Origin of the sequence: Pseudogemmobacter faecipullorum, from assembly GCF_020539525.1 — a bacterium.
Lineage (GTDB): Bacteria > Pseudomonadota > Alphaproteobacteria > Rhodobacterales > Rhodobacteraceae > Pseudogemmobacter > Pseudogemmobacter faecipullorum.
On the sequence record NZ_JACDXX010000015.1, the window covers coordinates 1 to 56,101 of the forward strand.

Genomic DNA, 56,101 nt, shown 5'->3' on the forward strand with positions numbered 1-56,101 from the left:
AAAAAATCCTCGGGGCGCTCAACGCCCTTCAGCAGCTCATCCAGTAGTTCCTTGGAGATCGTCATGCATGCTTCCTTTCGATGAAGCATGGACCGGATCACTCATACACAAAAGACAGGACACTCTCCAAAGACGCTCTGATTGACAAGCTGCCCGGCACCCCGATCTTTGACAGCGGCACGCAGTATCGCAGCATCATCGCCACTCAGGCTGAGATGCAGCTTATGGAGACCCGGCGCTTCCTGATCGAGGAGGTTGCCCGCGCCTATGGCATCCACCCGATCTTTCTGGCTCACGACGCCGCCGGTCAGTCTCTGACCCGGATCTCGGATGCGATGGACTATCACGTCACGGTCACGCTTGGCCCTTGGGTCAAGCGATGGGAGCAGGCGATCCGGTTCTCTTTGCTTGAGCCGAGCCAGTATGTCGATTTCGACGAAACCCAATACTACCGCATGGATCTGGCCACTCGCGCCGATTACGCGGCCAAAGCCCTCGGCAACAATGCGGCCTGGGAAACCCCGAACGGCATTCTTGAATGGATGGGCAAGAACCCCATCGAGGGCGGCGATGTGCTGCCAGTGGCGAAGCAAACCGCCCTGTCGACAAAGTAGAGGCAAAAGCGATGGATCTGGAATTCAAGCTGGCGGGGCTCGATGAGTCTACCGTCACAGAAGAAGGCACGTTCAGCGGCTACGCCTCGCGGTTCGGCTCGGTGGACCAGGGCGGTGACGTGGTTCTCCCGGGGGCCTATGCCAAATCTCTGGCCTCCGGCCGCACACCTGCGATGCTATGGCAGCACCGTTCAGACAGTCCGATTGGGATCTGGGTTTCCGCCAAAGAGGACGCCACAGGCCTGCGGGTCGAGGGCAAGCTCGACCTCAATACGATCAAAGGGCGCGAGGCGCATTCGCTGCTTAAGCTGGGTGCGATCAAAGGGCTATCGATCGGCTACCGAACTATCGAGGCTGAGCAGATCGGGAATGAGCGCCACCTGAAAGAAGTCGATCTTTGGGAAATCTCGCTCGTGACCTTCCCAATGCAGGCAAATGCTGGCGTCGAAGCAGTGAAGGGCGTCGACGCCAGCATCCTGGCGACGAAATCTGGCGATTTCGCACCCCTCAAAAAATCCGTGGAAGAAGCCCTGCGTGACGCGGGCTTCCCGGTCTGGTTGCGCAAGGCAATTGCCTCCCGCGCGCCTGATGCTCTGGGCGATGGACCGCGTGACGCGTCCGCTTCGGAGACCGCGAAGGCGATCAGAGACGCCTTCAAAATCTGACCGTCCATCACAGGAGATAAGTATGGACCTCGAAATTAAGCAGGCCCTTGAGGCCGCAACCGGCACTCTCACCGAGGTTAAGGCTGCCCAGACTGCACTCTCGGATCAGCTTCGCGTTCTCGATGAGAAGAAGGCTTCCGGCGAGGATGTGACCGACATCAAGGGCCGCATCGAAGACAGCCGCAAGGATCTCGCCGCGCTGGGCGACAAGGTTGCCGATCTGACCCTGAAGCTCTCACATCAGGGCGCAGATCTGGAAGGCAAGTCTCTGGGTCGGATCATCGCCGAGCACGACGAATTCAAGACCCTGAAGGATGACCGCAAGGCGCGCTTTGAGGTCAAGGATGTCACCACCGGCAGCTTTGGCACCATCACGCTTCCCGGTGGTGTGCGTCGCGGCTCGCGTGGCCTGATCCAGCCGGTCACGCAGGCGCTGTTCCTGCGCGACATCATCCCGACCGCCGCGACCTCGGCGGCCGTGATCGAATACCTTCAGGAAACCGGCTTCACCAACAACGCTGCCGTGGTGGCTGAGGGTGCGCAAAAGCCGCAATCGGAACTCACGTTTGAGCCGAAGGCCGCCCCCATGGTGAAGATGGCGCACTTCTTCCGGGTGACCGAAGAGACGCTGGATGATGTCGATGGCATGGAAGCTTATATCAATCAGCGCGGCCTCTATGGCCTCCAGCTGAAAGAGGAAGGCGAGCTGCTGAACGGCCCTGGCACAACTGGCCGGATTGACGGCCTTCTGGCAAACTCCACCGCCTATGACAATACGCTGGTCCCGGGGGTTACCCCGGTCAACGCGATGGATGACATTCGCGTGGCCATCGCTCAGGTTGCCGACGCGGATCTGATGGCTTCGGCAGTGATCATGAATCACCTCGATGCCGCCGCTTTGGATCTGGCCAAGGATGAGGATGGCCGCTATCTGCACCCCGCCTTTATGGGAAACACCGCATGGGGCTTGCCGGTCGTTCGCACCAAAGGCTTGCCGCAGGGCAAGTTTATCGTGGGCGGTTTCGTCGGCAATACGTTGATCTGGCAGCGCAAAGGCATCGAGGTGCGCCGGTCGACCGAGGATCGCGACAACTTCGTCAAGAACCTTGTGACGATCCTTCTGGAAGAGCGGCTCCAGCTGGAGACCCTTCGCCCCGAGGGTATCGTTTACGGCGATCTGACCGAACCGACGCCCTGATTGCGCATTTTGGGGAGGGGCCGTTGTGGCCCCTTTCTCCATCCGGAGGTTACATGATGCTGATTGAACAAGCGGGCGAACCAGTCGGCGAAGTGCTGAGCCGGAATGACGCCAAGGCTCATTGTCGCGCTTCGGATTTCGATGATGATGATACCTTGATCGAGGGCTATATTCTGGCGGCCGCCGAATATGTGCAGGATGTCTGTCAGACCATCCTTCTGCGCACGCCGTTCAAGGCGACCGGCCCGCGCTTCAATCTAGGTTTCACCGGCTTCCCCCGCCCGGAACTTTCAAGTGTTTCTTATGTCGATGATCTTGGCGCGACGATCACCGTCGATCCTTCGCAATATGAGATTTGCAAGGGGCGCCTGGTCGTTCACGGTGTGACATCTATCACCTCGGCGACAGTGGAGTTTACTGCGGGGATCGGGGCTGGAAATGTCCCGGCCAAGCTCGTTCAGGCCGCGCGGATGATGGTCGCGCATTGGTATGCAAATCGTGAGGCCTCAGGTGAAGGCTTGGCCCCGGTGCCGCTGGGCGTTCGCGACATGGTGGCCCTGCATCGGAGCTTTGCGTTCTGATGGCTACCGCTGGTGATCTTCATGAGCGGTTTTCCTTTGACCGCCCCGACACAGCCGAACTGCCGGGCGGCGTAACGAAGCCAGGATGGGTTCAGGCACATCAGTGCAGAGCTCAGACCATCTATCGCCGCGGCACTGAGGTTGTCGAAGCTTCGCGCGGCGAGGGCCGGGCCGTGTTCAAGCTGCGCATCCGGCAATGCTCCGCCGCCCGCTCGATCACGCCGGCATATCGGGCGCGGGATTTGCGTCGTGGCTTGCCCGCTGGCGAAACCGGGGATCCGTTGCCGGGCACCCGCTACAACATCACCGAGGTGGATGCGATCTCGGATCGGCAATGGATCTTCATTGTGATCGAGGGAGGGAAGGCGGCATGAGCAAGGTAGAATTCGCGGAAGTTGAATTTCGGCCCCATTTCAGCGGACATATCTCGGCCTGGTGCCAAGGAAAATATCTCGGTTACGTTCTTGCCGATGGGGAAACAGTATCTGTTGTCCTTTGCCTCAAGGTCTTGAGTCTTTCCGGGCGCTCGGTTCGATCAGAGGCCAATAAGTGCGTTCATCCAGAACATGCGAGAACAGCATGAGTGCTTCCGCCGCCCTTCAGATCGCGCTGATTGACGCTCTTCGCGCCAGCGCTGGCGTCACGGCCAGTCTCGGCCAGCGGATCTGGGATAACGCGCCAGATGAGGCGACCTATCCATATCTGACCCTTGGGCCAGCGCAGGAGCTCGATGACAGCGCCGAGTGCATCGATGGCGTCGAGTGCCTGCAGCAGCTCGATATCTGGACGAAAGAAGACGGCTCTCAGCTCACCGCCAAGATGATCTGCGGCGCGGTGAAAAAAGCGCTGCATGGCGCTGATCTTGAACTGAATGCCCCCTATGCGCTGTCAGCCATCGTGGTTGAGAGCCAGCGGGTTGTTGGGGATCCGGACGAGAAAATTTCTCATGGCATCGTCAGTGTCCGGGCCTCGATCGAGGAGGAAGGCTGATGTGGGTCGAGTTCATTCAAACCTTCCGCTGGCGGCCGGGCCCGGGTGTGTCGATCCGCTACTCACCCGGGATGCGCCTGCTGGTCACGCGGCGTTGCGGGTCTGCGGCCATCAAGAAGGGGGCCGCGCGGAAGTCCACCAAACCGGAGGCGACTGATGGCGCGCGGGACGACAATCATCGGGCTGGCGAAGTTGGAGCAGAAGCTGAAGCGCCTGCCGAAAGTGGCGAAAGAGCTGATCCGCCAGAAGATGGCCGAAGCCGCAGATCAGGTCGTGGCGATGATGAAGAGCCGCGTCCCGGTATTGCAGCAGCCCGACCGCAGGCGGCAGGCCGGGGCGCTGCGGGATAGCATCGGCTGGACATGGGGCCAGCCACCTCGCGGATCAATGGTGATTGCCACACTGCGTGGCGCGGGCGTCGGGGGCGACCTGACCATTACGATCTATGCCGGATCTCGCGATAAATCACAGGGATCAGCTGACGCCTTCTATGCCCGGTGGGTTGAGTTCGGCACCACCAAAATGAAGGCCCAGCCATACTTCTACGTCTCCTGGCGCGCGAACCGAAAAAGCGTTCGCCGGAAGATAAGCGCCGCTGTGAACAGAGCGGCCAAAACCGTCGCCGCTGGCGGCTGAGCAGATCCTGCACTGCAGGCGCCCGGATCGCCCTTGGGCAAGGCTTTCAAAATATGGAGCCAGAGCATGGCTAAGCCCGTAACCGTCCGGTTCGGTAAGTTCTTCGTTCGCTTGTCTGACGGGGCAACGCCGCCGGTCTTTGCCGCACCCTGCGGCTTCACTTCCAAATCCTTCACCCGCAGCAAAACGCTGGGCGAAGTCAACGTGCCGGATTGTGATGACCCTGACGCCGCCGCCTGGGTTGAGCGGGACGTGCAGAGCATGACGGCCTCGATCGGTGGTGATGGCGTACTTGCGAAGGCCGCCGTGCCGGTCTGGGAAGCCGCTCTCGCAGGGTCCGACAGTATCGAATGCGAGGTCGAGCTGGAATATCCCGATGGAGCAACTGACATTTACACGGGCTTTTTCCATCTCGAGAGCTTCGAGATTACCGGCGCCCTCGGCGAGCGGGTGAACGTGTCGGTTTCGATGCAATCGGATGGTGTAATCACCCACACCCGGAGCGCCTGATGGGTCGCAGCGCAAAACTGGATCTGGACTGGGCGGATGGGACTTATTCCTTCCGCCTGGGGATCGCGCAGCTCGCTGAGCTGCAGGAAAAGACCGATGCGGGGCCGTGGTATATCCAATGGGCACTGCAGATGGCGCTGATGTCAGGGCAGGCTGGTATCACGCCGCCTAAAGATGCCTCCCCAGCCTACGTCATCGACACGATCCGGCTGGGTCTGATCGGCGGCGGCATGGATGCCGTACAGGCTTTGAAAAAGGTGCGCGCCTACTGCGGTGATGGCCAGCTGACCGAAAATATCCCTGTTGCCTTTGCCATCATTGCAACGGCGCTGCAGGGGGTGCCGGAGGATGAGCCGGAAAAGCCGGAGGGGGAAAGCGAGACCAGCGCGAACCGCTCCCCCGAGGAAGAATCCGGTTCGCGCAAATCTATGGGGTCGGAGCTGCCATCGGCTTGAGCCCTGAGGAAGTCGGGACCTGTTCCTTCTGGCAGTTCGGCGCTGCCGTGTCAGGCTGGAATGCCACGCATGGCAGCGGAGATCAGGCGGGACTGACGCAGCAGGATGGGGATGATCTCTGGCAGGGCGTCATGGATCGGATGAATTGATACCGATTTGAAGGGTCAGCAATCAACCGCTGCGAAAACCGCATAGTTCGCACCGGTTAGGGTTTCCCGGATCACCGAGCATCCGGACTTTTCCTCAATGACCTTGATCAGGGTGAGCCTGGTTTCTGGGGGATATGGTGGTTTCCCCGATATGTTCGCAAACCAGCCTCCTTGGTGGGTGCCATATAGGATCCGGTCCCCTCCCATCATCACACTGCCATGTACGTCAGACCCAATTGGGGCGGTCATATAGCAGGCGCTAAGCGGCAAAATAGCGCTGAGAAGCAGGGCGCGATTTTTCAAGGGAATTCTCCATGGCAACTGATCTTGAGAAATTGGTCGTCCAGTTTTCAGCTGATATCAAGGGTTACGAGCGCGCGATGACGCGCGCTGCTGGGATTATGAATAAGCAGGCGCGTGAGATCGAAAATCGTGCGCGGCGAATGAATAAGAGCCTCGATCAGATCGGCCAGCGCGCTGCGAATTCTTTCATCGCTCCGCTTACCGCTGTCGGTGCTGCGCTCTCAGTCCGCGAAGTTGCGCGCTATGCAGACGCCTGGACTGTCGCTCAAAACAAACTGAATGCCGCCTCGAAGATCTCGGGGATGCAGGCCCGCAGCCTCGAGGATCTGAATAAGATCTCGGATGATACCCGGAGCGGCATCAGTGAAACTGTTGACCTTTATGCCAAACTTATGCGGTCAACCGCTGGGGTGGCGCAATCTGAGATGGAAGTCGCGAAGGCGACTGAGATTGTGAATAAGGCCTTCAAAGCCGGGGGGGCTGCAGCTTCGGAGCAGGCGGCAGGTATTCTCCAGCTCTCGCAGGGTCTGGGTTCCGGCGTACTTCAGGGTGACGAACTCCGCTCTGTGCGAGAGAATGCCCCGATCCTCGCTCAGGCGATAGCCGACTATTACAAGGTCAGCATCGCTGGTCTGAAGAAGCTTGGAGAGGAAGGGCAGATCACCTCGGAGGGGGTATTCAAGGCGATCCTTGCGGCCGGACCAAAGATCGAGGCTGCATACTCGACCACAAACGCCACGATTCAGGACGGCCTGACCCGGGTCAGCAACGCATTCACGCAATACATTGGTCAAACTGACAGCAGCCTTTCAGCTACGCAAAGGCTTGTCGCTGGCATGACTGCTTTGGCGGACAATTTCGAGAATATCGCTGATGTGACGGTCAAGGTCGCTGCGATCATCGCTGGTGCTCTGGTCGGAAGGTCTATCCTCGGCATGGTGGCGAGCCTCGGGATCGCATCCAAGGCGATCTGGGTCTTTATCGCCGCAGCGCGGGCCGCAACGTCTATTTCAGGCCTGACAGCGGCCTTTGGTGGCTTGGCCGCGGCGGCAGGGCCTATCGGGCTTCTTTTGGGTGGTGCCGCAGTAACCGCGATGATGCTTTATTCATCTGCCACCAAAGAAGCGGGCCAGTCCAGCGAGGGGCTGGCCAAGTTTTTAGAGGATCTGGGCCTGTCAGCTGAAGAGGCTGCCGGCAAGGTCGAGGCCTCTGCAGGCAGGATCAAGAACGCCAGAAAGAAGATGCTTGCGACAGATGAACTTGCCGCAACCGAAGGTCTTTCGGCAGCAGAAAAGCGCATTAGGGAGCTAGATGCTGAAATTTTGGCGGTTATTTCTCGATTTGAGTCTCTTTATATGGTGAACGGGATCAGTGATGAGCTGATCGAAAAGCTGATTAAGGCGCGGGAAGAATTCCAAGAGGGGAAGGCAAACTCGGAGGATCTTCGGCAGGAAATTGCAAAGCTTGCCACCCTCAATCCTAACTTCTCTGGCTTGGTGAATGCCCTCACGCCTCTTTCGGCAGAGCTTTCCAGCCTAATCGGCCAGGCGCAGAACCTTGGCACCATTCTCCTGAGCCTGTCTGATGCGGAAATAGATGACCCCAGTTCCCGGCGTCATGCAGAGGACGCTCCGGAAAGGGCTTTGGCCAGAGAGAATGAAGCATACCTTGCAGAGGCTCGCCGCAGGAACGCGCTTTCCAAGGATGCTCGCGATATCGAGGATGAAACCAATCGCATCCTGAAAGAGCGGCCGCAGCTGATTAAGGCGCAGGCCGAGGCTCTGGCGCGCGAGAATATCGCCGCACGGGACAGCGGTAAAAAGAGCGGAAGCAAGGGCGGCGGAGGCCCTGTCGAACGTTTTGACGACAGGGTTTTGAAAGAGATCGCTGCGATGAACGCAGAGACGGAAGCGCTTGAAAAGCTGACCGGGGCGGCCCGCGGATATGGCTTCTCGGTTGAGAAGGCCAGAAAAGAGGCGGAGCTTCTGCAGGAGCTGCAGAACAAGGGGGTGAAGGTAACGCCGGAGCTGGCCGCTAAGGTTGCTGAGCTGGCCGGGGAGTGGGAAAAATCTGCCCGGGCCAATGAAGAGGCAAATGCCAAGCTGGAGCGCCTGGAGGCTATCGGGCAGTCTGTCGCTGACAGCCTGAGCGCGGCCTTTGAGAGGGCCTTTACCGATCCGCAGGGGGCGCTGAAGGATCTGGCTAAAGAGCTGGGCATGCTGGCGCTGAAGATGCAGCTTTCCCGGCTTCTCCCAAATGTCTTTGGGGCCAATGGCATTGTGCCCCTCGGCTATGCATCTGGCGGCTATACTGGCCCTGGCGGCAAGTACCAGCCCGCAGGCGTGGTGCATAAGGGCGAGTATGTCATGGATGCCGATACGGTGCGCAAGGGTGGCGGCCCGGCCGCGTTTGACGCCCTCCGGCGCGGTATCAAGGGGTATGCGGGGGGCGGCTATGTGGGCACCCCGTCAATCCCCTCTGTGGCACGCGCTGGCCGGGCAGGGGCAAGCACATCGATCAATGTTATCGACCAGCGCAGCGCCGGGTCTCCGCCCATCGAAACCACGACTGAGAGCGGCCCGAATGGGCGCGAGGTGGTGACAATGATCGTCAAGGATGAAATGGCGCGCGGCGCCTTTAATGCCCCCATGAGGGCAAGGTACGGCGTCCCGTCGCAAAAGGTGGTGAGATAGTGGCAAACCCTATCGAATGGCCCGCGGGCGTTCCGTCCTGCATCATGCCCATGTCCCCGCAAGGCGGGCTGCGTGATAACCGGCTGAGCTTTGAGACTGACAGCAGGCTGAACCCTATCGAGCGCCCGACATCGACATGGGCACCGGAGGTGTATTCGGTGGATCTCGCGCCGTTGAGTCTTGACCAGTTCTCTGCCTTCCAGGACTGGTATGTCAAAGATCTGGCATTCGGGACCAGGCCTTTCGTTTTCCCTCATCCGATTACGCGGCAGCCTGGCGCGTGGAAGATCGTCAAGGCTGATCCGCCATACCGGGTGACGAAATCTGGAATGATAGCGGCTGGATCAGATCGCCGCCGGGTCAACCTGTCTTTCTCGATCATGTCGCAGCCTCATGACCTCATGACCAGCCTTTTCTCTGGTGGTCGCGCTGGCATCCTGATCGAGGATTTCAATCCGGCAAATCGCCGCCTGTTCGCCGATGCGGCAGGGCTTGTTCCCGCGCTTCTGCCCGGCGGCGGAGTGGGCCGAGTGCGGCGCAGGACCGGCACTGTCGACGCTATCCAGACTGTCACGGCCAGCCGCCCGATCCTGATCAAGTGGCCGAAGGGCGGGCGACGCAACTTGCTCAACCTGAACACTTTTTCGGCTGCTATCTCCCCCGGGGAAAATATGCCCCCACAGTTCGGGGGCTTCAATTTCAGCCGGGCGGGCGGAACAGTACTGACTTTTGTCGGGAGGGGTGAACAAAATGGCCTCCCCTACATTGACTTCCGGATCTCCGGGGATCCCGTAACAACTTCTTTCTGTACGGTGTCCACAGTCCAAAGGTTTTCTGCAACGCTAGGAAGGCCCTCTGTTTCATCAGGGTACATCAAAGTGCCTACTGGGGCTGGAATCGCCAGGGCCACAGTCTCAACCGGGCAACATTTGGGGGCGGCGTTTGTCCGGTATGTAGACACAGAGGTCGTTTTGGGCACGCCCGAAGCCGAACGATACGTTTGCAGATCGGAGTTGGGCGGCGGCGCGGATTCTTTCAGCATGGTGTGGAGGTTTTTCGGAACCGCAGTTGGCACGCCAGTCGACGCGGTTGTTCGACTGGCCCTACCTCAATTTGAATTCTCATCAGAAGTCTCCCCCGCACAGCTGGTTACTTCCGCAAATGAAATAACCGAACCCGGCGTTCCGGACGTTTGGCATCTTGCCAGCGGAGCGCTGCCCGTGATGCTGCCCCTGGGCGAGTATGGCCGGGCTTTCGTCAATTACCTCGGGGCGCTGACCGTCGATAGCGTCACCAATCCGTCAGACGCTTTGCTGACCGCCCGTCTTTCCCGGGCGCTGCTTCGACAGGGTGCCTTCACTCCGGTCGAAGAGGCCCGGATCAGGCAGGCTTGGGGCGGAGGTCTGCCATGACCCGCAATATCACGCCAGCGGCCCGCGAGGATCTTCTGGCCGAGAGCAGCCCCAATGCGCTGCTGGGTTTCCTCACCATCCGCCACCGGAACCTGATCGAGCCGATCCGGGTGGTGAGCGATCCGATAGACTATATCGTTGGCGGCAATCACTTCATCGGTTGCCCCTTCGACTTTCAGCTTCTCACGGATGAGGACCGGGCACCGCAAACGCAGATCCGGCTTCAGAATGTGGATCGCCGGATAGGCGAAACACTGCGCACGATCACAGATCGGGCAACGGTTCAGCTGGAGGCGAGATCTTCAGCCGACTTCGATCTCTACATGACGCCGCGCGAAGAAAAGCCCGGCGGGTCGGCTGTGCTCTATGGGTTCCGTCACTTCGATTTGGTCGATGTGACGGTTACGCCAATCGAGGTCACCGGCACGCTCATGCTGAGAGATTTCACGCAAGAGCCATGGCCGGGGAAGAGGGCCACTCAAAGCAGAACCCCGGGGCTCTTCCGGTGATGTGGTGGGCGCAATATATCGGCATCCCTTTCAGAGACGGCGGGCGCGGACCGGATGCGTATGACTGCTGGGGGCTTTTGCGTAGGATCTATGCTGATCAGCTTGGGGTCGATCTGCCCTGCTATGGCGAGATCAGCGCAAAGGATCTGGCGCGCATCGCTAGAGAGATGGAGGCCGGGAAGGATCGTGACGGCTGGCAGGAATGCGGCCCGGAGCCTCTGGCGGTTGTCCTGATGCGGTCTGGGCGTGGCGGCCGGCGCGTTGTCCATGTCGGCGCCATGGTTGACCCTTTCAAAATGATACACGTCGAGGATGCCGCGGCAACCGCGATTGTACCGATCAATCATTTCAGTGTTGCAGGACGGATCTGCGGTTTTAGGAGACTTGCACAATGATCCTTGCGGTATATCGGGACACCTTCAGCTTCTCGCCGCAAGTGGTGCGGCTTCCTGAGGGCGAGACGCTGCAAGTCATGCGGTCGCGCATGCCCTCGTTGCCGGACGAGTTTGACGAATATGGCGTGATCTGCATTAACGGCCACCCCGTGCCGCGTGACCTCTGGGGGATGCTCCGGCCTAAGCCGCAGGCAGTGACTGAGATAACTTTTCATCTCCCGGCTCAGGGCGGCGGAGGAGACGGAAAGAATATTTTTGCCACTATCGCCTCAATTGCGCTGACTGTCGTTTCTGGCGGGATCGCGGGGGGCACGCTTTTGGGCGGCCTTACTGGCGCCTCTGTGGCCGGCGGCGCGACCGTCGCATCTCTGGCTCTCGCCGCCGGCGTCTCTCTGGCCGGATCGCTGTTGATCTCTGCACTGGTGCCTCCGCCAAGCATTGAAACAGCGAAGGGGAGGGCAGTTCAAAATCCTGGGGCCGCATCTGCAGATGGGAACCTTCTGGAACCAAACGGCCCGATCCCGCGCGTCGTCGGTGAGCGCAAGGTTTATCCTCCGCTTGCCGCCGAACCCTTCACATATTTCAGCGGACCTGACGAGGTTGTGGAGGCAGCCTACATCCTGGCTGGTCCCCATAGGATCCGGGATATCCGGCTCGGCGCGGCCTCGGTTTCCGGGGTCCCCGATATTGACTTTGAGGTGCGCGAGGGCTGGCCCGGAGAGATACCGATTGGTCTCATTCGCAGGCAGTCGAGGACGGAACCCCTGCAGGCCGAGCTGAGAGGCCACATTGTGAGCGATGAGGATGGCAGGACCATTTCCACCGTGACCGGAGACACGGCGACCGCGGCCCCTCAGGTGCAGATTGTGGCCACGCGAGATGCGCCGGATGAGCATCAGCTGCAGGTGATATTCTCGCAGGGCCTTCACCGGAACGGCAGCGAGACTGCGCTGCTGCGGGTGCCCCTGCGCCTGCGGCTGCGCGCCATTGGCGGCTCATGGGTGAGCCTGCCAGAGCTTCATTTCCAAGGCGCAACGCTGCGCCAACTGCGGGCCACGATCAGGCTTGTCTGGACCAAAGACGCCGCGGCAACGCCGAGCGCATCCGGAAGCGAGGGCTGGGTTGAGGCCAGAAAGGCCGCGCCAGGGCAGGCCGTTGCGCCGGCTTCTCAGGCCTTCGCAGCTGATCCATATTTCGGAACATCTGGGCCAGATTATATGGACGCGGCAAATCTGGAGGCCACTGGCGTTCAGCATGTCGAGCTTGACCGATATACGGCAACAATCCTGCTGGATGAGGCAGTTTTCCCGCGTGGCCGGTATGAGATCGAGGCTCAGCGCGGCGCGTCATTCCTCGCTGCGAATTACTCTCCCGCAGCATATACCTGTTCCGGCACCGTCTGGAATTTCTGGGGTTGGCAAGGCACGCCAGGCATTATCGTGATGAGCCGGGATCAGGTTCTCGATACCCTCTATATTCTTCGGTCGGTTTCCATCTGGAATGAGCCGCCGCTGCCCTCTCGTGATTTGGCAGTGATCGCCGTAAGGGCTCGCAACCGGGCTGTTGACCGTGCTTCCTGCGTCGCGGGGGGGTGGGTCAGAGACTGGGACGGGACTGGCTGGAATGACTGGAAGGTTACAGATAATCCGGCTCCGCACTTGCGCGATATCTGGGCAGGATCGGAAAACCTCGACGCTGTTCCGCAAGACCTTATTGACGATCAGGCTTTGGCTCAATGGCGCCTGCATTGCATCTCCAAAGGATATACCTGCAATGCCCTGATCGAGGACCAAAGCATAGATGATGCAGCGAGGATTGTTGCCTCTTGCGGTTACGCAAAGCCGATCATGAGCGATATCTGGTCCGTATCTGTGGACCGGGACAGATCATCTGAGGCGCCAGTACAGCTGTTTACCCCGCGGAATATGAGAAACTTCCAATACACCAAAGCTTTCGCTCGGGTGCCGGAGGGGTTCAGGGTCAATTTCCGGGATGCAAGCCGAGATTATGACGCACACCAGATCAGCGTTTTTCGGCCAGGGTCATCTGACGATAGCGGTCGCATGGAGCAGATCACGCTGGAGGGAATCGTGCATGAGGCGGATGCGATCAAGCGCGCTGAATACGATCAAAATCAGGCACAGCTCCGCAGCACATTCTACAGCTGGGAAGCCGCGGCGGAGTCCATCCTGTGCCGCCGGGGAGACCTGATCGCGGTTCAGCATGACATGCTGACCGAATGGTCAGGCGCTGGTCGAATTGTCGCGATCATCACAAATTCAGCTGGAGATATTGTTGAAATCCAGCTCGATACGCCCGTTGAAGTTGCCGAATACCCATTCCTTGATCAGGTGCCAAATCTGGCGGAAGAGCCGAATCTTGCGCTGCTCGGCCGGCGCAGCGGAGTCGCCATTCGGCATGGGGGATCCGTGGCCGTTCATCCAGCCAGTGGCGGCAGCGGATCCTCTGTCGAGTTTTCCCCTCCAATCGATCCGGATGATATCGGGATAGGCGATCTCGTCGCAGTCGGAGCAATTGGAAAAGAAACCCTGCGCCTGATGGTCTTTGGCGTAACCCCTCGCCCGAATTTTGAGGCGACGATCACCGCAGTAGATGAAGCACCGGAGCTCTGGCAGTAAATGGCAAACAGAAACACATTTAACGGCGGATCAGCCAATGTCCCGTGGTCCAATGTCGGAATGCCTGAGGGGTTCGGAGACAATCAGGCCCGGCATTTCAAGACGCTCTATGACGCGGCATCCTTCGCGCTCAGGGCTGTTGCCGGGACTGCAAATAATGTGACGGCAACGCTGGATCCCGTTTTGGACGGCGGCGGCTTTGTCGATGGCATGAAATTCACCATCACATGGGCGGCCAACAATACCGGGCCAATGACACTGGCTCTGAATGGCGGCGCTGCGATCAGCATTCTGGAGGCTGAGGGCTCAGCCATGGTTGCCGGTTCCGCAAAGCTCGGCGCGCGCGCGATGCTGGAGTATATCAGCGGCAGTTTCCGGGTTATCGGCGGCGGGGCTGGGGGCGGCCAGGCTGATCCGTATTATAGGGAAATCACCGCCTCGACTACATGGGCAAAACCAGCAGGACATGCTGATGACGCGATGGTCGAGATCGAGGCCTGGGGCGGCGGAGGCGGCGGCGGTCGCTCTGGCAACGTTACCGGGGCCACCGGGGGGGGTGGGGGAGGTGGGGGCTATATGCTGCTCACGATTAGCTACATTGACCTCCCCTCCAGCCTGCCCGTCATTATCGGCGCGGGTGGGGCGGCTGTAACTGGACAGGTCCCCGGTGGGCAGGGTGGCAATACCACTGTGGGGTCACTTCTGACGGCATACGGCGGGGCCGGAGGGCGGCACACCGGTGCTGTAGGTGGGGGCGGCGGGGGTGAGTTGGCCTCTGGGGACGCCGGTGTAGGGGGGATTCTGGGCGGAGGAAATTCCGGGCAAAACGCATCCACTATTTGGGGTGGGGGAGGGGGGAATACCGCCACTGTCACCGCTCAAATCGCAGGGTGCGCCGCCTACGGGGGAGGTGGAGGAGGGGCGGGAAACACCTCTTCGGGAGTCGGGGCTCCCGGAACGAGCCTGTACGGAGGGAGCGGAGGTGCTGGGGCTGCGCCGAGCGGATCGGGGGCTGCTGGCTTGGCCCCTGGGGGAGGGGGCGGAGGTGCTCGCACAGGCCCTTCATCCGGCGCGGGCGCTCGCGGTCAAGTGCGCATCAGGATTTACGGATAAGGAGGTCAAGATGAGGCTTGCACAGATTGTCGATGGCGTCGTGTCCAATGTGGCAGAGGTCGATCCGGATGCTATCCCCGATTTCATGTCAGAATGGATCGAGACGGAAGAGGCCGGGCCGGGGTGGCTCTGGTCTGATGCTGATGGCTTCCTGTCACCTGACGTTGAGCAAGAGCCCACGCCAATTCCGGAGGTAATCTCACGCCTGCAGGCTCGTATGGCTCTGCTTGGCGCAGGCCTTCTGCAGAAGGTTGAAGCGCATATCTCTTCATCGGGTGACGTCATGCTGCAACTTGCATGGGCTGAGGCTACGGAATGGCGACGCGACAGCCCGACGATTGCCAGGCTGGCAGTCGAGTTTAGTCTTTCCTCAGATCAGGTTGACGACCTTTTCCGCGCGGCCGGTGAGATCAGAGTCTGATCCGCCATACACTCTCCGCGCAGCATGCGGCCGATCTGATTGGCCTCCTACAGCAGGCCGTGGATGCCCTGACGCCCGCGCCTGAGATCGCCTCGACCGAGGACTGATAGGGGAGCCGCCCGCCAGGGCGTCCCTATGCACCCAAATGCCCTCAGCCCCGCTTTTCAGCGGGGCTTTCTAATGCGCTGGAGGCGCCGCAGAAGGCGTTGGCAATTACCTTGCTGGCTTAGGCCTGTGCCTTCCAGCGAGGAAGCGGACCCTGATTGCCTTATCTGAGGGGCAGGGATGATGGCACCGATCCCGTCAGCGTCCTGGCTGGGGCCTGGATTCTGAATGCATGACGGTGAGATTGAGCTGATGGACAGTCAGAACGGGGTCAGCAGGATCGAGGCGCAGCTGGAGTAACTGCGGACGGGGCCGTGATTAATCGCTGATGCGGGGCGGCTTCACGCCGTCGCCCATCATTCGGCTAATCTCCCGCTCGATGGTGTCCAGTGAGGACAGATCACCTGCGCGCGCAGCCTGCAATGCGTCCTCTATTCTAGTCCATCCGGGGTGATCATCCGGGATTAAATGGCCTGCCATATGCGCAACAGTCAGCGCATGCGCATAGACAACCCTATAGCTCGGGGTACGGATCGCCCGGTCTCGCATGTCTCTCAGGCGCTTATAGATCGGGATCGCGTACATGCCCTGCATATGGGGCTGATCCGACGAAATTCAATCTGACGACGCCCGGCCATCGCGCCGGGTTTATTCATGCGCAGGAGGCGCCATGCCTGACACTAACCTCTGGTCCGAGATCAAAGCTGCCTTGCTGGCCCTGCCAGTAGTCGGGCTGGCGATATGGGGCGCGCTCGGTGGCGCGACGAATGCCCTTGTGATCCGCGTCACAGCATGGGAGGCGCTGCGCCACATCCTCCTGGGTGCGCTGGTTGCTGCAGGGCTGGGCGGCCTGGGCGCGCCACTCCTCGGGCACTGGCTCGGCATGCCGACAGGAATGCTTTCGCCAGGTGATGGCGCGGCCACAGGCTCGGTTGCCTATCTGACAGGCTCTCTTGGCGCGGCCATTCTTGAGGTCATCATCCAGCGTATCCGTGCAGGGAGGTTGCCTCGTGACAATTCATGATCTGCGCCCAGTTGTCCTCTGCCCCATTCGGGCGCTGATCGTGCGGGTGGTGTTCGCGCTGATCGTGGCGGGGCTGATGGTGCTGTGTTGATAGCAACCAGCGCGAGCCAAATTCTATGGACGAGAAGTGGCGAGCCGAGGGGGCAAAGCCGGATGATCGATCTGACGGAGGCTTCGGCCTGATCTGTATCGCTTCAGGCCGGTTGCCAGAAGGGTGCTGCTTGCGCAAAGGAATGCTAGGCCAATCACCAATGGAGAAGCTGTTCCTGAGGAAGCAGCCATAGACAGGGCGCTTAAAGATAGGAGGCCGAATAGCACGGCTGCGCCCATCTCAGTTCGACCCATGGTTTCCAGTTCGTCGGGGGATGCTTTACTTCCGTCAAATGCCTTGGGCACCGATTTTCCTTAGCTGCCGGGGACCATTGTGCCCCGCTGTCCAGTACTCTAAAATGGCACACATTGCAAATTATCCATTGTCACTTGTGTAATATAGCACAGATACCACTGGCGCGCCTCGTGCGGGTTCTGTCCTCACAGCAGGGGCGATGTCCGCCTTGTGCGTGCGCGCGGTGATCCGGACCAGGCACGATCTGCGCGATTTGGCTACGGATCAGCAGCGGGTTGAAGCGTTCTTTGCCAATTGGGTCGCATCGCTCCGCCTGGTCACTGCAGGTCGAGAGGGCAGGATGTTCAAGGCAGCGGTGAACGCGGGTGATAGGCGTCCGATTTATGATCCATCTCGGCCCCACTGAGGGGCCGGGAGGATGGTGGAGGAAAAGTAAAACGCCCCGGGCCACTTCGGGCCTAGGGCGCAATCTCTGAAATTTCTCATTGAAACCAGCGTGGAATTCCTCCTCCGCTGGTTGACCACTAGCCCGGCAATGGATCCCGGCCAATTCCCCCATACCGGTTAGGCAATACTGCCCATGCCCTGGACCAGGTCACGAGCTACTGCCCGGGCGAGTGATGATTATGAGTTGTGGCGGTACCACTTCCGGGTAAAGCCGGATTTTGTGATCAAGGCGCCAATCCCGATACCAATCAGCCCTGCCAACAGCATGCTGGCGCTAAACGCCTTGATGGTGCTGAGGAGCATCTGAACAGAGACCAGAGTCGCGAAGATCCCAATCCCCGTCTTCATCCAGCTCCTGCGGAGGTGAGCCCCGCAACCTTTGCAAACTGAGAAGCGTTTCGCGACTTCGGTTCCGCAGTGGCCACAGATGTTGTTCACGAGCAGATCCCTTCAACGATTTTTCGGGGGAGGGCTACCAGCCTTCTGCTAATCAATCCACCCCGGGTCATGCCATTGAGCGGCCTGTCAGGGGCAGGAGTCGCAAACCGTCCCGCTTGCCGGTGTCGAGGTGATGATATTGGCGCTGCCACTGACGTTCGGCCAGACGTAGAGCGAGAGGCGCGATAATCGAAAAAAACGCCCCGGACCGCATCTGGCCCGGGGCGCACTCACTAAAAATTTCTGACTGAAACCAGCGTGGGATTCCTCCTCCGCTGCTTGAACGCTACCCTGCAGGTTGATACCGGCCAATTCCCTGAAACCTGGTAGGCAATCGTGCCCACGTCGCAGTGGATCTCAAGCGTTAGTAGAGTGAGTTTGCGCGCTGTGGTTGCCGGCGGCATTGTGCTTCACGTATCTGGAAGCAAATTCGACCTCTTTCTGAATGGAGAGCTCATCCATGGATTGGCGGCTCCATATGGTCTTAATCAGCGCCATGGCCACGAAACTGACCGTGCCAGAGCATGTGTAAGAGGCAATAATCAGGGCCCAGCCAGCGCCCATGGCGTATGCCGTTAAAGCGCAAGCTATTGCGATGAAAACGGTGCAGAATAGGTTCGCAGCTAACATGTTTTTCAGATACTGGATTTGCTCACAAGCGATGAGGGTGGCTGTTTGTGGCTATTTTGTGTCATTCTGGATGTAACTTTAGGTTGTGGTATGGAGAGCATGCTGTATCTCGTTCAGGTTTGATGCTTGGAGGGTTCCGCTCCTCGATCCCATAAAACGAAACAAGACGCCCTGAGGCGCCTTGTCCCATCACCCTGACTGAGCTGCATGTTGTGATGGGACCGTGTCCGACACGCGATGCGTGGAGCCAGCTGATCCGATAAGAATAGCACCTCTGAAAATGTTTATCAGGCCCTAAATTTTTCTCTGCGCCATCTCAGCTAAAACTGGCCAGTAATCACTCGCGACGTGCGCTGATTTTGGCCAGTTGCAGTTGCGATGGGTGCCATGCCTCGGAGGCATTGTCTCGGCGGCCGAGGCTTAAATGCCCCGTCAGTTGTATCTCACTACCGTCCATTCAGCCTGAGGGCAGCCTGACCTCTAATCAATTCCCCGAAATCCATTAGGCAATGAAGACCGTGTCCGCCATCGAGCGTAGCATTTTATCTGCCGGAGGCGCATGCGGGGCACGCCTGATGGGTTGATCGACCTGATCCAATACGGCTGGGTTGGGCGCTGCTCCTGACATCCGCGGACGCAACCGGATCGTTGCGCCCGCCTGGAACCACCGTCATCACGCGCTGCGCAAGTTCGGGACCATTAGGGATGTCGAGGTAATCAAGCGAGGGCTGACGACATCCTCAGAATACCACGTTTTTCGATTCGCCCCAACGGCTCGCCAATTCGGCGGGCCTTTTTCATTTGGAGAACCCCATGCAGATCAATCAGGCGGCCCTCGATCTGATCAAGGAATATGAGGGGCTGCGCTTGAGCGCCTATCAGGACGCAGTCGGCGTCTGGACCATCGGTTACGGCACCACGGCAGCGGCCAACGTCGGCATCATCCCCAAGGCCGGTATGAAGATCACCGAAGCTCAGGCCTCGACCTATCTGATCAAAGCGGTCGAGAAATTCGCAGCCCGGATCTCGGCAGGCATCACGGTGCCGGTGAATGAGAACCAGTTCGGGGCCATGGTCTCGCTGGCCTATAACATCGGGCCGACCGCGTTCCTCGGCTCAACGCTGCTGCGCAAGCTGAATGCCGGCGATGTGCCCGGTGCTGCTGACCAGTTCGCGGCATGGAACAAAGCGGGCGGAAAGGTGCTGCCCGGTCTCGTGCGTCGGCGTGCTGCTGAGCGGGCGCTGTTTCTCACGCCAGTAGCCACCGCGCCCCGCACGCCGGGGCTTCTGGCCCGCCTCATCACCGCATTCCTCAACCTGATCAAAGGAGCATGACCCATGAACTGGAACCTAATCCGGGGCCTGACCTATCTTTCCATGCTGATCGCCTCGGCGCTGGCTTTCCTCGGCCTTGCGGAATTTGATCCGTCGACCGGCATGCTGAACATCCATCCCTTTAACGCCTATGGTGCTGCTGCCGCGCTGGCCGGGGTGATTTCCTCGGGCCTCGCATCGCTGGCGCTGATCCGGGGCTGGGGCCGGAAATGATCGCCCTCATCGCATGGGCATGGCCCTATCTCGCCGCCGCCGGTGCCGCGCTGCTGGCGGCGTTTGGCCTCTATGCAAAGGGCAGGGCGGATGCCTCGGCTCGGGCACGTCTCAAATCACTGGAGGATGACCATGAAGCAGCTGCCGATCTGCGCCGCATTGTTGATCGCGGCCTGGCTGACCGGGTGCGCAAGTTCGATGACGCCGGGTTCCGCGACTGAGGCTGCCCGCTGCGAGATCTGGGGCAAGTCGCTGCCAACCCGGTCGCGGGCTGATACCGGACAGACGCAGGCCGAGATCCAGCGCGGTTATGCGGCGTTTGATCTGGCCTGCCCAGGGTTCGGGTGGATGGTGCCGGTGTGAGGACCTCGCGGGGAACAGGGAGTAGGGGATGTGGTATCCCCCGCGGGCATTTCATGCGAGCATGATCAGCCTCAGATTGTATTGCGGCGAAAGTATGGCGACGGGCGGTCTGGCGTGTCGCGCGCAGCTGACGCCGAACTGCAGCTGTTCTGTGGGGTAGGGTCCAAGCCCAGCAAAAACCCCTAGTTTTGGGTGGAGAGCTAAGACCCTTGCGGATGAGCCAGGATTGAAACTGAGGGCCCACTGCAGGCCACAACGGACATCGTGGGATGGCCTTGAGCGAGCCAATCGTTGCATATAGCTTGGCCCCATAGACAAATCTCAATTTTCAGCACGCAGCGGATTACCCATCTTGTCACTTATTTCGCAGCAACGGCGAACCCTCCCTTTCGTCATATTTTTCATTAGCATTGGTACGTTAATCTATGCAGCATTGGCTTTAGGTGCCCTGCCTGGGATCAATCTCGAGGAAGCTCATATTGGGAGGGCCATCGGCGTGGCTGCCCTTTCTGCTGCGTTCTGCGGATTATCGGTATTTCTGGTCGGAAGGTTTCTGAATTTGGTCCGTCAAAAGAACTCGGCGGGGGATGCCGATACCTTACCGGAATACAAGGTAACCTTGAATATTGACAAAGTTAAGCTGACTGATGCCGGGCGTGATGGGATGCCGTCGAACATCAGTCTCACCTTCGAGCTTAGCAATGAATCAGTTGAGACTGCTGTGAGCATGGACATGGCGCTGATCGTTCGAGATGCAAGAGAAAACAACCTCATTGCATATTCGAATAAGAGCGACGCGGCCCTGTGTCCGGGGGAGAAATTAGATTCTGCCTTTTCTCTTCTGCTTCCCGCGGATTGCCCGTCAGAAATAAGCGTATATCTTCACATCACTTACAGCGATAGCCGTGCCAGTGGCTGCTCTCTTATGCCATTGATTTTCACAAGTGTGTCGAAGAACGGCGGCCCATTGATTTTTCGCAGGGTTCCTGAGCGTGAAACCTTCAGGGCTCTCTATCATTGCTGGATACCAGATAACACCATTTCCGCTCGAGAGATGTAAAGGCTAATCTTGCCTCCCCATGGCATCGGCTGATGGTAGCTTTTTCCGTTTCAGGGAGCGAGATTCGCTGCGTTTTCATTTTGCAGACGCCTCGTAACCTATTGAAGGTATTATGCCCCAAAGTGTTCCGTTTTGCACTTTAAGTTCATGTTTTCATAGGAGTTGGACGGTTTTGGGTACCGTAGGTCGAGAGTTCGAATCCCTCCGCCCCGACCATTCTTCAGCAGAATTCCGGTATGTCGTTTGCAGCTCATCTTGCAAAACCGCATACAATGCCTTCCGGCCGGCCTGTGGCTTCTGCGCGATCCCATCTGATAGTCCGGCCGACAGGGTCGCATATCTGCTGAGCACTTCGGATTGGCGCTGAGGATGTGTCTGCCCCGGGATTTCGCTGCATCTGCCGTCTCTTTGCGCTGAGCCTGCGGTTGTCCGGGCAGCACTGCGCGACAGGGGAGGCCTGTCGCGCAGCAGCGGATTTAACGCTCAGCCCCGCTGATACGGGCCAGAGAAAAACCGTCATCGGCCAGGCTGGTGCACAGATCCGACCATTCACAGCCGCGGCAGGCGGCGCGGGTCTGGCCGCCGGCGAAGCCACTGCGCATCCGGCGCAGCAGGGCTGCGGTGGGGATGATCCTGCTGCCCGCTGTCACGGGCTGGCCCAGAAACAGGCCGATATCATGCGCGGCGCGCTGGTCGCGCGTGTGGACGCTGGCGCGGGTGCAATGCGGGGAGGGATCGCGCAGCAGCGGGGCGCAGATGTCATCCGGCCCTTCGGTCAGCAGGATATCCTCGCCCGCGTCCAGCCTCGCCGCGATGGCATCAAAATTTGCTACGAAGGCCGGTGAATAGCCTTTGCCCGCATAGCTCAGCAGGCAAAGGAGGTGATGCGCGCGCAGGCGGATGGTCATGACCTGCCCGGGATCAGCGCCGGATGATGGCCCGCAGGGTCAGCGCCCCTAGGGCGGATTTCAGCACCCCGCCGAGGAGGAAGGGGATAACACCCAGCATCAGGCCTTTTTCCGCGCCGATCATCACCGCCAGCCAGGCGCCGCCGATCACCAGGCAGAGCGCATTGCCAATCAGCATTGAGGCAAAGGCCAGCCAGGGGCGGTGGCCCGACCATCCGCGTTCGGCCAGCCAGCCGGTGGTGGCGGCGACAATCGGGAAGGCAAACAGATATCCGGCGGTCGGGCCGACGAAAGACGCGATCCCGGCGCTGCCGCCCGCCAGAACCGGCATCCCGGCCGCAGCCTGGGTCAGCCAGACCACGACCGTCACCGCGCCCAACCGCCAGCCATATACTGCCCCGATCAACGTCACGGCAAAGGTCTGCATGGTGATCGGCACCGGCACCATCGGCACGGTGATCCAAGAGGATAGGGTCAGAAGGGCCGAGCCAAAGACCACGGCCACCAGCTGCCATATGGCCGGACGGTCTGCCAGGGTGATCGTGCCGGAATCTGCTCTGTTCATGCTGTATCTCCTTCAGGCCCAGGGGCCGGAACTTTCATTTTCAACAGCTGTGATGACTAGTTGCAGCGGGCGGCCGGGGGCAATTCAGATTATAGATAATTTCCGCATATCTTTCAGCCGGTGCCGAAAACCGCAGATTTTCTGACCGGCGAGCGCCCGATCCGCCCGACATGGCGCGACAGCACACCGCAGGCGATCTCGGTCTGACCGCGCCGCAGCGCGGCCAGAATGGCGCGGTGATCCTGATCACTCGGCCGCTCCCAGCTGGTGCGCCAGGCGGCAAAAAGAAAACGGGCGCTGATCAGATGCAGCCCGTCGATGCTTTCCAGCAGGCGCGGCATGGCGCAGGGCGTCAGGATCAGGCGGTGAAAGCGGCGGTTCGCCTGCTCCCATTCGCGCACGTCGCGCGCGGCCTCGCCGGCGCTGTTGGCGGCTTCGGCGGCGGCGAGGGTCGCCGGCGTCATATTCGGGGCGGCGTGGCGCAGGGCCAGAACCTCAAGTGCGGCGCGCATGGCCGCGACCTCATGCAGATCCTCGGCATCGAAACTGGTGACCCTGACGCCGCGGCGGGGCTCGCTCACCGCGAGGCCCCGGGCCTCAAGCTGAAGAAAGGCCTCGCGCACCGGCACATGGCTGGCGCCGAATTCTGCCGCGACATGGTCCTGACGCAGCGGCGTGCCGGGCTTGATCGTGCCGTCGATGATGCGCTCGGCAAGGCTTCTGGCGATGCGGATCGCGAGCGGGGCGTCGGGTGTCTGCTTCATTCCCCCCGATAGCCATAGTGGCGGGGCGAAGTCTATCCGCGCGCGGGCCAGGCCGGGCGATCTGCGCGGATGTCGGGCCGGGCCCGTAAAAAGGGGGGCGTGAGTGTTCACGCCCCCCGTCTCGTTTCAGCGCGAGCGCCTCGCGGCAGGCCTGCCCTGTCAGACCTGCCCTGTCAGGCCGGGGCAGCAGCGCGCCCGGCCAGGATCTGGCGCAGCGCCACCGCGCCGAGGATCGCCGCACCGATCACGGTCGAGATCAGCTCGGGGGCAATCATCAGCAAGGCGGCCAAAGGCAGCAGGATGCGCTCGGCCCTCAGCAAGGGTCCGATCAGCCAGTTGGTGATCGCCGCCGAGAGCGCCACGATGCCGAGCACTGCGCCGCTGAAGGCGAGCAGGAAATCGGGCAGGGTGAAATCGGCGGTCACCAGCAAAAGCGAGGGCGAGAAGACGAACATGAAGGGCACCAGCGCCTTGCCCATTGACAGGCGGAAGGCGGTATTGCCGGCATGGAAGGCATTCGCCCCGGCGATGCCCGAGGCCGCATAGGCGGCCAGCGCCACCGGCGGTGTCACATCGGCCAGAACGCCGTAGTAGAAGACGAAGAAATGCGCCACCAGCGGCTCAACCCCCATCATCCCCAGCACCGGCGCCGCAACCGCGACCATGATGATGTAATTCGCCGTGGTCGGAATGCCGCAGCCCATCAGGATGCAGACCACCGCGGTCATCAGCAGGGTGAAGAGCAGCGCCAGGGTCTGCAGGCTGAACAGCTCAAACGGCAGGAAGGACAGGAAGCCATGCACCGATTCCGCCCAGCCCTGGGCGACACTGGTCACCATGAAGGCGATTTTGAAGCCGATGCCGGTCAGGGTCACGATGCCGATCACCACCCCGACAAGCGCCGCGGCTGCGGTGACCGAAAGCGAGCTTTTCGCGCCCGAGACAAAGCCGTCATAGACGCCCGCAGCCCATTCTTTCACACCGGCGATGAGGCCTGCGGCCAGGACCCTCTGGATCGCATAGACGACCATACAGGCGGTGATGGCCCAGAAGGCCGAGAGGAAGGGCGTGCGCCCCGACATCAGCATCCAGACCAGCAGGATCAGCGGCAGGCTGGCCATCCAGTTCTCGCGCAGCACTTTCGCCACTTTCGGCAGCTCTTCCTGGCGCAGGCCACGGATGCCAAGGCGCTTTGCCTCGAGATGGACCTGCACCAGCACGCCGAAGAAATGCATGAAGGCGGGCACGATGGCCGCGATCAGGATCGTGCGCAGTGGAATGCCCAGATATTCCACCATCAGGAAAGCGACCGCCCCCATGACCGGCGGGGTGATCTGGCCGCCGGTCGAGGAGGCAGCCTCAACCGCGGCGGCGAAATGGCGTTTGAAGCCGATTTTGATCATCGCCGGAATGGTCAGCGCGCCGGTGGTGACGGTATTGGCGATGGAGGAGCCCGAGATGGTGCCGAGCAAGGCCGAAGAGATCACTGAGACCTTGGCCGGGCCGCCGGAAAAGCGGCCGGTGACGGCGGTTGCAAGGTCGATGAACAGCTGCCCGAGGCCGATTTTCTGCGCCATGACGCCGAACAGGACGAAGTGGAACACATAGGTGGCGATCACCCCGAGCGCGGTGCCATAAATGCCCTGCGACGACAGATAGAGATGATTGATAATGCCCGACCAGTCCGCGCCCGGATGGACGAACATGCCCGGCATCGAACGGCCGAAATAGGCATAGGCAATGAAACAGCTCGCGATCACCGGCAGCGGCCAGCCCATCGAGCGGCGCACCGCCTCGAGCAGCACCACCAGCAGGGTCGTGCCCATGATCAGATCAAGCTGATTGGGATTGCCGATGCGGAACTGCAGCTGGTCATAGATCCATGGCACATAGAGCGCGCTGATGGCTCCGGCAAAAGCCAGCACCCAGTCCGCCACCGGCAGGCCGAGGATGACAAAGCCCGTGGTCTTTTCGCGATTCTTTGACAGGAAAGAAAAGCTGAGGAAAATCAGGAAGAGCGACACGCCCATATGCAGGCCGTTATGGACTGTTTTGCGCGGGATCCCGAAGCCGGCCGTGTAGAAATGATAGGCGGAGAGCAGGAACATGATTGCTCCTGCCAGCAGTGCGACCGGCTTTAGGACCGTGCGAAAGCGGGCTTCGGGATCGTAATCCTCTTCGATCCGGCGAAGCTCGGCCTCGGAGAAATGGCGGGTTTCGTCACTCATGAATTATCCCCTGAATGGCAGGCTGCAGGTGAAAAAGGACGCGAACCGGAACCGGCCGCGCCCCCTCTCTCATCAGACAGGCAGTATTACTGCAGCTTGCCCGCTTCTTTGTAGAATTTCTCGGCCCCCGCATGGAACGGAATGCCCGCGCCCTGAGTGGCATTGTCGAGATTGATGAACTTGCCTTTGGCATGGCCGCTGGCAAAGAGTTTCTGGGTGGTCTCGTTGAACAGCGCCTGGGTGATGCCATAGATCAGTTCGTCGGAGACATCAGCCGAGGTCACCAGCTGTGCACCGACCGAGATCGTGCTGACATCGGCTTCCTGACCGTCATAGGTGCCGGCCGGGATCATGTCCGCGGCGAAGAAGGTCGAGGTTTCGCGCAGCTTATCGGCTTCAGGACCGGCAATCGGCACCATCACCACCTCATGCTGCGAGGCCAGTTCGGCAATTGCACCGGCCGGGTAGCCGCCGACGAAGAAGAAGGCATCCATTGCGCCATCACGCATCCGGTCTGCAGCCTGATCGGGCTTCAGATATTCGGGGGTGATATCGGCCTCAGTCAGGCCAAAGGCCTCAAGAATGATCTTGGCATCGACGAGTGTGCCCGAACCCGGCTCATCAAGCGAGACTTTCTTGCCTTTCAGATCGGCCACACTGGCGATGCCCGCGTCCTTGCGCGCCACCAGATGGATCGATTCCGGATAAAGCGTCGCGATCAGCCGCAGTTTTTCGACGGCAGGCTGGCCCTCCCACAGGCCGGTGCCGGTCTGCGCCCAATAGGCCACATCCGATTGCGAGAAACCGGCTTCGAGCGTACCGCCATTGATCGAGTTCACATTGCCGACCGAGCCGTTCGAGGCGACGGCGGTGGCGATCAGCCCCGGCACACCGCAGGAGCCGCCTTCGTCACAGGCGCGCGAGCCGGGCGGGTTCGAGATCGAATTCGCGATCAGACCGCCGATCGGGTAATAGGTGCCGGCGGTGCCGCCGGTGCCGATGCGGAAGAACTGCATGTCCTGCGCAGCGGCGCCCTGGACCATCATGCCAACCGCAAGCACTGCGCCCGCCATGGCCTTGAGCGAAAAGACTGTCATCTGGTTCCTCCCAGCAAGTTTCTTGATCTGATTTACCCGCCAAGGCGGACATCCGGTCATTTTAGCCTCACAGAAGCTTGATGGTCCATCTGCAAAGCAGCCGGAAATGCGCATCTCGCCGCATTATGGGCTTTTTCGGGGTCAGACAAAGCGAAAAGGGCGCATGGCTCCTCGCGCCGGCTGCCGAGGATTCAGGGGTAAAGCGAAGGTTTTTCCCTGAGCCGGCAGGGGGCAGAGACCGGCCTGCTGTCCGATCCGCAGGAGGAAGCGCTGTGATCAGACTTCCGCCCTGCGAGACCCCACTCCGGCCTAGCCATGCCAGCTGTTCCCGGGTGAGACGGGGGCTGGCGCCTGTCCCCGCGCGCGCGGGGATAGGCGCCAGCCGGTTTCATTTCGGCTCGCCGCGCAGGCCGATGATCAGCGAGACACAGGCGACGAGCAGCACGATGGCGAAGGGAAAGCCGGTCGAGACCGCCATGGCCTGCAGGGCCGCAAGCCCGCCGCCCAGCAGCAGCGCAATCGCCACCAGGCCCTCGAACGTGGCCCAGAACACCCTTTGCGGTGTGGGGGCATTCACCTTGCCACCGGCGCTGATCGTGTCGATCACCAGCGAGCCGGAATCCGAGGAGGTGACGAAGAACACGATCACCAGAATGATGCCGATCAGCGAAGTGATCTGGGGCAGCGGCAGATGCGCCAGCATCTCAAAGAGCTGCAGTTCCAGCGCGGCATTCTGGACCGAGGTCAGGCCCTGGCTGACCACCTGGCTGATTGCCGTGCCGCCAAGCGCCGTCATCCACAGCGTCGAGACCAGCGAGGGAATCAGCAGCACCGCAATGACGAATTCGCGCACGCTGCGCCCCCGGCTGACCCGGGCGATGAACATGCCAACGAAGGGTGACCAGCTGATCCACCAGGCCCAGTAGAAGGCGGTCCAGCCCTGACGGAAATTATCGTCATCGCGGCCGAAGGGATTGGACAAAGCCGGCAGATACTGGCCATAGGCCAGCAGGTTTTTGAAAAATCCGCTGAGGATCTGCTGCGTCGGGCCAACCAGCAGCACGAAAACCAGCAGCAGCAGTGCCAGCCCCATATTGATCTCGGACAGCCGCTTCACGCCATTATCCATCCCCGCCATCACCGAAGCGGCGGCAATTGCGGTGATGATGATGATCAGGAAGATCATCGATCCGGTCGTGCCCGGCAGGCCAAACAGGAAGCTCAGCCCGGCACTGGCCTGTTGCGCGCCGATCCCCAGCGAGGTGGCAAGGCCGAAGAGGGTGGCAAGGATGGCAAGGATATCAATGATATGGCCAGGCCAGCCCCAGACTTTCTCGCCAAAAATCGGGTAGAAGACCGAGCGCAGCGTCATCGGCAGGCCCTTATTATAGGCGAAAAGCGCCAGCGACAGGGCGACCACGGCATAGATCGCCCAGGGGTGCAGGGCCCAGTGGAAGATGGTGGCCGCCATGGCGAGGCGGCGCGCGCCCTCGCTGTCGCCGGCCATGCCGTTCAGCGGTGCCCAGTCGGTCCGCGCCCCGTCCTCGCCGTAGACCGGCCCGGTGAAAGCGGCGGTGTAATTGCCCAGAGGCTCGGCCACGCCATAGAACATCAGCCCGATGCCCATCCCGGCAGCAAACAGCATCGAGAACCAGGAGAGGTAGTTATAATCCGGGCTGGCCTCTGGCCCGCCGAGGCGGATTTTACCCCAGGGAAGCACGATCAGCGCGATGCAGAGCAGGACAAAAATATTGCCGGCGCTGAGGAAGAACCAGTCGAGGCCAGAGGTGAGCTGGTCGCGCAATGCGGCGAAAAACGGCCCGAGCGTGGTCTGAAACATCAGTGTCAGCAGGGTGAAGGCGATGATTGCCAGCGCCGAGACGCTGAAGACCACATTGTGAATATCAATTTCCAGAACGAAGCGTCGTCGATAGCTGAAATTGTCCTGGCCGATCTCATAGGGTGTATCGATAACTTCGGTCGGGCCTTCGGGGGCGGGGACGGCATCCTCGGTCGGGGTCTCGGGCGGCATTCTGCTGTCTGCGGACAATGTTCATTCCTTTATTGTTTCACTTACCAACAAACTTAGCGGCTTTTGGTTCATTTTAACAGCAAGGCCGCCGGAATCGCGCTTCGGCGGTATGACAAAGGGCCTGACAGAGGTGAAAAAGCCTGGCTGAAAGCGGGGCGGAGAAAGCCCCGGATGGTCACGCCTGTTGCGGGGGGTTCCGGCGCGGGCAGGGCCGTCCGGGACAGGCTGCCCGGGGCATGGGGCAGGGCCTGCCCGGGGCGCGGCGGCCCGCACAGACGAAAATCCCGGCCGCAGCGGGCCGGGGAGGGTATTCTGGATCAGAGGGGGCGGAGCGCAGCCGATCCGGGGCTGCGCCGCCTGATGTCTGCGCCGCCGCGCCGGACTAACGGCCGGAGGGGGCTGTGCCCTCCCCTGGCCCCCTGGCCGCGCCGGTCGCCTGCGCGGCTCAGCGCCCGAAAGCGCCGGCTCCGCGCAGGCGCGGGTGGCGGTTCACATCCTTATAGAGCAGATAGCGGAACGGGCCCGGGCCGCCCGCATAGCAGGCCTGGGGGCAATAGGCGCGCAGCCACATGAAATCACCGGCCTCAACCTCAACCCAGTCGCGGTTGAGTTTATAGACCGCCTTGCCCTCGAGCACATAGAGCCCGTGCTCCATGACATGGGTTTCCTCAAAGGGGATCACGCCGCCGGGCTGGAAGGTGACGATATTCACATGGCCATCATGGCGCAGATCTGCGGGATCGACAAAGCGGGTGGTGGCCCAGACACCGTTGGTACCGGCCATGCCGACCGGGGCAATATCGTTTTCGTTCTGCACGAAAGCCTCGGGCACAGCGATGCCGGGGGCCGCCTCATAGAGCTTGCGGATCCAGTGGAAACGGCAGGGTGCCTGGCCCGCGGCCCAGAGGCTCCAGCGCGCGCCAGGCGGCAGATAGGCCATGGTGCCGCTGCTGGTCTGATAGACGACACCGTCAATCGTCAGCCGGGCCTCGCCCTCGGTGAAGAACAGCCAGCCCTGGGCCCCCGCCTCGGGCTCGGGGGTTTCCGAGCCGCCGCCGGGCTCGACCTGCATCACATACTGGCTGAAGGTTTCGGAAAAGCCCGTCATCGGCCGCGCGATCAGCCAGAGTTTGGTCTGTTCCCATCCCGGCAGATAAGAGACGAGAATATCCGAGAAACAGCCTTTGGGGATCACCGCATAGGCCTCGGTAAACACCGCCCGCCCGGTCATGACCCGGCTTTGCGGCGGCAGGCCGCCCTCGGGCACGTGATAGCGATGCGGCCCGGCTTTGGCCTCGCCCGGATGATCGGCGCGCGGGGCGGATGGGGGAAGCTGAGAAGCAGTCATGGCAGAATATCCTTCAGACGAAGCCCGGCGATCCTCTCGACCTGGGCGCAGGCAGTGGCAAATTCCAGGGCGCTGTCCTGAGCAATCCGCTGCTCAAAAGCCGCGAGAACCGAGGCCTTATCGTGATCGCGCACCGCGATGATAAAGGGGAAACCATGGCGCGAGGTATAGGCCTCATTCAGCCGGGTGAAAGTGGCGCGCTCGTCATCGCTCAGCGCATCCAGCGCCGCCGAGGCCTGTTCCGAGGTGCTTTCCGCGGTCAGCCGCTTTGCCGCCGCCAGCTTTCCGGCGAGATCGGGATGGGCGCGCAGCACCGCGAGCCGTTCCTCTGCACTGGCCGAGCGGAAGGCGCGGGCCATGGCATTGGCCAGCCCGGCGGCACTGTCATGCGCCGGGCCAAGCTCAAGGCCAAAGGCGCGCTGGGCCACCCAGGGGGAATGTTCGTAAATGCCGCCGAAGCGCTGCAGGAAACGCGCCTCTGACATCTGCGAGGGCCGTTCAGAGCGTTTCGGCGGATGGGTTGCGCGCCAGTGCTGCGCAATATCGCTCCGGCGCGGGAACCAGACCCCGGCATGGCCTTGCACATAATCGATGAATTTCTGCAGCCCGGCGAATTTGCCCGGCCGCCCGATCAGCCGATTGTGCAGGCCGATCGAGAACATCTTCGCCCGGCCAGCCGCGCCTTCGGCATAGAGCACATCGAATGTGTCCTTCAGATAGGTGAAGAACTGCTCGCCGGTGATATAGCCGGGCGCGGTGGCAAAGCGCATGTCATTGGCTTCAAGCGTATAGGGGATCACCAGCTGATCGTGATCGCCAAATTCGGCCCAATAGGGCAGGTCGTCATCGTAAGTGTCTGAAATCCATTCAAGCTTTCGCGTCTCGGCGGTCAGGCGTACGGTGTTGATGCTGCAGCGCCCGGTATACCAGCCCGAGGGCGGCTGGCCGGTCACCTCTTCATGCAGCCGGAAGGCCTCTGTGATCTGGCGGGCCTCTTCTGCCGCGTCCATATCGCGGTGCTCGACCCATTTCAGCCCGTGGCTGGCAATCTCCCAGCCTGCCTGCTGCATCGCCGCCAGCTGTTCGGGATTGCGCGCCAGAGCGCTGGCCACGCCATAGATGGTGACCGGAACCCCGCGTGAGGTGAAAAGCCGGTGCAGCCGCCAGAACCCGGCCCGCGCGCCGTAGTCATAGATCGATTCCATATTCCAGTGGCGCTGCCCCGGCCAGGGCTGCGCCCCGGCAATATCAGAGAGAAAGGCCTCGGACTGGCCATCGCCATGCAGGATGTTGTTTTCGCCGCCTTCCTCGTAATTCAGCACCAGCGAAATGGCGATCTTTGCCCCACCGGGCCAGCGCGCATCGGGGGGCTCGGCCCCATAGCCGCGAAAGTCGCGGGGATAGCGGTTCATCGCAGATCACTCTCCTCAGATCGGGGCATCCGCCCGGGGGTCGCGGCCCCTGGGCTGAATGGCAGGATAGACATGGGGGCGGGGCTGCGAACAGGGGTAAGCGTGGCACCGCTTTCAAAGAATGGCTGAAAGACCTGTTGCGGGGCGGGGGCTGGCAAGGGCGCGGCAGGGCCTGGCGCGCTGCGGGCTTTCATGCTTTGCTGCGGCCTTAGGAGCAGCAGCGGAGCGGGTGATGCAGGATGATGTGAGCCGGGGGCGGCTTTCGACCCATGTGCTGGATGCGGCGCGCGGCCTGCCTGCGGCGGGGTTGCGGCTGAGCCTGTACCGGCTGGCGGGAGGCGGGGCGCGCGACCGGCTGGGGGACTATGTGACCAATGCCGATGGCCGCACCGATGCACCGCTGCTGAGCGGGGCAGAGCTGATCCCTGGTCAATATGAGATCCTGTTTCTGGCCGGAGACTGGCTGCGCGAAAATCAGCTGGCGGGTGGCGATCATCTCTTCCTCGACCAGATCCCGATCCGCTTTGGCATCAGCGCCCCGGGCCAGCATCTGCATGTGCCTTTGCTGCTCTCTCCTTTTGCCTATTCTACCTATCGGGGTAGCTGAGACGCTTGATTCCGTTGCTTTGTTTTGCGGAATTCTCTTTAGGTGCTGAACCGCTGGTCGGGAATCCGCGACTTGCGCAGCGGATATAAACGTGATCGTCTCCCCGCGAATTGTATCTTCCGGGAGAGTAAGACCCATGTTCGGTCCCAGGCATTTTGTTATCGCTTCTGCTTTTGCCACCCTTATGGGCGGCAGCGCCCATGCGGCGCTGACGGCTGACCAGATCTGGAAATCGTGGCAGGATGGTGCGGCGCAGATCGGCCTCACCATCAGCGCTGCGACCGAGGCCAAATCGGGCAGCACGCTCAATCTGAACGGCGTCAGCTTCGCTCCGGCGGGCGAGCCGGCGCTGGTTACGATCTCGGATATGACCCTGACCGAGAACAGCGATGGTTCGGTCACCATCACCCCGGGCGCGGATATTGGTGCCAGCCATGGGGATGCCAGCAATGGTGGTTCGGTCAAAATGACCCATGAGGCACTGGTGATCCAGGCCAGCGAAGGCGACGATGGCGCGATCGTTTATGATTACAGCGCCGGTAAGCTGGACCTGTCCTATCAGATGACCTCTGAAGGCTTCTCGTTTGAGGAAGAAGCCTCTGAGACCCCGGCCCCGGGCAAGGATGATGGCCGTTTCAGCTTTGCCGATCTTGAGGGCAGCTATATCGACACCCCCGGTGAAAACCGCATCTTCGCCTTGGCGATGACCGCGGCCCAGGTGGTTTATGAGGTGAATTCGGATCATCCGAGCCTGGAGATGAAGTCGAGCCAGTCGACCACGGTGGAGGATATCGAGGTCGCCGGTTCGCTGACCATGCCCTCGGAGCTGCTTCTGGCGGATGTGAAGGGGGCAGAGGATTTTGCCACCGCGCTGCGTCAGGGCTTTGCCATCAGCCTTGAGGGCACCCAGGGCGTGTCGAAAGGCACCGGCTCGGCCAGCGATATGTTCTTCCCCTATGAGATGAGCATGGAAGCCGGCCCGGGCACTTTTGCCTTCAGCCTCGACCAGGACAAGCTTCACCTCGCATCGGCCTCGGATGAGGGGACCAAAATTACCCTCACCACCCCGATGACCGAAGAATCGGTGACGCTGAGCATTGCCGATATGGGCATTGAGATGACCTCGCCGGTGATTGCGGCCGAAGAGGCCGGTGATTACAAATTCGCGCTGAAGCTGGGCCAGCTGACCATTGATGAGGCGGTCTGGGCGATGTTCGATCCGGGCGCCGCGCTGGAACGGGCGCCTTTCGACTTTGATTTCGATTTCTCGGGCAAAGCGAGAGTTGACTGGCCGGCGATGATCGCTGCCTCGGATGCGGGTCAGCCGGAAGTGATGCCCGAGCCGGAGAGCCTCGATATCAACCGCGCCAATGTCAAAGCCGCAGGCGCCGAGCTGGATGCAACCGGCGCGCTGACCTTCGACAATTCCATGGGCATTCCGGCCCCGCTGGGTGAGGCGAATATCAGCCTGACCGGCGCCGAAAAGCTGATCTCGGGCCTGATCGCCGTCGGCGCGATCACCGAGGAAGATGCGATGATGGCACGGATGATGATGGGCGCCATCATGGTCCCGGGCAGTGCAGAGGACAGCCTCGTCTCGAAGCTCGAGTTCAAAGAGGGCTTCCAGATCTTCGCCAATGGCCAGCAGATCCAGTGATCTGACCCCGGATCTTGTGAAATGGAACGGCCCCTTCGGGGGCCGTTCTGCATTTCAGCCGGGAGAAAAGCGGCTCAGAGCGGCAGATCCTCGCTTTCGCGCCGGATGGTCTCGCGGATCCGGGCGGTGATGAAATCGGAGAACAGGCTCAGCTTCGGATCTTTCAGCCTGCGATGCTGTGACAGGGCTGACAGCTGCACCGGCTGCGGCGGGCTGGCTTTTGCCACCGGCACCAGCCGTCCGGCACGCAGATCCGCAGCAATGTCGAACAGCGGCTTGAGGACAATGCCGCGCCCGTCGAGCGCCCATTGCGTCAGCACATCGCCGTCATCGCTGTCGAAAGGCCCGCTGACCGCATATTGCCTTGGCCCTTCCGGGCTTTGCAGCGTCCAGCGAAATTCGCGCGCGCCGGGATAGCGCAGGATCAGACAGTCATGCTGATCGCGCAGCAGTGCCTCGCCATCTTCGGGCATGCCGCGCCGGGCGATATAGGCGGGCGCGGCGCAGAGCAGGCGCGGGCATTCGGCGATCTGGCGCATTTTCAGGGTCGAATCCTCCAGCCGCCCCAGATGAAAGGCAATATCAATCCCCTCGGTCACCAGATCCACCGGCCGGTCTGAAAGGCGCATCCGCAGATCAACCTGCGGATAAAGATCATGAAATCCCGGCACTTCCGGGGCAATCAGCCTGCGGCCAATGCCCAGCGGGGCAGAAAGCGAGATCGTGCCGCGCGGATTGCGCGCGCCGCCGCTGATCCCGGCCTCGGCCTCGGTGATCGCTTCGAGCACTTTGCAGGCCCCGTCATAGAACAGCCGCCCCTGTTCGGTGGTCTGCAGCGAGCGGGTGGTGCGGTTGAACAGCCTGACGCCGAGATGTTTCTCCAGATCGGAAATCCGCGCCGAAGCCACGGCGGGCGAGGTGCGCTGATCCCGCGCCGCCGCCGACATGCTGCCCAGATCGCAGACCCGCACGAACATCCGCAGGTTATTCACATAGCTCATCTCTGGCGCTCCGCTTCGGGCTGGCTGCTATTCTTCGGGCAATCCTGAAACTGCCCTGGGTATTATCAGGATTAACAGCGGTCATACGAGGCGGTTAGGCTGGGCCGCGTCAAGCCTCTCGCAGGGGCGGACGGCTCTCAGACAGGAAATTGCGCATGTACGACTGGCTGGTTTTGCTCGAATGGCTGGAAATTGCGGCGCGCTGGCTGCATGTGATCACCGCCATCGCCTGGATCGGCTCGAGCTTTTACTTTGTGGCGCTTGATCTCGGGCTGCGCAGATCCCCCGATCTGCCGCCCGGCGCCTGGGGCGAGGAATGGCAGGTACATGGCGGTGGCTTCTATCACATCCAGAAATATCTGGTCGCCCCCGAGCGTCTGCCTGAACATCTGATCTGGTTCAAATGGGAGAGCTATGCCACCTGGCTTTCGGGTTTCACCATGCTGGTGCTGGTCTATTACCTCGGCGCGGATCTCTATCTGATTGATCCCGGAGTGATGGAGCTGAGCACATTGCAGGCGGTGGCTTTGTCACTGGCCTCGCTGGGTTTTGGCTGGCTGGCCTATGACCGGATCTGCAAAACCTTCGTCAATGCCGATCAGAGCCTTGTCATGCTGGCATTGTTTCTGGTGCTGGTGGGCATGGCCTATTTTTACACCTCGGTCTTTTCGGGCCGGGCGGCGCTGCTGCATCTGGGGGCTTTTACCGCCACGATCATGTCGGCCAATGTCTTCATGATCATCATCCCCAATCAGAAAATTGTGGTGGCGGATCTGAAATCCGGCAAAACGCCCGATCCGCAATATGGCAGGATCGCCAAGCAGCGCTCGACCCATAACAATTACCTGACGCTGCCGGTGCTGTTTCTGATGCTGTCGAACCATTATCCGCTGGTCTTTGCCACCGAATACAACTGGATCATCGCCAGCCTGATCTTTCTGATGGGGGTGACAATCCGGCACTGGTTCAACAGCCGCCATGCCGGCAGGGGCAATCCGCACTGGACCTGGGCGGTGACCGGATTGCTGTTCCTGCTGGTGGCCTGGCTTTCCACCGCGCCGATGCGCAAGGCCGGGGAAAGCGCGCCGGAGGATCTGTCCGGGCTGAAGGGCCAGGCTTTGCTCTATGCGGCGGCGCCGGGTTTTGACGAGGTGGTGGGCATTGTGCAGGGGCGCTGTTCGATGTGCCACGCCGCCGAGCCCTCCTGGGAGGGCCTGGCCTGGCCCCCCAAAGGCGTGGTGCTGGAAGCGCCGGATCAGATCGCAGCGGCGGCGCGGCGCATCGTGCTGCAATCCGGGCTGAGCCATGCCATGCCGCCCGGCAATCTGAGCTTTATGGAGGCGCAAGAGCGGGCGAAGATCGTCGAATGGGACCGCGCCGCAAGGGCAAAGGGCGGCGCGGTCTGAACAGGGAGCGGGTTCAGTCCTGACCGGGCAGGGGTGGCAGCGCCAGCTCACGCTTCTGGCCGTTCTCATCGACCGCGACCATGATGAAAATGCCCTGAGTCACCTTCTCGCGCGGATCCGGACCCCGGCGGCGCCAGGCCTGGACCTCCATGGTGATTGAGCTGCGGCCGATGCGCAGCGGCTTTGTATAGAGGCAGACCGTATCACCGACCTTGACCGGTTTGACGAAAGTCATTTCTTTCACCGCGGCGGTGACGGTGCGGCCTCCGGCAAGTTCCGACGAGCGCACAAAGGCGGCAATATCCATCTGTGACATCAGCCAGCCGCCGAAAATATCACCGGCCGGGTTGGTATCTGCCGGCATGGCGACGGTGCGAAGGGTCATTTCCTGACCCTCTTCAAGCTCTTTCACGGGCTGTCTTCCTTACGCTGCTGTTCCCCTGAGCCGGGCAACCTTCCCTCGTGCTAGGGGGTAAGTGCTGGGAAGGTCAATGGATATAATTTTAGGATTATGTATTACAGGTATTAATATAACCATAGGTTCATATACGTTACGGCAGCGTAAACCTGCGCAGGGCATGCCACCCCGCCAGCGCGCGGAATGAGAAAGCCTTTCGGTGCAAAGGGGGCTCTGCTGCATCAATCCGGTGCTGGATTCATTCTGAGACTTCCGCATGGGCGCTGGAAGGTTTGAACAGTCCGGCACCAGGCCTGCAAGACCAGGCCCTGGCCGGGCCGGTGGCACGTGCTTCAGGCCCGGCCTGATGCGGGTGGCATCGGGCCTGTGGGCGGCAGTGCGAGGATTTAGTCCCGCGCTGAAATCAGCCACCTGCTGCCCTGAATCCAGGATCCACGCAGATTTCGCGCGGACAGGGCTTGCGCATGCTATTCCTTGCCTTTGCGCAAGCTTTCCCTTTTTTTGGCAGCAGCAGCGCCTCCGGATCAGGCGTGGTTCGGCTTGCCGGCGATCCAGGTGGTGCGGATGGCGCGGTCGTCGCCCATCATGATGGTCGGGAACAAAGCCTGCCAGATGGTTTCGGCCCTGGCGCTGGCCTGGGCAATCGCGGGGGTCGAGGCGAGGTCGACCACCACCAGATCGGCCTCCATCCCCGGGGCGAGATTGCCGATCTTATCCTCTGCATGCAGCGCCCGGGCCGAGCCCTGGGTGGCCAGCCACCAGAGCTGCGCCGGATGCAAAGCCTCACCGCGCAGCTGGCCGATCTCATAGGCTGCCGCCATGGTATGCAGCATCGAGAAAGACGAGCCACCGCCGGTATCGGTGGCCAGACCGACCCGCAGGCTGCGCGCCAGGCCCATATCGAACAGGCCCGAGCCGATGAAAGTGTTTGAGGTCGGGCAATGCACGAGGCTGGCCCCCGCCTCGCGCAGCCGGTCTTTCTCGCGCTCGGTCAGCCAGATCGCATGGCCATAGACCGCGCCCTCGCGCAGCAGGCCCTGGGCCTCATAGGTGTCGAGATAATCACGCGATTGTGGGAACAGCTCTTTCACCCAGGCGATTTCATCGGTCTGTTCCGACAGATGGGTCTGCATCAGGCAATCGGGATGCTCTTTCCACAGCTGGCCGAGCGCCGCCAGCTGCTCAGGCGTTGAAGTGGGCGAGAAGCGCGGCGTGATCACATAGGAGAGCCGGTCGGTTCCATGCCACTTTTCCAGCAGCGCCTTACTGTCGTCATAGGCCGATTGCGCCGTGTCACGCAGCCCTTCGGGGGCATTGCGGTCCATACAGGTCTTGCCGGTCCAGACCCGCATATTGCGCTTTTGTGCCTCAGTGAACAAAGCATCGACCGATCCCGGATGGATGGTCGCGTAAGAGCAGAGCGAGGTGGTGCCATGCGCCAGCGCCAGATCGAGATAGCGCGATGAGATCCCGGCCGCATAGGCGGGATCGGCAAAGCGCATTTCCTCGGGGAAGGTATAGTCGTTCAGCCAGTCGATCAGCCTTTTGCCCCAGGAGGCGATGATCGCGGTCTGCGGGTAATGCACATGGGCGTCGATAAAGCCCGCCGAGATCAGATCGCGGCCGTAATCATGAAGTTTCGCCCCGGGATGGGCCGGGCGCAGCGCAGCCGCCTCGCCAAGCGCGATGATCTTACCGCCCTCGATCAGCAGCGCCCCCTCGCTGATATGCTGCGCGGCAGACACGCCCTCCCGGAACGGGTCGGCGGTGAAATACAAAAGCTGCCCCAGCAACAGATCGGCCATCATGATTACTCCTTGTGACCTGCACAGAATAAACGTCGGCGGGAAAAAGGGAAATCGCCCGGCCCCCCTGTTTCGCCGGAAGCGCTTTCGGTAAAGTCAGGCAAATAGACGGTGTCGGGGGCAGTATGCGTGAGCAGAGCGAGCAGCGGGATGAAAAAGAACTCCAGGCCGAGCGCCTCAGCGCGGTGCTGCAGGCGGTAGAAAACCGCGATGCCTCCCGGATCGAGGCGCTGCTCGGGACGCTGCATCCGGCAGATATCGCCGACCTTCTGGAACAGATCTCACCGCTTGAGCGCAGCGAATTGCTGGCGCTCTGGCATGGCGGGATTGATGGCGATGTTCTGTCGGAAATTGACGAATCAATCCGCGAAGAGGTGATCGAGGCGCTGCCCGATAATGTCGTGGCCGAGGCGGTGCGCGAACTCGATACCGATGACGTCGTGGATATCCTTGAGGATCTTGACCAGGAAGGTCAGGAAAAAATCCTCAGCGCGCTGGAGAATGCCGACCGGGTCGCGGTTGAGCAGGCACTGGCTTACCCCGAACATTCCGCCGGCCGCCTGATGCAGCGCGAAACCGTCACGGTGCCGGAATTCTGGAGCGTGGGCGAAACCTCGGAATATCTGCGCCGCGCCGACTGGCTGCCCGATCAGTTCTATCATGTGATCCTCGTTGATCCGCGGATGCGCCCGGTTGGCTATACCACGCTGGGGCGGATGCTTTCCTCGCCGGTCGAGGTGCTGATGCGCGATATCACCGAAGACAGTTTCCGCACCGTCAAAGCCACCGATGAAGAGGCCGATGTCGCCTATTATTTCAACCAGTATCACCTGATCTCCTGCCCGGTGGTGGATGAGAACGGCCGGCTGGTGGGGGTGATCACCATTGATGATGCGATGAATGTGCTCGATGAAGAGCATGAGGAAGACATGCTGCGTCTGGCGCGGGTGGGCGATGACAGTTCGATCCAGGACGGGCCGATCGCCACCGCACGCCAGCGCCTGCCCTGGCTGGCGATCAACCTCGTGACCGCCTCGCTCTCGGCCATGGTGATCAGCCAGTTTGATGCCACGATTGCCCAGGTGGTGATTCTGGCGGCGTTGATGCCGATTGTCGCCTCGACCGGCGGCATTGCCGGCACCCAGTCGCTGGCGGTCTCGGTGCGGGGTCTGGCGACGCGGGATCTGACCTCATCGAATGCGCGGCGGGTGGTGCGGCGCGAGTTATTTGCCGGGATGGTGAATGGTGTGGTTCTGGCTGCCATTCTGTTCCTCGCCGGAACCTTTATCATCGGCGATTATCATCTGGGGCTGGTGCTGGCCTCGGCCATGCTGGTCAATCAGGTGGTTGCCGCGCTCGGTGGCGTGCTGGTGCCGCTCACCCTGAACCGCTTTGGGCTTGATCCTGCGCTGGCTTCGGCGACATTTGTCACCACATTAACCGATGTGATGGGCTTTTTTGCCTTCCTCGGCCTGGCAACGGTGATCCTGATATGATGGCAGATGATAAAAAAGCGGCCCGCGCCGCGGCGGCTGAGAAACGTGCCCTGGCCTTTGCGGCGGGGCAGGGCCGGGCGGCGGAGTATCTGGCGGGCTATCTGGCAGATCATGCCGGCAAGGTGCTCTCGGGCTATATGCCGTTTCGCAGCGAGATTGACCCTTTGCCCGCCATGGCGGCGCATCAGGGGCCGGTCTGTCTGCCGGTGATCCCGGGGCGCGATCAGCCGCTGCAGTTTCGGCAGTGGCAGCCCGGGGCGGCGCTGATTGAGGGCGCCTTTAAGGCGATGATCCCGGCTGAGGGCGCGATGCTTGAGCCAGAGGTGCTGATCGTGCCGATGCTGGCCTTTGATGCGCGCGGCTACCGGCTGGGCTATGGCGGTGGCTTCTATGACCGCACGCTGGAGGCTTTGCGGGCAAAGCGTCCGACCATCGCCGTCGGTTTTGCCTTTGCCGCCCAGGAAGTGGCTGAGGTGCCGCTTGAGCCAACCGATCAGCGGCTCGATCTGATGGTGACCGAAGAGGGGATCCGCTTTTTCAGCTGAAAGGCGGCCTGACACCGCCCTTCCACAGGCCGGGTGGCCGGGCACCGGGCAGGCGAGGGATAGGACCCGGCATCAGACTCAGGCATGAGTGCCGGGTGGCAGATAAACCGGCCAATATAAAAGGGGGGACCGGATGGTCCCCCCTTTTCTTTATCTCATTGCCAGGGCCTCTCAGCCCTGCAGGGTGCGCACCCCATAGCCTTCGCTCTTGGCCTTCATCGCCGCCACAGCCGCGACCGAGGCCGCTGCGGTGGTGTAATAGGGGATCTTATCCATCAGTGCGACGCGGCGGATATCGCGGCTGTCCTGAATCGACTGCGTGCCTTCGGTGGTGTTCATCACCAGCACAATCTCGCCGTTTTTCAGGGCATCGACGATATTCGGACGACGCTCATAGGCCTTGTTGATCTCGGTCGCCTCGACACCATTGTCCTTCAACCAGGCGGCCGTGCCTTTGGTGGCGACAATGGTGAAGCCCATAGCGATCAGATCGCGGGCAGCATCCGCCAGAGCGGCGCTCTTGTCGGCATCTTTGACCGACAGGAAGACTTTGCCGGTTTCCGGCAGCACCATACCTGCACCCATCTGCGCCTTGAGGAAGGCGAGGGCGAAGCTGCGGTCCCAGCCCATAACCTCGCCGGTCGAGCGCATTTCCGGCCCGAGCAGCGGGTCAACACCGGGGAAGCGGGCGAAGGGCAGCACTGCCTCTTTGACCGAATACCAAGGGGTGATCGGATTGGCGAGCGTATTGGGATCGGCCAGCGGCAGATCGCTGTCCGGCCCGGTATCTGCGGCATATTCTGCGCGCAGCGGGAAGGCTTCCATCTTCTCACCGGCCATCAGGCGCGCGGCAATCGAGGCAATCGCCGAATCGGTGGCTTTGGCGACGAAAGGCACGGTACGCGAGGCGCGCGGGTTGACTTCGAGCACATAGATCTCGCCGTCCTTGATCGCGAACTGCACGTTCATCAGGCCAACGACATTCAGCGCCCGCGCCATCTGCACGGTCTGACGCTTCAGCTCTTCGACGGTTTCCGCCGAGAGCGAATGCGGCGGCAGGCAGCAGGCGCTGTCGCCCGAATGCACACCGGCTTCCTCGATATGCTCCATAATGCCCGCAACATGGACATTCTCGCCATCCGACAAAGCATCGACGTCAACTTCGATCGCCCCGGTCAGATAGCTGTCGAGCAGCACCGGGCTGTCGCCCGAAACCTGCACTGCGGTGGTGATATAGCGCTTGAGCTGCGCATCATCGCGCACGATTTCCATCGCGCGGCCGCCCAGAACGAAGGAGGGGCGGATCACCAGCGGATAGCCGACGCGCTGTGCAATCTCGAAAGCTTCCTCGCCCGAGGAGGCGATGCCATTGACCGGCTGTTTCAGGCCCAGATCGTTCAGGAGCTGCTGGAAGCGACCACGGTCTTCGGCCAGATCAATCGCATCCGGCGTGGTGCCGAGGATCGGGATGCCTTCCTCTTCCAGCGCATTGGCCAGTTTCAGCGGCGTCTGGCCACCGAACTGCACGATCACGCCGTGCAGGGTGCCGTTTTCCTGCTCGACACGCAGGATTTCCAGCACATGCTCAAGGGTGAGCGGCTCGAAATACAGACGGTCCGAAGTGTCATAATCGGTCGAGACGGTCTCGGGGTTGCAGTTGACCATGATGGTTTCATAGCCTTGCTCGGTCAGAGCATAGCAGGCATGGCAGCAGCAATAGTCGAATTCGATCCCCTGGCCGATGCGGTTCGGACCGCCGCCAAGGATGACGACTTTCTTCGCATCGGTGGGGCGCGATTCGCATTCGACATCGCCCATCGCGGGCATTTCATAGGTCGAATACATATAGGGGGTCTGCGCCTCAAATTCGGCGGCGCAGGTGTCGATGCGCTTGAAGACCGCGGTGACGCCGAGGCTGCGACGCGAGCGGCGCACATCGGCTTCCGGCTGGCCGGTCAGCTTTGCCAGACGGGCATCGGTGAAGCCCATGATTTTCAGCTGGCGCAGGCCTTCAGCGGTCTGCGGCAGGCCTTTGGCACGCACTTCGGCCTCGGTATCAATGATCTCGCGGATCCGGGCGAGGAACCAGGGATCGAAGGAGGTGATCGCCTGGATCTCATCATTGCTGAAGCCTTCGCGCATCGCCTGGGCGATCACGCGCAGACGGTCCGGGGTGGCCTGCGACAGGGCTTTGGAGATCGCCGCTTTATCCGGCGCGCCGGGGATCTCGATCTCGTCAAAGCCGGTCAGGCCGGTTTCCAGCGAGGCGAGCGCCTTTTGCAGCGATTCGTGGATGGTGCGGCCGATCGCCATAGCCTCGCCCACCGATTTCATCGCGGTGGTCAGCAGCGGCTCCGAGCCAGGGAATTTCTCGAAAGCGAAACGCGGGATCTTGGTCACGACATAATCGATCGACGGCTCGAAGGAAGCCGGGGTCACGCGGGTGATGTCATTGTCCAGCTCGTCGAGCGTATAGCCCACCGCCAGCTTGGCCGCGATTTTTGCAATCGGGAAGCCGGTGGCTTTCGAGGCCAGAGCCGAAGAGCGCGATACGCGCGGGTTCATCTCGATCACGACCATACGGCCATCGGCGGGGTTGACCGCCCATTGCACGTTCGAGCCGCCGGTTTCGACGCCGATTTCGCGCAGCACCGCAATCGAGGCGGTGCGCATGATCTGATATTCTTTGTCGGTCAGCGTCAGGGCAGGGGCAACGGTGATCGAATCGCCGGTATGCACGCCCATCGGATCGACGTTCTCAATCGAGCAGACGATGATGGCGTTATCCGCTTTGTCGCGGACCACTTCCATCTCATATTCTTTCCAGCCCAGAAGCGATTCATCGACCAGAACCTGGGCCACCGGCGAGGCCTCAAGGCCCGAACGGATGAAGCCCTCGTAATCCTCGCGGTTATAGGCAACGCCCCCGCCGGTGCCGCCAAGCGTGAAGGCGGGACGGATGATCGCGGGCAGGCCGATATGCTCGAGATCCTGCAAAGCCTGGGTGATGCCCGCGGCGATGTCGAATTTGCCATTCGGCAGTTTCGGCGCGGCAACGATGGTGGCTTTCGGGTTTTCCAGGCCGAGACGATCCATCGCCTCGCGGAACAATTTGCGGTCTTCAGCCATTTCAATGGCTTCGCGCCTGGCGCCGATCAGTTCGACATTGAACTTATCAAGGACGCCCATATCGGCAAGTGCCAGCGCGGTGTTCAGACCGGTCTGGCCGCCCATGGTCGGCAGGATCGCATCGGGACGTTCTTTCTCGATGATCTTGGCAACGACTTCCGGGGTGATCGGCTCGATATAAGTGGCATCGGCCAGACCGGGATCGGTCATGATCGTTGCCGGGTTCGAGTTAACAAGGATAACCCGGTATCCTTCTTCGCGCAGGGCCTTGCAGGCCTGGGCGCCGGAATAGTCAAATTCACAGGCCTGACCGATAACAATTGGCCCTGCACCGATAATCATGATCGAGTGGATATCTGTCCGCTTCGGCATGTCGGTGACCCCTGGCTGTGCGTAAATCGTCGCGGGTTATAGGCCAGAGGCTCGGGGGCGCAAGAGGCAAAAACCCGGCCGCGCCGCCTCATCTCGTCGCAAGGGGGGCTTGCGGCCCGGGCGTGGCGGATTTTTGCGTCCCGATCTGCGCCCCGGCCCGTGCTTCGGCCTGTACTCCGGGCAGGGTTTCAGCCCGGGGGCTTTCGGGAAAATTTACAGGCAGCGCTCCGACAGGCTGGCGCGAGGCGAGACCAGGGTCTATTCCTGCTGGGAATATGATTTCAGATGCACAGATCCTTGTCGAGCACGGGCCGGACGGTGGCAGCACCGAAAGCGCGCCGGTTTTATTCAAAGGCGCACGGGAGGTTATTCTCGTGCGCCGCGCCGAAGATCTGGCCCCGGCGCTGGAGCGGGCTGAGGCCCTGCGCGGTCAGGGCCTCTGGCTGGCGGGCTATATTGCCTATGAGGCGGGCTATCTGAGCGAAGAGCGGCTCTTGCCGCTTTTGCCCGCCGGTCATGGCCCGCTGCTGCAGATGGGCGTGTTTGACGGCCCGCGTGACGCGGCGCCCCTGCTGGCGCAGATGGCAGAAGCGGCTGCCGCGACCAGGATCAGCGAGCCGGTGCCGCTGGTGGCGCAGAGCGGATATGACGCGGCAATGGCCCAGGTGCTGGCCTATATCGCCGCCGGGGATTGCTATCAGGTCAATCTGACCTTCCCGCTGCAGGCGCGCCTGCTTTCGGGTACGGCGGCCGGGCTTTATGGCAGGCTGCGCCGTTCAGGTCCGGTCGGGCATGGGGCCTTTGTCGATCTGGGGCGGGGGCCGGTGGTGGTCTCGCGCAGCCCCGAGCTGTTTTTCCGCCTCGACGCCGCTGGCAAAATCACCACCAGGCCGATGAAGGGCACTCGTCCGCGCGATGCTGATCCGGCGCGCGATGCTGCCCTGGCGGCGGATCTGCAGGCCAGCCCCAAGGACCGGGCCGAAAATCTGATGATCGTTGATCTTTTGCGCAATGATATCAGCCGCCTCTCAGAGGTGGGCAGCGTGAAGACCCCGGCGCTTTACGCGATTGAGCATTATGCGACGGTGCATCAGATGGTCTCGCAGGTCGAAGGCCAGCTCAGCGCGCCCGCCAGCCTGCCCGATCTGATTGCCGCGCTGTTCCCCTGTGGCTCGGTCACCGGCGCGCCGAAGATCCGCGCCATGCAGATCATCCGCGAGCTCGAGCCGCATCCGCGCGGCGTCTATTGCGGCGCGATCGGCTGGATGGCCCCGGATGGCCGCGCCGATTTCTCGGTGGCGATCCGCACCCTGTCGCTTGCGGGCGAACAGATCGTGATGAATGTCGGCGGTGGTGTGGTGCATGGCTCAACCGCCCATGGGGAATGGGAGGAGGCTTTGTGGAAAGCACGCTTCGTCAGGGCGGCGCTCGGCCAGGCCTGATCCTGATCGAGACGATATACTGGGACGGCCGCGCCGCGCCGCGCTGGCCGCTGCATGCGGCAAGGCTGCGCCGCAGTGCGCTTTCGCTGGGCTGGGCCGAACCGCGTCCGGATGCGCCGCAGGGGCCGGATCATCCGGCGCGGCTGCGGCTGACGCTGAACCGGGCGGGCGAGCTGCGCCTTGAGCTGCATCCCCTGCCGCCGGGCAAGACTGAATGGCGGATCGGCCTCGCCGCTGAGCGGCTTTCCTCTGCTGATCCCTGGCTTTCTGTCAAATCCAGCAACCGCAGGCTCCATGACCAGGCCCGGGCTGCTCTGCCGCCGGATCTCGATGAGCTGATCTTTCTCAATGAACGTGGTGAGCTGGCCGAGGGCACGATCACCAGCCTGTTCTTTGACCGCGGCGCGGGGATGCGCACGCCGCCGCTCAGTTCAGGGGCCTTGCCGGGCGTGCTGCGCGCAGAATTAAACTGCCCGGAGGAGGTCCTCCGGGCTGAAGATCTGCCGCTGCTGCGGCGCCTTTGGGTGGGCAATGCCCTGCGCGGGCTGATTCCGGCGGTTTTTACCGCCGGCTAAGGCCTCAGGCCGAATGGGCGCCGCCCGAAAGGGCTGCCACCTGGGCGAGGATTTCGCCGAGCGGCTTTTTCTCGCCGACGCTTTTGACGATGCTCGAGCCGACCACGCAGCCATCGGCCACGCCCGCCATCAGCTTTGCGGTTTCAGGCGTATTGATGCCAAAGCCGATCACCACCGGCAGATCGGTTCCGGCCTTGATCGCCGCCACCGCCGGGGCCAGATCGCCCGCCTGGGGCGTGGCCGAGCCGGTGATGCCGGTGATCGAGACATAATAGACAAAGCCCGAAGTGTTCTGCAGCACCTTGGGCAGGCGCTTTGCATCGGTGGTGGGGGTGGCAAGGCGGATGAAGTTCAGCCCGGCGGCCTGGGCGGGCAGGCAAAGCTCTTCATCTTCTTCCGGCGGCAGATCGACCACGATCATCCCGTCGACCCCGGCAGCTTTTGCCTCGCGGATGAAACGCTCAACGCCATGCGAATAGATCGGGTTGTAATAGCCCATCAGCACCACCGGGGTGGTGGCGTCGCCCGAGCGGAACTCCTGCACCATCTGCAGCACTTTGCTCAGCGTCATGCCAGCTTCCAGCGCGCGCTGGCCCGCGGCCTGGATGGTCGGGCCATCGGCCATCGGATCGGTGAAGGGAATGCCCAGCTCGATGATATCGACGCCCGCGCCCGGCAGGCCTTTCATCAGCTCCAGCGAGCCCGCCATATCAGGATCCCCGGCCATGATATAGGCGACGAAGGCCTTTTTGCCCTCAGCGCGCAGCCGGGCGAAAGTGTCATCGATCCTGGTCATGAAAGGCCCCCGTTTCTGTTTCTCAAGCGGTTTGCACAAGCGCGCCGGGAAAAGCAATGGCGGCGCGGCGGGCAGGCCGCCGCAAAGGAAAAATTTACCTGTTGCTGCTATAATCGGGCGGAAGAGAGGGGGCTGGGTGGCTCACGCCCGGGGCCGGGATCGGCAAAGCGGCAGCCGGGCTGAGAAAAGATGTGATTTTCGCGCGGCGCTGGGGATTGAAGCCGGTTTGGGGCCAGCTTGTTCCTTGATCCGGCCCCGGCCAGCGCCTAAGAGGGCCTTCGCAATCCAGGAGGGCCGGTGATGGGCTTTAAGATGGGTATCGTCGGCCTGCCGAATGTCGGCAAATCGACCCTTTTCAACGCGCTGACGAAAACCGCTGCAGCGCAGGCGGCGAATTTCCCGTTCTGCACGATCGAGCCGAATGTCGGCGAGGTCTCGGTGCCGGATCCTCGTCTGGACCAGCTGGCAGCCATTGCCGGCTCGAAACAGATCATCCCGACGCGGATGACCTTTGTCGATATCGCGGGCCTGGTGCGCGGCGCCTCGAAAGGCGAGGGTCTTGGTAACCAGTTCCTCGCCAATATCCGCGAATGCGATGCGATTGCCCATGTGCTGCGCTGCTTTGAGGATGGCGATATCACCCATGTCGAGGGCCGGATTGACCCGGTCGCCGATGCCGAGACCATCGAGACCGAGCTGATGCTTGCCGATCTCGAAAGCCTTGAGCGCCGCCGTGCCAACCTCGCACGCAAGATGAAATCGGGCGATAAGGAAGCGGCGGACCAGGATCGCCTGCTGGCCCAGGCCCAGGCCGCGCTCGAGGCCGGTCAGCCGGCCCGCACCGTTCAGGTGGCAGCCGATGACCGTCGCGCCTGGGATCTGCTGCAGCTCCTGACCGCCAAGCCGGTGCTCTATGTCTGCAATGTCGAAGAGGCAAAAGCCGGCGAGGGCAACAGTCAGTCCGCGCGCGTCGCCGAAATGGCTGCGCGTCAGGGCGCGGCTTCGGTGGTGATCTCGGCGCGGATCGAGGAAGAGCTGGCGCAGCTGCCCGATGAGGATGCCGCGATCTTCCTTGAGGAGATGGGGCTGAGTGAGGCCGGGCTGAATCGCCTGATCCGTGCGGGCTATCAGCTGCTGGGTCTGCGCACCTATTTCACCGTCGGTCCGAAAGAGGCCCGCGCCTGGACGATCACCGCAGGCATGCTGGCGCCGCAGGCCGCCGGGGTGATCCATGGTGATTTTGAGAAAGGCTTCATCCGCGCCGAAACCGTGGCCTTTGCCGATTACATCGCCGGCAACGGCGAGGCGGGCGCGAAAGAGGCCGGGAAATTCCGTGTCGAAGGAAAGACTTACGAAGTCAAAGACGGCGACGTGCTGCATTTCCTGTTCAGCGGCTGATCTGCCATCCCCTGCCTCAGACCAGACTTTCAGGGCGTCCCATCGCGGGGCGCCCTTTGTTTTAAGGGATTTTGATCAGCTCAGCGATGCCGAAGTGAATTTATCAACTTTACTTTCCTGACTAAACTTGTCATCCATGGGCGGTCCGCAAGAGCTGTGTCTCCCCCCCTGTGAGTGCCGAGAATGACCGGAACGCGCTTTCTCTGTTTTGCTGTTTCGCCCCTGATCCTGTCTGCTTCGCGCGGGGGGCTCGGGCAATGATCGTCTGCTCCTGTATGAATATTGCCGATCAGGATATCCGCGCGGCGGTGGACTGGATGCGCGCCTCTGACCCTTCGACCATCATCACCCCGGGCAAGATTTATCATGCTCTGGGCAAGAAGGCAGATTGCGGCGGCTGCATGCCGCTGTTTCTCGACACCATGCGCAGCTGTGCCAGCTTTGGCGTGGCGGGCGAGCCGGCCCGGCCTGCAGTGCCGATGCTGAAACAGATGCGCGCCAGACGCTTTAAATAAGAGCGTTTTCGTCAGTTTTAGAAAGATTCTAAAATAATCTCCGCGCCTGGTTTACAGCCGCGATCTGTCGTCCTAGGCTCTCTCTATCCGAAGCCGGCAGGGGTTTTACCCTGCGCAACGAAACGGGGATTGCCATGAAGGGCGACGCAAAGGTTATCGAGTATCTCAACGCCGGTCTGCGCTCAGAACTGACCGCGGTCAGCCAGTACTGGTTGCATTACCGCCTGCTGGATGACTGGGGCTATGGCAAGCTGGCCGCCAAAGCCCGCGAGGAATCGATCGAGGAAATGCATCACGCGGATAAGTTTATCACGCGGATCATCTTCCTTGAGGGCCATCCGAATCTGCAAAAGCTCGACAGTCTGCGCATCGGCCAGAATGTCCGTGAGGTGCTCGATGCCGATCTGGCGGCCGAACATGGCGCCCGTGACCTTTATATCGAGGCGCGCCGCTATTGTGACGAGGTCGGCGATTTCGTCAGCCGGGCTTTGTTCGACGAGCTGATCGCCGATGAAGAGGGGCATATCGACTTCCTCGAAACCCAGATCGACCTCTATGAGCAGCTCGGGGCGCAGAATTACGGTCTGCTCAACGCCTCCCCGGCCAATGAGGCTGGCTAAGCCTCAGGGCTGACGGCGCTTCGGGTGTCTCTGCGCGCCCCAGGCTGGCAGGGGCAGACCGAGCCTATAAAGGCCCTTCCGTCGCGAGGGGCCTTTTCCCGTTCCGGCAGGACGGGGCAGGGGCGGAACCGGGATGAAATGAGGGGTCCGGAGCGGGGGGCGCTTATACTTGACAAATATACCTGGTATTCTTAGACCGATTTCTGACAGAAGAGGTTGGTATCTGCTGCAGCCCCGGAACATCTATCGCAGAATGTTCTGCAGGGGTCGCGAATAACCGGCAAGCCTGCTCAGGCTCGTGCTTTGCTCCGGTCAGGCCGCCTTGGGGGAAACCCGGTCGCTGCTCTCTCCTGCCGGAGGGGCGGAATGAAGCAAATGAACTGGTTAAGAACATGCGTGCGGCACTGATCTATCCCTTCCTTCTGACTGGCCTTCTTGCAGGCGGTGCGACCCTGGCCCAGGATAATCCCGATACGGCGCCGCCGGTGGTCTCGACTGAGGCCCCCGAGCCTTCCGCGCTTCCGGCTGCGGATAGCGGGGCTGCGGCTCCGGTCGTGATCACGGATGCGCCGCCTGCGGTTCCTGCGCCGGATGCGACCGGCCAGGACCCTTCCGCTTCTGCCCCCGCCGGGGCCGCGCCGGAAACCGCCGCGCCCGCCGAAGCAACGACTGCCCCCGTGAGCGCCGCCGAAACCGGGGAAGCCGCTCGCCCCGATCACCGCGGGGAGCATGAGCGCGGCCCGGGTCACGGTCGTCGCGGCGGCGGACAGCAGGGGGCCGCTCCGGGCGATGCCTCAGCCGCAGCACCGGCCCCGCTTGCCGCGCATTCGGTGAAACTGGATGCTTTGTTCTGGGATGCGCACTGGATTGTCCAGGCGGTGATGGTCGGGCTTGCGGTTGCGGCTTTCGCAGCCCTTGTGATCCTGATCCATAAAATGGTCGAATTCAGCTTTGCCTTTGCAGGCCTGCGCCGCGCGGCAAAGGTGCTGACCAGCGCGAGCGATCTGCATATCGCCACTGCGGCGCTGCAGGGCCGTAAGGGGCCGGCCGCTGAGATCATCCGCGCCGCGGATGAAGAGCTGCGCCTGGCCGAGGCCGAGCCGGATCTGATCCCCGGCACCCGTGAGCGCACCGATGCCGCCGCAGGCCGGATTGAGGCGGGCGCAGCGCAAAAGCTGCGCGCCGGCACCGGCATTCTGGCCTCGATCGGCTCGCTTGCGCCCTTTGTTGGCCTGTTTGGCACGGTCTTTGGCATTATGAACAGCTTCATCGCGATTGCCGAAACCAAAACAACCAATCTCGCCGTCGTGGCACCGGGGATTGCCGAGGCGCTGCTGGCCACCGCAATTGGTCTGGCCGCCGCTATTCCGGCGGTGGCGATTTATAATATCTGTACCCGTCGCCTCGCGACCTATCGCCATCAGCTCAATGACATTGCCGCTGCCGCCGCCCGGTTGCAGAGCCATGCGCTTGACCGGCTGGCCGCTGCCGCAGCGAGGGCCTGAGCGATGGGGGCCTCAATGGGTGGCAATCAGGATGAGGATGCCGAAGTCTCGGAGATCAACGTCACGCCCTTCATCGATGTGATGCTGGTTCTGCTGATCGTGTTCATGGTTGCGGCGCCGCTGTCGACCGTGGATGTGCCGGTGAACCTGCCCGCCTCGGCGGCGCAGCCCCAGCAGCGTCCCGATGAGCCGCTCTGGCTTTCGCTGGGTCTCGACCGGGTGCTGTCGCTCGGCAATGAGCCGGTGTCAGAGGGCGGGCTGCAGGCGGCGCTGGATGCGAAAACCGGCGGTGACCGCGAGCAGGCGGTGTTCTTCCGCGCCGATAAAGAGATCCCTTATGGCGAGCTGATGGTCATCCTGGATGAGCTGCGCGTCGCCGGTTATCTTAAAGTCGCGCTGGTCGGGCTCGAAGGCGCGGCGGCGGCGGCAGATCCGGGAGCTGCGCCATGAGCTGCCCTATCCTGCCCTCACATCGCAGCGCGGGTCGCGGTTCGACCATTGGCTGGCTGGCCTCGACCTCGGTTGCGGCACTGCTGGTCTCGGCGATTGGCGCCTGGGCTTTGTCGAACCAGTCGGCGGGCAATGCCATCGGCGATGCCGAGGAGGCGGTGCTGATCATGCTGGCCCCGGTCCCGGCGGTTGAGGCGATGCGCGAGCCCTCGCCGGATGCGGTGGATCAGGCGCCTTCCGAACAGGTGGATGCGCCCGATGCCGAGGATCTGCCCGAGACCCCGGAGCTGACCGAAGCGCCGGATCTGCCGGAAGATCTGCCCGCGATTGAGGAGATCGTCGAGGATCTCGCGCCCGAGATTGACCAGGAACCGCCGCCAAAGCCGGTTGTCGAGCTGCCAAAGCCGAAGCCACGCCCCGAGCGCGCCGAGGAAAAACCGGTCAAAAAGGCGGAAAAGCCGCGCGAGAAAACCAGAGATAAGCCAAAGCGCAAGGCCTCGGAAAACCGGGCTGAGGCAAAGGCTTCGAGCCAGCCGGCCCCGGCTCAGGCCTCGGCCGGTTCGGGCCAGGCCTCGGCTAAATCCTATGCGGCTTCGGTGATGAAAAAGGTCAACCGCACGCGCAAGAAAAATGCGGGCGAGAAGGGGACCGCCACGGTCAGCTTTACCATCAGTGCGGGTGGCGGGCTGGCGGCGGTGTCGATTTCTCGCAGCTCGGGCTCGGCCCGGGTGGATGAGGTCGCGCTGGACCATATCCGACGCGCCGCGCCTTTCCCGGCGCCGCCGGCCGGGGTTAACCCGAGCTATAGTTTCAATTTCGTGGCGAAATAGCCGCGGCTGAAACGACAGGGGCGGCGCGGCCTGCGGGCTGCGCCGCCTTTACTCTCCGATCGGGGCGATGGTCATCTGGGTCTGCTGGACCAGCGCCGCCAGCTTGCCATTTTCAAGATAGAGCGAGGTCTGCCAGACCGAGGTGCGCCGGCCGATATGCAGCGGCAGCGTCACCGCTTTCAGCCGGGATCCGGCCGGGACGGGGCGGAAGAAACTGGTTTTGCTCTCGACGGTGGTCGTGGTTTCTCCGGCAGCGACATTGGCATAAGCCGCTGATCCGCCGAGAATATCAGCCAGAGCCATGATCGCGCCGCCATGCAGGACGCCATTGCGGTTCAGCAGTTCGGGCCGCACCAGCAGCATCGCCTCAACCCGGTCTTTGCGGATCACGATATTCTCCGGGCGCAGCTGTCCGGCAAAGGGCGGCAGCTCGCGGGCATCCCCGGTCAGGTCAGGCTCTGGCGGCGGGTGGCCAGTTGGCGGATGGTCAGGCGGCGGATGGTCAGGCATGGAGGGCTTTCTGCAACAGATCGGCGCGGCCAGTCTCGCGCAGGGCCGGCTCCGGGCGCAAGCCGAAAGCCCCGCAGGCGGCGGGTCAGGAGGGGAGGCGGGCAGAGGTCAGCGCGAGGAGGCCCGCACTATCAGCTCAACCGGGGTCAGGGTTTCCGGGGCAGGGCGGATGCCCTCTTCCAGCCAGCGCAGCAAAGTGCCCGCCATGCGGCGGCCAAAACCGGCAATATCGCAGCGCACCGAAGACAGGGCGGGCCAGGCCTCGGCGCTTTCCTCAATATCGTCAAATCCGGTCAGGCGGAAATCCGGGCCGGGCGCGCGGCCCAGCCGGGCCATGCCGCTGCTGACGCCAAGCGCAACCAGATCGTTAAAGCACAATGCCGCATCGGTTTCGGGATGCTGTTCTGCAAGCCGGATCATCGCCTCGCGCCCCCAGCTGCGCGTCGGGCGACCGGGCAGGATCAACGGCTTCAGCCCTGCCTGCGCGAGCACCTCGCGGTAGCCGGCCATGCGCAGATCGGTCACGCCGCGCCCCTCCAGCCCGCCGAGAAAGGCGATATGGCGCGCGCCCGCCTGCACCAGCTGTTCGGTGGCGAGACGGCTGCCAAGCGCGTAATCGGGGGCGGCGAAGGGGAAGGTTTCCGTATCGGGTGAGGCCTTGCGCAAAACCTGCAGCGTCGGGATCCCGGCCCGGGCAATTGCGCCGAAGGTCTCATCCTCATTGCCATAGGCAGGCGAGACGATCAGCGCCGAGACGCCATGTTCCAGCATTGCCGCCATCACCTGGGTCTGCAGCGCGGGATCTTCATCAGTATTGGCCAGCACCGTGGCATAGCCGCGCGCCGAAAGCGCCATCTGCGCGGATGTGGCGAATTCGGTGAAGAAGGGGTTGCGCAGATCATTGATGACAAGGCCGACCAGACCGGCATTGGACTGGCGAAGGTTGGCAGCCGAGCGGTTATAGACATAGCCCAGCTCTGCCATGGCGCGGCGCACCTCTTCGCGGGTCTGATCGCGCACCAGCGGGCTGTTCTGCAGCACCAGGCTGACCGTCGATTTCGACACTCCGGCCTCGCGGGCCACGTCAATGATCGTCGGGCGTTTGTCCATCGCTCTCAGCTTTGCTCAATTCCGTAAAGGCCGGTCAGCAGGCGCATCCGGGCCAGGGCCAGGTCCGGATCTGCCAGAAGTCCGGCCTGGTCTGCAAGACGGAACACCTCGGCGTAATGGCTGATGTCGCGGGCCGACTGCATTCCTGCGGGCATGGTGAAATGGCTCTGCCAGCCGTTCAGCCAGGCGAGAAAGGCGATGCCTGCCTTATAAAACCGGGTGGGGGCGCGGAAAATCTCACGCGAGAGCGGCACGGTGGGGGCAAGGAGCTGGTGATAAAGCGCATGATCGCCGCGCCCCAGCGCCTCGAGCGCGCGGGTGGCGGCGGGGGCAATGGCGGCGAAGATGCCGAGGAGCGCATGCGAGTGATGCTCTCCATCGCCGGCAATCAGCGGCGCATAGTTGAAATCATCGCCGGTATAGAGCCGCACCCCCCCGGGCAGGCGGGCGCGGAAGGCCTCTTCATGCGCCTGATCCAGCAGCGAGATTTTGATCCCGTCGACTTTTCCGGGGTTTTCGGCAATCAGCTGCAGCACAAAATCTGAAGCCGCCTCAACTGAGGCGCAGCCCCAGTAGCCCTCCAGGCCGGGATCAAACATCGCGCCGAGCCAGTGCAGGATCACCGGCTGCGCCGCGCCATCGATCAGGCGGCGGTAGAGGCGGTGGTAATCCTCGGGCCGGGCGCGGATCGCGGGCAGCGCCCGGCTGGCCATCACGATCGCCTGGGCGCCGCTGGCCTCAATCGCCTCGAGCTGCTCTTCATAGGCGGCGATGATCGCGTCAAGGCTGCTCAGCGTCTCAGGTGCGGCCTGATCGGTGCCGACACCTGCGGCAACCCGGGGGCAGAGCGGATGGGCGCGGGCCTCGCGCATGCTGCGCTCAACCAGCTCTTTCGCCGTGGCCCAGTCGGTGCCCATGCCACGCTGCGCCGTATCCATCGCCTCGGCCAGATGCAGCCCCTGATCCCAGAGCCCGATGCGAAAGCGCAAAGTCGCCTCCCAGTCGAGCTGCGGGCGGCTGTCCCAGGGGCTGTGCGGGCGCAGGGGATCGGGGATGACATGGGCAGCGGCAAAGGCCGTTCGGGCCAGCGGCCCCTCAGGCGCGCGGGGCGGCAGGGCTATGCCCTGCAGGCGATAGGGCTGCAGGGCATGGTTCCGGGGCAGAAGGATCATTTCAGGCTCCGCAATCAAGGTCGAAAACAAGGATGCCGTCCAGCCCGCCTTCGGCCGCGGCGACAAGGCCCGCGCCGATGCGGCGGTGGTCGGGGTGGTCCTGATAGGCGGCCAGAGCCGCCCAGTCGGTGAAATCCACGGTGAAGCCATGCAGATAGCCGCGCTCGATCTGTTCGGGGCTTTGCGAGCGCCCGGCATGGACCGCCAGCACACCGGGCAGCAGGGCGCGGATCTGTTTCAGCCCGTCAAATAAAGCAGCAATCCGGGCTTCGGTGGTGCCGGGGCGAAAGCGGATCAGGACGATATGGCGGATCATGCGGCGCTGTTTTCCTTGCGGCTGAGGCCATGGGCGCGGGCGATGATATCGCTTGCCTTTTCGGCGATCATGATGGTGGCGGCATTGGTGTTTGAGGAGACCACGCGCGGCATGACCGAGGCGTCGATCACCCTGAGCCCCTCAATTCCGTTGAAGCGCAGCAGGGGATCGACCACGGCTTCGACGTCTGATCCCATGCGGCAGGTGCCGGCCGGGTGATGGTCAGTCTTGGCATGGCGGCAGGCATAGTCGAAATAATCCTGATCGCTGCGCACCTCTGGCCCGGGCAGGCGTTCGGCCAGGAGATAGGGTTTCAGCGCATCGCCCGCCATCATCTCGCGCGCCAGTTTCAGCCCGCGGATCGACATTTCGCGGTCATAGGGATCCTCCCAGTAATTCGGGTCGATCAGCGGCGCGGCGCAGGGATCGGCCGAGGCCAGCCGCACCGTGCCGCGCGAGCGCGGTCGCAGATGGGCTGAATTCAGCGTGAGGCCACCCTGGGGCATGGCGGCCACCCCGGCCTCGATGCCCGAGCCCAGGCCGAGATGGAACTGCAGATCGGGCGAGCGGGCAGTGGTATCGGCATACCAGAAGCCGCCGGTCTCAAACAAAGAGGAGGCGACCGGGCCGCGCCTGGTCGTCAGATATTGCAGCCCGGCCAGCATCGACCAGAACGGTCTGGCATAACGGTCATAGCTGTGCGGGCCGCTGCATTCGGCAATGACAAAAAGGTCGAGATGATCCTGCAGATTGGCACCGACCCCGGGCTGATCGAGCACGACCGCAATACCAAGGGCGCGCAGATCCGCGCCCGGGCCGATGCCCGAA

At 62.0% G+C, this 56,101-nt stretch carries 55 protein-coding genes (1 of these 55 cut by a window edge); 36 read left to right on the plus strand and 19 right to left on the minus strand.

Annotated elements, in window-relative coordinates; translation table 11 throughout:
• Nucleotides 1-80: 80 nt before the first annotated feature.
• The 19 genes from H0485_RS15095 (at nt 81) to H0485_RS15180 (ending at nt 16,412) form a co-directional block, all read left to right on the plus strand.
• Complete coding sequence (locus H0485_RS15095) at nt 81-614, plus strand: phage portal protein (RefSeq protein ID WP_226936782.1); 534 nt, start codon at nt 81-83, stop codon at nt 612-614.
• An 11-nt stretch (nt 615-625) separates the two neighbouring features.
• Nucleotides 626-1,279 (plus strand): HK97 family phage prohead protease, encoded by a 654-nt coding sequence (locus H0485_RS15100; protein WP_226936783.1) that lies wholly within the window; start codon nt 626-628, stop codon nt 1,277-1,279.
• 22 nt (nt 1,280-1,301) lie between these two features.
• A complete protein-coding gene (locus H0485_RS15105; RefSeq protein ID WP_226936784.1) occupies nt 1,302-2,477 on the plus strand; it encodes a phage major capsid protein in 1,176 nt (391 codons plus the stop codon).
• Nucleotides 2,478-2,530: 53 nt separating this feature from the next.
• Nucleotides 2,531-3,058: a head-tail connector protein gene (locus H0485_RS15110; protein ID WP_226936785.1), complete on the plus strand. Its 528-nt coding sequence runs from the start codon at nt 2,531-2,533 to the stop codon at nt 3,056-3,058.
• Nucleotides 3,058-3,432 (plus strand): phage head completion protein, encoded by a 375-nt coding sequence (locus H0485_RS15115; protein WP_226936786.1) that lies wholly within the window; start codon nt 3,058-3,060, stop codon nt 3,430-3,432. The genes H0485_RS15110 and H0485_RS15115 overlap by 1 nt, the downstream gene beginning before the upstream one ends.
• Entirely contained in the window at nt 3,429-3,641 is a 213-nt protein-coding gene (locus H0485_RS15120; RefSeq protein ID WP_226936787.1) for a hypothetical protein, read from the plus strand. Before H0485_RS15115 ends, H0485_RS15120 begins: the two co-directional genes overlap by 4 nt.
• Nucleotides 3,638-4,048: a DUF3168 domain-containing protein gene (locus tag H0485_RS15125; protein ID WP_226936788.1), complete on the plus strand. Its 411-nt coding sequence runs from the start codon at nt 3,638-3,640 to the stop codon at nt 4,046-4,048. The genes H0485_RS15120 and H0485_RS15125 overlap by 4 nt, the downstream gene beginning before the upstream one ends.
• 156 nt (nt 4,049-4,204) lie before the next feature.
• Nucleotides 4,205-4,684 carry an HK97-gp10 family putative phage morphogenesis protein gene (locus H0485_RS15130; protein WP_226936789.1) on the plus strand — a complete coding sequence of 160 codons (480 nt, stop codon included), beginning with the start codon at nt 4,205-4,207 and terminating at the stop codon, nt 4,682-4,684.
• A 66-nt stretch (nt 4,685-4,750) separates the two neighbouring features.
• Entirely contained in the window at nt 4,751-5,194 is a 444-nt protein-coding gene (locus H0485_RS15135) for a phage tail tube protein (RefSeq protein WP_226936790.1), read from the plus strand.
• Entirely contained in the window at nt 5,194-5,649 is a 456-nt protein-coding gene (locus H0485_RS15140) for a gene transfer agent family protein (protein ID WP_226936791.1), read from the plus strand. Before H0485_RS15135 ends, H0485_RS15140 begins: the two co-directional genes overlap by 1 nt.
• Nucleotides 5,646-5,798, plus strand: a complete 153-nt coding sequence (locus H0485_RS15145) for a hypothetical protein (RefSeq protein WP_226936792.1) — start codon at nt 5,646-5,648, stop codon at nt 5,796-5,798. The genes H0485_RS15140 and H0485_RS15145 overlap by 4 nt, the downstream gene beginning before the upstream one ends.
• A gap of 314 nt (nt 5,799-6,112) precedes the next feature.
• Entirely contained in the window at nt 6,113-8,794 is a 2,682-nt protein-coding gene (locus tag H0485_RS15150; RefSeq protein ID WP_226936793.1) for a tape measure protein, read from the plus strand.
• Between the two features lie 149 nt (nt 8,795-8,943).
• Nucleotides 8,944-10,206 carry a hypothetical protein gene (locus H0485_RS15155; RefSeq protein WP_226936794.1) on the plus strand — a complete coding sequence of 421 codons (1,263 nt, stop codon included), beginning with the start codon at nt 8,944-8,946 and terminating at the stop codon, nt 10,204-10,206.
• Nucleotides 10,203-10,715, plus strand: coding sequence for a DUF1833 family protein (locus H0485_RS15160; RefSeq protein WP_226936795.1), 513 nt, complete (start codon nt 10,203-10,205; stop codon nt 10,713-10,715). Before H0485_RS15155 ends, H0485_RS15160 begins: the two co-directional genes overlap by 4 nt.
• On the plus strand, nt 10,715-11,110 hold the full coding sequence (locus H0485_RS15165; RefSeq protein ID WP_226936796.1) for a C40 family peptidase: 396 nt from the start codon (nt 10,715-10,717) through the stop codon (nt 11,108-11,110). Before H0485_RS15160 ends, H0485_RS15165 begins: the two co-directional genes overlap by 1 nt.
• Entirely contained in the window at nt 11,107-13,749 is a 2,643-nt protein-coding gene (locus H0485_RS15170) for a phage tail protein (RefSeq protein WP_226936797.1), read from the plus strand. The genes H0485_RS15165 and H0485_RS15170 overlap by 4 nt, the downstream gene beginning before the upstream one ends.
• Before the next feature lie 348 nt (nt 13,750-14,097).
• A complete protein-coding gene (locus tag H0485_RS22120) occupies nt 14,098-14,862 on the plus strand; it encodes a glycine-rich domain-containing protein (RefSeq protein WP_494338139.1) in 765 nt (254 codons plus the stop codon).
• Between the two features lie 10 nt (nt 14,863-14,872).
• Nucleotides 14,873-15,283 carry a hypothetical protein gene (locus tag H0485_RS15175; protein WP_226936798.1) on the plus strand — a complete coding sequence of 137 codons (411 nt, stop codon included), beginning with the start codon at nt 14,873-14,875 and terminating at the stop codon, nt 15,281-15,283.
• 775 nt (nt 15,284-16,058) lie between these two features.
• Nucleotides 16,059-16,412: a hypothetical protein gene (locus H0485_RS15180; RefSeq protein ID WP_226936799.1), complete on the plus strand. Its 354-nt coding sequence runs from the start codon at nt 16,059-16,061 to the stop codon at nt 16,410-16,412.
• A gap of 970 nt (nt 16,413-17,382) precedes the next feature.
• Here the strand turns inward: H0485_RS15180 and H0485_RS15185 are convergent.
• Nucleotides 17,383-17,553, minus strand: a complete 171-nt coding sequence (locus H0485_RS15185; protein ID WP_226936800.1) for a hypothetical protein — start codon at nt 17,551-17,553, stop codon at nt 17,383-17,385.
• A gap of 1,533 nt (nt 17,554-19,086) precedes the next feature.
• On the opposite strand from H0485_RS15185, the gene H0485_RS15190 reads away from it, so the two are divergent.
• From H0485_RS15190 to H0485_RS15205, 4 genes are all read left to right on the plus strand, one after another.
• On the plus strand, nt 19,087-19,608 hold the full coding sequence (locus H0485_RS15190) for a lysozyme (protein ID WP_226936801.1): 522 nt from the start codon (nt 19,087-19,089) through the stop codon (nt 19,606-19,608).
• A 3-nt stretch (nt 19,609-19,611) separates the two neighbouring features.
• The gene (locus H0485_RS15195; protein WP_226936802.1) at nt 19,612-19,821 is read left to right on the plus strand and encodes a hypothetical protein; all 210 of its coding nucleotides are present in this window, start codon (nt 19,612-19,614) and stop codon (nt 19,819-19,821) included.
• A complete protein-coding gene (locus H0485_RS15200; protein WP_226936803.1) occupies nt 19,818-20,042 on the plus strand; it encodes a hypothetical protein in 225 nt (74 codons plus the stop codon). The genes H0485_RS15195 and H0485_RS15200 overlap by 4 nt, the downstream gene beginning before the upstream one ends.
• 494 nt (nt 20,043-20,536) lie before the next feature.
• Nucleotides 20,537-21,244, plus strand: a complete 708-nt coding sequence (locus H0485_RS15205; protein ID WP_226936804.1) for a hypothetical protein — start codon at nt 20,537-20,539, stop codon at nt 21,242-21,244.
• Nucleotides 21,245-21,720: 476 nt separating this feature from the next.
• Here H0485_RS15205 and H0485_RS15210 read toward each other — a convergent pair whose 3' ends face one another.
• The 8 genes from H0485_RS15210 to puuE all read right to left on the minus strand — a co-directional run bounded on the left by H0485_RS15210 (nt 21,721) and on the right by puuE (nt 31,598).
• On the minus strand, nt 21,721-22,152 hold the full coding sequence (locus H0485_RS15210; protein ID WP_226936805.1) for a DUF1284 domain-containing protein: 432 nt from the start codon (nt 22,150-22,152) through the stop codon (nt 21,721-21,723).
• Between the two features lie 13 nt (nt 22,153-22,165).
• The gene (locus H0485_RS15215; RefSeq protein WP_226936806.1) at nt 22,166-22,717 is read right to left on the minus strand and encodes a biotin transporter BioY; all 552 of its coding nucleotides are present in this window, start codon (nt 22,715-22,717) and stop codon (nt 22,166-22,168) included.
• Between the two features lie 113 nt (nt 22,718-22,830).
• Nucleotides 22,831-23,481: a GntR family transcriptional regulator gene (locus H0485_RS15220; RefSeq protein WP_226936807.1), complete on the minus strand. Its 651-nt coding sequence runs from the start codon at nt 23,479-23,481 to the stop codon at nt 22,831-22,833.
• Between the two features lie 173 nt (nt 23,482-23,654).
• A complete protein-coding gene (locus H0485_RS15225; RefSeq protein ID WP_226936808.1) occupies nt 23,655-25,709 on the minus strand; it encodes a TRAP transporter permease in 2,055 nt (684 codons plus the stop codon).
• Nucleotides 25,710-25,795: 86 nt separating this feature from the next.
• On the minus strand, nt 25,796-26,806 hold the full coding sequence (locus tag H0485_RS15230) for a TAXI family TRAP transporter solute-binding subunit (RefSeq protein WP_435531510.1): 1,011 nt from the start codon (nt 26,804-26,806) through the stop codon (nt 25,796-25,798).
• Between the two features lie 388 nt (nt 26,807-27,194).
• Nucleotides 27,195-28,838, minus strand: coding sequence for a BCCT family transporter (locus H0485_RS15235; RefSeq protein ID WP_226936865.1), 1,644 nt, complete (start codon nt 28,836-28,838; stop codon nt 27,195-27,197).
• A 445-nt stretch (nt 28,839-29,283) separates the two neighbouring features.
• Nucleotides 29,284-30,186, minus strand: coding sequence for a bifunctional allantoicase/(S)-ureidoglycine aminohydrolase (locus H0485_RS15240; protein WP_226936809.1), 903 nt, complete (start codon nt 30,184-30,186; stop codon nt 29,284-29,286).
• Nucleotides 30,183-31,598, minus strand: coding sequence for an allantoinase PuuE (puuE, locus tag H0485_RS15245; RefSeq protein ID WP_226936810.1), 1,416 nt, complete (start codon nt 31,596-31,598; stop codon nt 30,183-30,185). Before puuE ends, H0485_RS15240 begins: the two co-directional genes overlap by 4 nt.
• Before the next feature lie 232 nt (nt 31,599-31,830).
• Here puuE and uraH point away from each other — a divergent pair, with 232 nt between their 5' ends.
• Together uraH and H0485_RS15255 are read left to right on the plus strand one after the other, a co-directional pair.
• A complete protein-coding gene (gene uraH / locus H0485_RS15250) occupies nt 31,831-32,205 on the plus strand; it encodes a hydroxyisourate hydrolase (protein WP_226936811.1) in 375 nt (124 codons plus the stop codon).
• Nucleotides 32,206-32,341: 136 nt separating this feature from the next.
• Entirely contained in the window at nt 32,342-33,862 is a 1,521-nt protein-coding gene (locus tag H0485_RS15255) for a DUF2125 domain-containing protein (RefSeq protein WP_226936812.1), read from the plus strand.
• Nucleotides 33,863-33,936: 74 nt separating this feature from the next.
• On the opposite strand, the gene H0485_RS15260 is transcribed toward H0485_RS15255, so the two are convergent.
• Entirely contained in the window at nt 33,937-34,863 is a 927-nt protein-coding gene (locus H0485_RS15260) for a LysR family transcriptional regulator (RefSeq protein ID WP_226936813.1), read from the minus strand.
• Between the two features lie 155 nt (nt 34,864-35,018).
• Between H0485_RS15260 and H0485_RS15265 the strand changes: the two genes are divergently transcribed.
• Complete coding sequence (locus H0485_RS15265; protein ID WP_226936814.1) at nt 35,019-36,269, plus strand: urate hydroxylase PuuD; 1,251 nt, start codon at nt 35,019-35,021, stop codon at nt 36,267-36,269.
• Nucleotides 36,270-36,282: 13 nt separating this feature from the next.
• Here the strand turns inward: H0485_RS15265 and H0485_RS15270 are convergent, their stop codons facing one another.
• The gene (locus H0485_RS15270) at nt 36,283-36,681 is read right to left on the minus strand and encodes an acyl-CoA thioesterase (RefSeq protein ID WP_226936815.1); all 399 of its coding nucleotides are present in this window, start codon (nt 36,679-36,681) and stop codon (nt 36,283-36,285) included.
• Between the two features lie 530 nt (nt 36,682-37,211).
• Nucleotides 37,212-38,492 (minus strand): guanine deaminase, encoded by a 1,281-nt coding sequence (gene guaD / locus H0485_RS15275; RefSeq protein WP_226936866.1) that lies wholly within the window; start codon nt 38,490-38,492, stop codon nt 37,212-37,214.
• Nucleotides 38,493-38,617: 125 nt separating this feature from the next.
• On the opposite strand from guaD, the gene mgtE reads away from it, so the two are divergent.
• Both mgtE and H0485_RS15285 read left to right on the plus strand, forming a co-directional pair.
• Nucleotides 38,618-39,988, plus strand: a complete 1,371-nt coding sequence (mgtE, locus tag H0485_RS15280; protein WP_226936816.1) for a magnesium transporter — start codon at nt 38,618-38,620, stop codon at nt 39,986-39,988.
• Nucleotides 39,985-40,533 (plus strand): 5-formyltetrahydrofolate cyclo-ligase, encoded by a 549-nt coding sequence (locus H0485_RS15285; RefSeq protein WP_226936817.1) that lies wholly within the window; start codon nt 39,985-39,987, stop codon nt 40,531-40,533. Before mgtE ends, H0485_RS15285 begins: the two co-directional genes overlap by 4 nt.
• 171 nt (nt 40,534-40,704) lie before the next feature.
• On the opposite strand, the gene carB is transcribed toward H0485_RS15285, so the two are convergent.
• On the minus strand, nt 40,705-44,034 hold the full coding sequence (carB, locus tag H0485_RS15290) for a carbamoyl-phosphate synthase large subunit (RefSeq protein WP_226936818.1): 3,330 nt from the start codon (nt 44,032-44,034) through the stop codon (nt 40,705-40,707).
• Nucleotides 44,035-44,309: 275 nt separating this feature from the next.
• Here carB and H0485_RS15295 point away from each other — a divergent pair, with 275 nt between their 5' ends.
• Entirely contained in the window at nt 44,310-45,476 is a 1,167-nt protein-coding gene (locus H0485_RS15295) for an aminodeoxychorismate synthase component I (protein ID WP_226936819.1), read from the plus strand.
• Entirely contained in the window at nt 45,434-46,051 is a 618-nt protein-coding gene (locus tag H0485_RS15300) for an aminotransferase class IV (RefSeq protein WP_226936820.1), read from the plus strand. Before H0485_RS15295 ends, H0485_RS15300 begins: the two co-directional genes overlap by 43 nt.
• 4 nt (nt 46,052-46,055) lie before the next feature.
• Here H0485_RS15300 and trpA read toward each other — a convergent pair whose 3' ends face one another.
• Nucleotides 46,056-46,847, minus strand: a complete 792-nt coding sequence (gene trpA / locus H0485_RS15305; protein ID WP_226936821.1) for a tryptophan synthase subunit alpha — start codon at nt 46,845-46,847, stop codon at nt 46,056-46,058.
• A 300-nt stretch (nt 46,848-47,147) separates the two neighbouring features.
• On the opposite strand from trpA, the gene ychF reads away from it, so the two are divergent.
• The 6 genes from ychF (at nt 47,148) to H0485_RS15335 (ending at nt 52,165) form a co-directional block, all read left to right on the plus strand.
• A complete protein-coding gene (gene ychF / locus H0485_RS15310; protein ID WP_226936822.1) occupies nt 47,148-48,245 on the plus strand; it encodes a redox-regulated ATPase YchF in 1,098 nt (365 codons plus the stop codon).
• Between the two features lie 257 nt (nt 48,246-48,502).
• Entirely contained in the window at nt 48,503-48,760 is a 258-nt protein-coding gene (locus H0485_RS15315; RefSeq protein ID WP_226936823.1) for a (2Fe-2S)-binding protein, read from the plus strand.
• Between the two features lie 134 nt (nt 48,761-48,894).
• Nucleotides 48,895-49,380 (plus strand): bacterioferritin, encoded by a 486-nt coding sequence (gene bfr / locus H0485_RS15320; protein WP_226936824.1) that lies wholly within the window; start codon nt 48,895-48,897, stop codon nt 49,378-49,380.
• A gap of 392 nt (nt 49,381-49,772) precedes the next feature.
• Nucleotides 49,773-50,885 carry a tonB-system energizer ExbB gene (gene exbB, locus H0485_RS15325; RefSeq protein WP_226936825.1) on the plus strand — a complete coding sequence of 371 codons (1,113 nt, stop codon included), beginning with the start codon at nt 49,773-49,775 and terminating at the stop codon, nt 50,883-50,885.
• A 15-nt stretch (nt 50,886-50,900) separates the two neighbouring features.
• Nucleotides 50,901-51,335, plus strand: a complete 435-nt coding sequence (gene exbD, locus H0485_RS15330; protein WP_226936826.1) for a TonB system transport protein ExbD — start codon at nt 50,901-50,903, stop codon at nt 51,333-51,335.
• The gene (locus tag H0485_RS15335; protein ID WP_226936827.1) at nt 51,332-52,165 is read left to right on the plus strand and encodes an energy transducer TonB family protein; all 834 of its coding nucleotides are present in this window, start codon (nt 51,332-51,334) and stop codon (nt 52,163-52,165) included. Before exbD ends, H0485_RS15335 begins: the two co-directional genes overlap by 4 nt.
• 48 nt (nt 52,166-52,213) lie before the next feature.
• Here the strand turns inward: H0485_RS15335 and H0485_RS15340 are convergent, their stop codons facing one another.
• From H0485_RS15340 to H0485_RS15360, 5 genes are all read right to left on the minus strand, one after another.
• Nucleotides 52,214-52,675 carry a PaaI family thioesterase gene (locus H0485_RS15340; RefSeq protein ID WP_226936828.1) on the minus strand — a complete coding sequence of 154 codons (462 nt, stop codon included), beginning with the start codon at nt 52,673-52,675 and terminating at the stop codon, nt 52,214-52,216.
• Nucleotides 52,676-52,783: 108 nt separating this feature from the next.
• Nucleotides 52,784-53,785, minus strand: coding sequence for a LacI family DNA-binding transcriptional regulator (locus tag H0485_RS15345; protein WP_226936829.1), 1,002 nt, complete (start codon nt 53,783-53,785; stop codon nt 52,784-52,786).
• Nucleotides 53,786-53,790: 5 nt separating this feature from the next.
• The gene (locus H0485_RS15350) at nt 53,791-54,957 is read right to left on the minus strand and encodes a dihydrodipicolinate synthase family protein (RefSeq protein WP_226936830.1); all 1,167 of its coding nucleotides are present in this window, start codon (nt 54,955-54,957) and stop codon (nt 53,791-53,793) included.
• A gap of 1 nt (nt 54,958) precedes the next feature.
• On the minus strand, nt 54,959-55,273 hold the full coding sequence (locus H0485_RS15355; protein WP_226936831.1) for a Dabb family protein: 315 nt from the start codon (nt 55,271-55,273) through the stop codon (nt 54,959-54,961).
• Nucleotides 55,270-56,101 carry the 3' portion of a GMC family oxidoreductase gene (locus H0485_RS15360; protein ID WP_226936832.1) on the minus strand. It continues 776 nt past the right edge of the window, so 832 of the gene's 1,608 nt are visible here — the last part of the coding sequence; its start codon lies off the right edge, out of view; it ends in the stop codon at nt 55,270-55,272. The genes H0485_RS15355 and H0485_RS15360 overlap by 4 nt, the downstream gene beginning before the upstream one ends.

What these genes read in the sequence shown, in the direction of transcription:
- H0485_RS15350 (WP_226936830.1), bottom strand. Translation starts at nt 54,957, where the DNA reads ATGATCCTTCTGCCCCGGAACCATGCCCTGCAGCCCTATCGCCTGCAG.
- H0485_RS15265 (WP_226936814.1), top strand. Translation starts at nt 35,019, where the DNA reads ATGTACGACTGGCTGGTTTTGCTCGAATGGCTGGAAATTGCGGCGCGC.
- H0485_RS15125 (WP_226936788.1), top strand. Translation starts at nt 3,638, where the DNA reads ATGAGTGCTTCCGCCGCCCTTCAGATCGCGCTGATTGACGCTCTTCGC.
- H0485_RS15185 (WP_226936800.1), bottom strand. Translation starts at nt 17,553, where the DNA reads ATGAAGACGGGGATTGGGATCTTCGCGACTCTGGTCTCTGTTCAGATG.
- H0485_RS15195 (WP_226936802.1), top strand. Translation starts at nt 19,612, where the DNA reads ATGAACTGGAACCTAATCCGGGGCCTGACCTATCTTTCCATGCTGATC.
- H0485_RS15285 (WP_226936817.1), top strand. Translation starts at nt 39,985, where the DNA reads ATGATGGCAGATGATAAAAAAGCGGCCCGCGCCGCGGCGGCTGAGAAA.
- H0485_RS15230 (WP_435531510.1), bottom strand. Translation starts at nt 26,806, where the DNA reads ATGACAGTCTTTTCGCTCAAGGCCATGGCGGGCGCAGTGCTTGCGGTT.
- mgtE (WP_226936816.1), top strand. Translation starts at nt 38,618, where the DNA reads ATGCGTGAGCAGAGCGAGCAGCGGGATGAAAAAGAACTCCAGGCCGAG.
- H0485_RS15160 (WP_226936795.1), top strand. Translation starts at nt 10,203, where the DNA reads ATGACCCGCAATATCACGCCAGCGGCCCGCGAGGATCTTCTGGCCGAG.
- exbB (WP_226936825.1), top strand. Translation starts at nt 49,773, where the DNA reads ATGCGTGCGGCACTGATCTATCCCTTCCTTCTGACTGGCCTTCTTGCA.
- H0485_RS15295 (WP_226936819.1), top strand. Translation starts at nt 44,310, where the DNA reads ATGATTTCAGATGCACAGATCCTTGTCGAGCACGGGCCGGACGGTGGC.
- H0485_RS15240 (WP_226936809.1), bottom strand. Translation starts at nt 30,186, where the DNA reads ATGACTGCTTCTCAGCTTCCCCCATCCGCCCCGCGCGCCGATCATCCG.
- H0485_RS15115 (WP_226936786.1), top strand. Translation starts at nt 3,058, where the DNA reads ATGGCTACCGCTGGTGATCTTCATGAGCGGTTTTCCTTTGACCGCCCC.
- H0485_RS15100 (WP_226936783.1), top strand. Translation starts at nt 626, where the DNA reads ATGGATCTGGAATTCAAGCTGGCGGGGCTCGATGAGTCTACCGTCACA.
- H0485_RS15120 (WP_226936787.1), top strand. Translation starts at nt 3,429, where the DNA reads ATGAGCAAGGTAGAATTCGCGGAAGTTGAATTTCGGCCCCATTTCAGC.
- bfr (WP_226936824.1), top strand. Translation starts at nt 48,895, where the DNA reads ATGAAGGGCGACGCAAAGGTTATCGAGTATCTCAACGCCGGTCTGCGC.
- H0485_RS15180 (WP_226936799.1), top strand. Translation starts at nt 16,059, where the DNA reads ATGCCTGACACTAACCTCTGGTCCGAGATCAAAGCTGCCTTGCTGGCC.
- puuE (WP_226936810.1), bottom strand. Translation starts at nt 31,598, where the DNA reads ATGAACCGCTATCCCCGCGACTTTCGCGGCTATGGGGCCGAGCCCCCC.
- H0485_RS15105 (WP_226936784.1), top strand. Translation starts at nt 1,302, where the DNA reads ATGGACCTCGAAATTAAGCAGGCCCTTGAGGCCGCAACCGGCACTCTC.
- H0485_RS15255 (WP_226936812.1), top strand. Translation starts at nt 32,342, where the DNA reads ATGTTCGGTCCCAGGCATTTTGTTATCGCTTCTGCTTTTGCCACCCTT.
- H0485_RS15225 (WP_226936808.1), bottom strand. Translation starts at nt 25,709, where the DNA reads ATGAGTGACGAAACCCGCCATTTCTCCGAGGCCGAGCTTCGCCGGATC.
- H0485_RS15140 (WP_226936791.1), top strand. Translation starts at nt 5,194, where the DNA reads ATGGGTCGCAGCGCAAAACTGGATCTGGACTGGGCGGATGGGACTTAT.
- H0485_RS15315 (WP_226936823.1), top strand. Translation starts at nt 48,503, where the DNA reads ATGATCGTCTGCTCCTGTATGAATATTGCCGATCAGGATATCCGCGCG.
- carB (WP_226936818.1), bottom strand. Translation starts at nt 44,034, where the DNA reads ATGCCGAAGCGGACAGATATCCACTCGATCATGATTATCGGTGCAGGG.
- H0485_RS15110 (WP_226936785.1), top strand. Translation starts at nt 2,531, where the DNA reads ATGATGCTGATTGAACAAGCGGGCGAACCAGTCGGCGAAGTGCTGAGC.
- H0485_RS15210 (WP_226936805.1), bottom strand. Translation starts at nt 22,152, where the DNA reads ATGACCATCCGCCTGCGCGCGCATCACCTCCTTTGCCTGCTGAGCTAT.
- exbD (WP_226936826.1), top strand. Translation starts at nt 50,901, where the DNA reads ATGGGTGGCAATCAGGATGAGGATGCCGAAGTCTCGGAGATCAACGTC.
- ychF (WP_226936822.1), top strand. Translation starts at nt 47,148, where the DNA reads ATGGGCTTTAAGATGGGTATCGTCGGCCTGCCGAATGTCGGCAAATCG.
- H0485_RS15130 (WP_226936789.1), top strand. Translation starts at nt 4,205, where the DNA reads ATGGCGCGCGGGACGACAATCATCGGGCTGGCGAAGTTGGAGCAGAAG.
- H0485_RS15260 (WP_226936813.1), bottom strand. Translation starts at nt 34,863, where the DNA reads ATGAGCTATGTGAATAACCTGCGGATGTTCGTGCGGGTCTGCGATCTG.
- H0485_RS15200 (WP_226936803.1), top strand. Translation starts at nt 19,818, where the DNA reads ATGATCGCCCTCATCGCATGGGCATGGCCCTATCTCGCCGCCGCCGGT.
- trpA (WP_226936821.1), bottom strand. Translation starts at nt 46,847, where the DNA reads ATGACCAGGATCGATGACACTTTCGCCCGGCTGCGCGCTGAGGGCAAA.
- H0485_RS15235 (WP_226936865.1), bottom strand. Translation starts at nt 28,838, where the DNA reads ATGCCGCCCGAGACCCCGACCGAGGATGCCGTCCCCGCCCCCGAAGGC.
- H0485_RS15215 (WP_226936806.1), bottom strand. Translation starts at nt 22,717, where the DNA reads ATGAACAGAGCAGATTCCGGCACGATCACCCTGGCAGACCGTCCGGCC.
- H0485_RS15135 (WP_226936790.1), top strand. Translation starts at nt 4,751, where the DNA reads ATGGCTAAGCCCGTAACCGTCCGGTTCGGTAAGTTCTTCGTTCGCTTG.
- guaD (WP_226936866.1), bottom strand. Translation starts at nt 38,492, where the DNA reads ATGGCCGATCTGTTGCTGGGGCAGCTTTTGTATTTCACCGCCGACCCG.
- H0485_RS15340 (WP_226936828.1), bottom strand. Translation starts at nt 52,675, where the DNA reads ATGCCTGACCATCCGCCGCCTGACCATCCGCCAACTGGCCACCCGCCG.
- H0485_RS15345 (WP_226936829.1), bottom strand. Translation starts at nt 53,785, where the DNA reads ATGGACAAACGCCCGACGATCATTGACGTGGCCCGCGAGGCCGGAGTG.
- H0485_RS15150 (WP_226936793.1), top strand. Translation starts at nt 6,113, where the DNA reads ATGGCAACTGATCTTGAGAAATTGGTCGTCCAGTTTTCAGCTGATATC.
- H0485_RS15095 (WP_226936782.1), top strand. Translation starts at nt 81, where the DNA reads ATGAAGCATGGACCGGATCACTCATACACAAAAGACAGGACACTCTCC.
- H0485_RS15335 (WP_226936827.1), top strand. Translation starts at nt 51,332, where the DNA reads ATGAGCTGCCCTATCCTGCCCTCACATCGCAGCGCGGGTCGCGGTTCG.
- H0485_RS15170 (WP_226936797.1), top strand. Translation starts at nt 11,107, where the DNA reads ATGATCCTTGCGGTATATCGGGACACCTTCAGCTTCTCGCCGCAAGTG.
- H0485_RS15220 (WP_226936807.1), bottom strand. Translation starts at nt 23,481, where the DNA reads ATGAAGCAGACACCCGACGCCCCGCTCGCGATCCGCATCGCCAGAAGC.
- uraH (WP_226936811.1), top strand. Translation starts at nt 31,831, where the DNA reads ATGCAGGATGATGTGAGCCGGGGGCGGCTTTCGACCCATGTGCTGGAT.
- H0485_RS15165 (WP_226936796.1), top strand. Translation starts at nt 10,715, where the DNA reads ATGTGGTGGGCGCAATATATCGGCATCCCTTTCAGAGACGGCGGGCGC.
- H0485_RS15175 (WP_226936798.1), top strand. Translation starts at nt 14,873, where the DNA reads ATGAGGCTTGCACAGATTGTCGATGGCGTCGTGTCCAATGTGGCAGAG.
- H0485_RS15355 (WP_226936831.1), bottom strand. Translation starts at nt 55,273, where the DNA reads ATGATCCGCCATATCGTCCTGATCCGCTTTCGCCCCGGCACCACCGAA.
- H0485_RS22120 (WP_494338139.1), top strand. Translation starts at nt 14,098, where the DNA reads ATGCTGGAGTATATCAGCGGCAGTTTCCGGGTTATCGGCGGCGGGGCT.
- H0485_RS15190 (WP_226936801.1), top strand. Translation starts at nt 19,087, where the DNA reads ATGCAGATCAATCAGGCGGCCCTCGATCTGATCAAGGAATATGAGGGG.